This window comes from Sulfuriroseicoccus oceanibius (assembly GCF_010681825.2).
GTDB classification, from domain to species: Bacteria; Verrucomicrobiota; Verrucomicrobiia; order Verrucomicrobiales; family SLCJ01; genus Sulfuriroseicoccus; species Sulfuriroseicoccus oceanibius.
On sequence record NZ_CP066776.1, the window covers coordinates 57,672 to 115,342 of the forward strand.

50 protein-coding genes (2 of these 50 cut by a window edge) are annotated in these 57,671 nt (G+C 59.6%); 22 read left to right on the forward strand and 28 right to left on the reverse strand.

The genetic code is table 11. The features are described from left to right. On the forward strand, positions 1 to 593 hold the 3' portion of the coding sequence (locus G3M56_RS00225; protein WP_164364903.1) for an SAM-dependent methyltransferase. Its footprint begins 499 nt before the window's first position; only the last 593 of its 1,092 coding nucleotides appear in the window; its start codon lies beyond the left edge, outside the window; the stop codon is at positions 591 to 593. 441 nt (positions 594 to 1,034) lie between these two features. Here G3M56_RS00225 and G3M56_RS00230 read toward each other — a convergent pair whose 3' ends face one another. The 4 genes from G3M56_RS00230 to G3M56_RS00245 all read right to left on the reverse strand — a co-directional run bounded on the left by G3M56_RS00230 (position 1,035) and on the right by G3M56_RS00245 (position 4,095). Then, positions 1,035 to 2,315: a transposase gene (locus G3M56_RS00230; RefSeq protein WP_235203493.1), complete on the reverse strand. Its 1,281-nt coding sequence runs from the start codon at positions 2,313 to 2,315 to the stop codon at positions 1,035 to 1,037. Continuing rightward, positions 2,305 to 2,454: a hypothetical protein gene (locus G3M56_RS00235; RefSeq protein ID WP_164364900.1), complete on the reverse strand. Its 150-nt coding sequence runs from the start codon at positions 2,452 to 2,454 to the stop codon at positions 2,305 to 2,307. Before G3M56_RS00235 ends, G3M56_RS00230 begins: the two co-directional genes overlap by 11 nt. A 384-nt stretch (positions 2,455 to 2,838) precedes the next feature. Continuing rightward, complete coding sequence (locus tag G3M56_RS00240) at positions 2,839 to 3,678, reverse strand: hypothetical protein (protein ID WP_164364898.1); 840 nt, start codon at positions 3,676 to 3,678, stop codon at positions 2,839 to 2,841. Between the two features lie 36 nt (positions 3,679 to 3,714). Continuing rightward, positions 3,715 to 4,095, reverse strand: a complete 381-nt coding sequence (locus G3M56_RS00245) for a hypothetical protein (protein WP_164364896.1) — start codon at positions 4,093 to 4,095, stop codon at positions 3,715 to 3,717. 231 nt (positions 4,096 to 4,326) lie between these two features. On the opposite strand from G3M56_RS00245, the gene G3M56_RS00250 reads away from it, so the two are divergent. The 3 genes from G3M56_RS00250 (at position 4,327) to G3M56_RS00260 (ending at position 8,563) form a co-directional block, all read left to right on the forward strand. After that, positions 4,327 to 7,047: a valine--tRNA ligase gene (locus G3M56_RS00250; RefSeq protein ID WP_164364893.1), complete on the forward strand. Its 2,721-nt coding sequence runs from the start codon at positions 4,327 to 4,329 to the stop codon at positions 7,045 to 7,047. 112 nt (positions 7,048 to 7,159) lie between these two features. Then, positions 7,160 to 7,585 carry a BLUF domain-containing protein gene (locus G3M56_RS00255; RefSeq protein WP_164364891.1) on the forward strand — a complete coding sequence of 142 codons (426 nt, stop codon included), beginning with the start codon at positions 7,160 to 7,162 and terminating at the stop codon, positions 7,583 to 7,585. A gap of 345 nt (positions 7,586 to 7,930) precedes the next feature. Next, positions 7,931 to 8,563 (forward strand): hypothetical protein, encoded by a 633-nt coding sequence (locus G3M56_RS00260; protein ID WP_164364889.1) that lies wholly within the window; start codon positions 7,931 to 7,933, stop codon positions 8,561 to 8,563. Between the two features lie 14 nt (positions 8,564 to 8,577). On the opposite strand, the gene G3M56_RS00265 is transcribed toward G3M56_RS00260, so the two are convergent. The 3 genes from G3M56_RS00265 to acuI form a co-directional block, all read right to left on the reverse strand. Further along, complete coding sequence (locus G3M56_RS00265; protein WP_164364887.1) at positions 8,578 to 8,832, reverse strand: Txe/YoeB family addiction module toxin; 255 nt, start codon at positions 8,830 to 8,832, stop codon at positions 8,578 to 8,580. Continuing rightward, on the reverse strand, positions 8,829 to 9,080 hold the full coding sequence (locus tag G3M56_RS00270) for a type II toxin-antitoxin system Phd/YefM family antitoxin (RefSeq protein ID WP_164364885.1): 252 nt from the start codon (positions 9,078 to 9,080) through the stop codon (positions 8,829 to 8,831). The genes G3M56_RS00265 and G3M56_RS00270 overlap by 4 nt, the downstream gene beginning before the upstream one ends. 134 nt (positions 9,081 to 9,214) lie before the next feature. Beyond that, on the reverse strand, positions 9,215 to 10,198 hold the full coding sequence (acuI, locus tag G3M56_RS00275) for an acrylyl-CoA reductase (NADPH) (RefSeq protein ID WP_164364883.1): 984 nt from the start codon (positions 10,196 to 10,198) through the stop codon (positions 9,215 to 9,217). Between the two features lie 131 nt (positions 10,199 to 10,329). On the opposite strand from acuI, the gene G3M56_RS00280 reads away from it, so the two are divergent. Next, positions 10,330 to 10,473 (forward strand): hypothetical protein, encoded by a 144-nt coding sequence (locus tag G3M56_RS00280; protein ID WP_164364880.1) that lies wholly within the window; start codon positions 10,330 to 10,332, stop codon positions 10,471 to 10,473. Here the strand turns inward: G3M56_RS00280 and panC are convergent. The 3 genes from panC to G3M56_RS00295 all read right to left on the reverse strand — a co-directional run bounded on the left by panC (position 10,470) and on the right by G3M56_RS00295 (position 14,923). Next, a complete protein-coding gene (panC, locus tag G3M56_RS00285; protein WP_164364877.1) occupies positions 10,470 to 11,372 on the reverse strand; it encodes a pantoate--beta-alanine ligase in 903 nt (300 codons plus the stop codon). The genes G3M56_RS00280 and panC overlap by 4 nt on opposite strands. Before the next feature lie 108 nt (positions 11,373 to 11,480). Next, positions 11,481 to 13,106 carry a murein biosynthesis integral membrane protein MurJ gene (murJ, locus tag G3M56_RS00290; protein ID WP_164364875.1) on the reverse strand — a complete coding sequence of 542 codons (1,626 nt, stop codon included), beginning with the start codon at positions 13,104 to 13,106 and terminating at the stop codon, positions 11,481 to 11,483. 758 nt (positions 13,107 to 13,864) lie between these two features. After that, positions 13,865 to 14,923: an L-threonylcarbamoyladenylate synthase gene (locus G3M56_RS00295; RefSeq protein ID WP_164364872.1), complete on the reverse strand. Its 1,059-nt coding sequence runs from the start codon at positions 14,921 to 14,923 to the stop codon at positions 13,865 to 13,867. Positions 14,924 to 15,022: 99 nt separating this feature from the next. Between G3M56_RS00295 and G3M56_RS00300 the strand changes: the two genes are divergently transcribed. The 4 genes from G3M56_RS00300 to G3M56_RS00315 all read left to right on the forward strand — a co-directional run bounded on the left by G3M56_RS00300 (position 15,023) and on the right by G3M56_RS00315 (position 19,560). Continuing rightward, the gene (locus G3M56_RS00300) at positions 15,023 to 15,670 is read left to right on the forward strand and encodes a shikimate kinase (RefSeq protein ID WP_235203495.1); all 648 of its coding nucleotides are present in this window, start codon (positions 15,023 to 15,025) and stop codon (positions 15,668 to 15,670) included. 499 nt (positions 15,671 to 16,169) lie between these two features. After that, complete coding sequence (locus G3M56_RS00305) at positions 16,170 to 17,708, forward strand: FMN-binding glutamate synthase family protein (RefSeq protein ID WP_164364867.1); 1,539 nt, start codon at positions 16,170 to 16,172, stop codon at positions 17,706 to 17,708. A gap of 87 nt (positions 17,709 to 17,795) precedes the next feature. Further along, positions 17,796 to 18,881 carry a tRNA epoxyqueuosine(34) reductase QueG gene (gene queG, locus G3M56_RS00310; RefSeq protein WP_164364864.1) on the forward strand — a complete coding sequence of 362 codons (1,086 nt, stop codon included), beginning with the start codon at positions 17,796 to 17,798 and terminating at the stop codon, positions 18,879 to 18,881. 151 nt (positions 18,882 to 19,032) lie between these two features. Next, on the forward strand, positions 19,033 to 19,560 hold the full coding sequence (locus G3M56_RS00315; protein ID WP_164364861.1) for a CYTH domain-containing protein: 528 nt from the start codon (positions 19,033 to 19,035) through the stop codon (positions 19,558 to 19,560). Between the two features lie 503 nt (positions 19,561 to 20,063). Here the strand turns inward: G3M56_RS00315 and G3M56_RS00320 are convergent. Both G3M56_RS00320 and G3M56_RS00325 read right to left on the reverse strand, forming a co-directional pair. Further along, complete coding sequence (locus G3M56_RS00320) at positions 20,064 to 21,287, reverse strand: zinc ribbon domain-containing protein (RefSeq protein WP_164364859.1); 1,224 nt, start codon at positions 21,285 to 21,287, stop codon at positions 20,064 to 20,066. Positions 21,288 to 21,330: 43 nt separating this feature from the next. Beyond that, on the reverse strand, positions 21,331 to 22,437 hold the full coding sequence (locus tag G3M56_RS00325; RefSeq protein WP_164364856.1) for an SPFH and helix-turn-helix domain-containing protein: 1,107 nt from the start codon (positions 22,435 to 22,437) through the stop codon (positions 21,331 to 21,333). Between the two features lie 377 nt (positions 22,438 to 22,814). On the opposite strand from G3M56_RS00325, the gene glgB reads away from it, so the two are divergent. The 11 genes from glgB to G3M56_RS00380 all read left to right on the forward strand — a co-directional run bounded on the left by glgB (position 22,815) and on the right by G3M56_RS00380 (position 36,592). Continuing rightward, complete coding sequence (gene glgB, locus G3M56_RS00330; protein WP_164364854.1) at positions 22,815 to 25,043, forward strand: 1,4-alpha-glucan branching protein GlgB; 2,229 nt, start codon at positions 22,815 to 22,817, stop codon at positions 25,041 to 25,043. A 303-nt stretch (positions 25,044 to 25,346) separates the two neighbouring features. Further along, a complete protein-coding gene (locus G3M56_RS00335; RefSeq protein WP_164364852.1) occupies positions 25,347 to 27,473 on the forward strand; it encodes a thioredoxin domain-containing protein in 2,127 nt (708 codons plus the stop codon). A gap of 115 nt (positions 27,474 to 27,588) precedes the next feature. Next, the gene (locus G3M56_RS00340) at positions 27,589 to 27,792 is read left to right on the forward strand and encodes a type II toxin-antitoxin system VapB family antitoxin (RefSeq protein WP_164364850.1); all 204 of its coding nucleotides are present in this window, start codon (positions 27,589 to 27,591) and stop codon (positions 27,790 to 27,792) included. 12 nt (positions 27,793 to 27,804) lie between these two features. Then, positions 27,805 to 28,239 carry a PIN domain-containing protein gene (locus tag G3M56_RS00345; protein ID WP_164364848.1) on the forward strand — a complete coding sequence of 145 codons (435 nt, stop codon included), beginning with the start codon at positions 27,805 to 27,807 and terminating at the stop codon, positions 28,237 to 28,239. Between the two features lie 112 nt (positions 28,240 to 28,351). Further along, a complete protein-coding gene (locus G3M56_RS00350; protein ID WP_164364846.1) occupies positions 28,352 to 28,942 on the forward strand; it encodes a sugar O-acetyltransferase in 591 nt (196 codons plus the stop codon). Positions 28,943 to 29,307: 365 nt separating this feature from the next. Next, positions 29,308 to 30,726 (forward strand): adenylosuccinate lyase, encoded by a 1,419-nt coding sequence (purB, locus tag G3M56_RS00355; RefSeq protein ID WP_235203496.1) that lies wholly within the window; start codon positions 29,308 to 29,310, stop codon positions 30,724 to 30,726. Between the two features lie 297 nt (positions 30,727 to 31,023). Further along, the gene (gene eboE / locus G3M56_RS00360; protein ID WP_164364842.1) at positions 31,024 to 32,232 is read left to right on the forward strand and encodes a metabolite traffic protein EboE; all 1,209 of its coding nucleotides are present in this window, start codon (positions 31,024 to 31,026) and stop codon (positions 32,230 to 32,232) included. A gap of 123 nt (positions 32,233 to 32,355) precedes the next feature. Beyond that, positions 32,356 to 33,294 carry a UbiA family prenyltransferase gene (locus G3M56_RS00365; protein WP_164364840.1) on the forward strand — a complete coding sequence of 313 codons (939 nt, stop codon included), beginning with the start codon at positions 32,356 to 32,358 and terminating at the stop codon, positions 33,292 to 33,294. 220 nt (positions 33,295 to 33,514) lie between these two features. Next, the gene (gene nspC / locus G3M56_RS00370; protein ID WP_164364838.1) at positions 33,515 to 34,714 is read left to right on the forward strand and encodes a carboxynorspermidine decarboxylase; all 1,200 of its coding nucleotides are present in this window, start codon (positions 33,515 to 33,517) and stop codon (positions 34,712 to 34,714) included. A 42-nt stretch (positions 34,715 to 34,756) separates the two neighbouring features. Then, entirely contained in the window at positions 34,757 to 35,377 is a 621-nt protein-coding gene (locus G3M56_RS00375; RefSeq protein WP_164364836.1) for a hypothetical protein, read from the forward strand. Between the two features lie 57 nt (positions 35,378 to 35,434). Continuing rightward, on the forward strand, positions 35,435 to 36,592 hold the full coding sequence (locus G3M56_RS00380; RefSeq protein WP_164364834.1) for a MalY/PatB family protein: 1,158 nt from the start codon (positions 35,435 to 35,437) through the stop codon (positions 36,590 to 36,592). Between the two features lie 580 nt (positions 36,593 to 37,172). Here G3M56_RS00380 and proS read toward each other — a convergent pair. The 13 genes from proS to G3M56_RS00445 all read right to left on the reverse strand — a co-directional run bounded on the left by proS (position 37,173) and on the right by G3M56_RS00445 (position 51,405). Beyond that, positions 37,173 to 38,693 (reverse strand): proline--tRNA ligase, encoded by a 1,521-nt coding sequence (gene proS, locus G3M56_RS00385; RefSeq protein WP_164364832.1) that lies wholly within the window; start codon positions 38,691 to 38,693, stop codon positions 37,173 to 37,175. Positions 38,694 to 38,764: 71 nt separating this feature from the next. Continuing rightward, entirely contained in the window at positions 38,765 to 39,136 is a 372-nt protein-coding gene (locus tag G3M56_RS00390; protein ID WP_164364829.1) for a hypothetical protein, read from the reverse strand. A gap of 224 nt (positions 39,137 to 39,360) precedes the next feature. Continuing rightward, positions 39,361 to 39,960, reverse strand: coding sequence for a hypothetical protein (locus tag G3M56_RS00395; RefSeq protein ID WP_164364827.1), 600 nt, complete (start codon positions 39,958 to 39,960; stop codon positions 39,361 to 39,363). Between the two features lie 80 nt (positions 39,961 to 40,040). Further along, positions 40,041 to 41,396: a tRNA (N6-isopentenyl adenosine(37)-C2)-methylthiotransferase MiaB gene (gene miaB, locus G3M56_RS00400; RefSeq protein ID WP_164364825.1), complete on the reverse strand. Its 1,356-nt coding sequence runs from the start codon at positions 41,394 to 41,396 to the stop codon at positions 40,041 to 40,043. A gap of 926 nt (positions 41,397 to 42,322) precedes the next feature. Beyond that, a complete protein-coding gene (locus tag G3M56_RS00405) occupies positions 42,323 to 43,078 on the reverse strand; it encodes a 16S rRNA (uracil(1498)-N(3))-methyltransferase (RefSeq protein WP_164364823.1) in 756 nt (251 codons plus the stop codon). A gap of 24 nt (positions 43,079 to 43,102) precedes the next feature. Continuing rightward, a complete protein-coding gene (gene dnaJ / locus G3M56_RS00410; protein WP_164364929.1) occupies positions 43,103 to 44,269 on the reverse strand; it encodes a molecular chaperone DnaJ in 1,167 nt (388 codons plus the stop codon). A 100-nt stretch (positions 44,270 to 44,369) separates the two neighbouring features. Next, positions 44,370 to 44,984 carry a nucleotide exchange factor GrpE gene (locus G3M56_RS00415; RefSeq protein ID WP_164364821.1) on the reverse strand — a complete coding sequence of 205 codons (615 nt, stop codon included), beginning with the start codon at positions 44,982 to 44,984 and terminating at the stop codon, positions 44,370 to 44,372. A 150-nt stretch (positions 44,985 to 45,134) separates the two neighbouring features. Beyond that, on the reverse strand, positions 45,135 to 45,644 hold the full coding sequence (locus tag G3M56_RS00420) for an STAS domain-containing protein (RefSeq protein WP_164364819.1): 510 nt from the start codon (positions 45,642 to 45,644) through the stop codon (positions 45,135 to 45,137). Between the two features lie 82 nt (positions 45,645 to 45,726). Next, positions 45,727 to 46,236: a hypothetical protein gene (locus G3M56_RS00425; protein WP_164364817.1), complete on the reverse strand. Its 510-nt coding sequence runs from the start codon at positions 46,234 to 46,236 to the stop codon at positions 45,727 to 45,729. A gap of 80 nt (positions 46,237 to 46,316) precedes the next feature. Beyond that, the gene (locus G3M56_RS00430; protein ID WP_164364815.1) at positions 46,317 to 47,009 is read right to left on the reverse strand and encodes a PEP-CTERM sorting domain-containing protein; all 693 of its coding nucleotides are present in this window, start codon (positions 47,007 to 47,009) and stop codon (positions 46,317 to 46,319) included. A 56-nt stretch (positions 47,010 to 47,065) separates the two neighbouring features. Beyond that, on the reverse strand, positions 47,066 to 47,755 hold the full coding sequence (locus G3M56_RS00435) for a PEP-CTERM sorting domain-containing protein (RefSeq protein ID WP_235203499.1): 690 nt from the start codon (positions 47,753 to 47,755) through the stop codon (positions 47,066 to 47,068). Positions 47,756 to 47,816: 61 nt separating this feature from the next. After that, complete coding sequence (locus G3M56_RS00440; protein ID WP_164364810.1) at positions 47,817 to 48,530, reverse strand: RluA family pseudouridine synthase; 714 nt, start codon at positions 48,528 to 48,530, stop codon at positions 47,817 to 47,819. A 109-nt stretch (positions 48,531 to 48,639) separates the two neighbouring features. After that, positions 48,640 to 51,405 carry an SNF2-related protein gene (locus tag G3M56_RS00445; RefSeq protein WP_164364808.1) on the reverse strand — a complete coding sequence of 922 codons (2,766 nt, stop codon included), beginning with the start codon at positions 51,403 to 51,405 and terminating at the stop codon, positions 48,640 to 48,642. Positions 51,406 to 51,548: 143 nt separating this feature from the next. Between G3M56_RS00445 and G3M56_RS00450 the strand changes: the two genes are divergently transcribed. Together G3M56_RS00450 and G3M56_RS00455 are read left to right on the forward strand one after the other, a co-directional pair. Beyond that, a complete protein-coding gene (locus G3M56_RS00450; protein ID WP_164364805.1) occupies positions 51,549 to 52,322 on the forward strand; it encodes a hypothetical protein in 774 nt (257 codons plus the stop codon). A gap of 86 nt (positions 52,323 to 52,408) precedes the next feature. Beyond that, positions 52,409 to 53,188: a porin family protein gene (locus G3M56_RS00455; RefSeq protein WP_164364803.1), complete on the forward strand. Its 780-nt coding sequence runs from the start codon at positions 52,409 to 52,411 to the stop codon at positions 53,186 to 53,188. Positions 53,189 to 53,328: 140 nt separating this feature from the next. On the opposite strand, the gene G3M56_RS00460 is transcribed toward G3M56_RS00455, so the two are convergent. The 3 genes from G3M56_RS00460 to G3M56_RS00470 all read right to left on the reverse strand — a co-directional run. Then, on the reverse strand, positions 53,329 to 54,753 hold the full coding sequence (locus tag G3M56_RS00460) for a DUF2851 family protein (RefSeq protein ID WP_164364801.1): 1,425 nt from the start codon (positions 54,751 to 54,753) through the stop codon (positions 53,329 to 53,331). 340 nt (positions 54,754 to 55,093) lie between these two features. Next, the gene (locus G3M56_RS00465; protein WP_164364799.1) at positions 55,094 to 56,779 is read right to left on the reverse strand and encodes a prenyltransferase/squalene oxidase repeat-containing protein; all 1,686 of its coding nucleotides are present in this window, start codon (positions 56,777 to 56,779) and stop codon (positions 55,094 to 55,096) included. A 308-nt stretch (positions 56,780 to 57,087) separates the two neighbouring features. Then, positions 57,088 to 57,671, reverse strand: the final stretch of a protein-coding gene (locus G3M56_RS00470; RefSeq protein ID WP_164364797.1) for a chloride channel protein. Its footprint extends 1,225 nt past the window's final position; 584 of the gene's 1,809 nt are visible here — the last part of the coding sequence; the start codon falls outside the window, past its right edge; the stop codon is at positions 57,088 to 57,090.

Below are 57,671 nucleotides of genomic sequence, written 5' to 3' on the forward strand. Positions count from 1 at the left end.
TCGATGCCTTCGCTCCCGTCGTGCTCATGTGGCGGGAAACCCAACAGAATTGGGCGGAGATTTGCCTCCACCGCAACGACGTCAACGGCATCGCCGAAATCGCCCGCACCACGAAGGATCTCGAGAACTTGCTCGGCGTCCCGGCTTCACAATTCACCGCGACCCAAACCGCCGCATGGCCGGGTGGCAAGCCGCCCTACCGTCAGCGCATCGAACTTCACGCCACGTTCCGCGACTGGTGGGAGGAATGGTCCACCGCCCTCCCGGAGGGCAGCGAAGTCTGCTGGATCGATTACGGCGACACCTTCCCCGAGCTCTACCACCGCGAACCAAATGGCACCCTGCGCGCCTACTTCCGCCACGAGCGCCTCACGGGCTCGGCGGTCTTCACCCGAATGGGCAAACAAGACATCACCAGCGATGTGAACTTTTCCGACATCCGCCAATGGGGCGAATCGTTCGGGCTCACCACCATCCACGATTGCCGCCAATCCGAATGGCTCGCCGCCCAGGGCATCCAGCTCACCACCACCGACGGCGCCCCTGCAGAAGAAGCCCACGACGCCTTCCGCGTGGTGGCGTTCAGGAAATGAGAGCGGGACGGGGCCGCTGGCGGCTCGTTTTAGGGAACCGCAGATTCCCCCCCCCCCGCGGATTCTATCTAATTCGCCTCCGCACGTCGTGGAGACTCCGCACCATGCCCGCGCAGCGCAGGAGGGACGGCATTCCTGCCGTCGAATCGGAGAACGCCGCCAGCTCGAGAACCTGGAACTCACCCCACCCCGCGACGACCACATGAGTGTGGTCGCTCCAGACGCTTCGCGTACCCTCACCACTCGTTATCCTCATCTTTATCCGAATCCTCATCGGAGCGCAGCGATCATTGCACCGGCGACGATTGCGATATCGATAAGAATTCCCCCACCGCACCATGCACGCACAGCGCGGGGGAGGACGGCAGGACTCTCGCTGTCTTTATCTTCTACAATCTCCGCGTCTTTGAGCCACTACCACAGTCTTTGGCATTCCGCGGGTCAGAACTGGCTACCCCACACTCGTTTGACTAGATTCTTCAGCGTGTAATGCGCCTCGTCGGCAATCCGACCATCTCCCCTCGGATCACGCATTTTTGTCGCGAACGTTTTCCTTCGCGGCGAGAAACACTCCGCATACCGCTCATGCGCGTGCTCGACGAACGACTTCGTCCCAATCACCACGCTATCACTGAAGTAACGTGTGCGACGCAGCAAATACTTCGTCACTCCCGGCTGCTCCGAATCCACCTCGGGACGCCCCGCTCGAACCAACAAACGCTGCTCGCGTGTCGCCTCTCCTCTTTCCACTGCCGACCTCGCCTCCTCATAGCGCGCCGCCAACTCCCTCTCAATCACATAGGCGATCAACTTACGGTACGTTTCTCGCGCCCTGTCATCACCTCGCTCCCAGCTATCCACCGGGCAATCCACCGCCTTGCAGATCCCGCGGCGTGCACGCCTACTCCCACCAACTTCGGCCTCGGCCCAGCCACACCAACGATACGCCACCGGATCATCCACCAGCCCTGCTCGCACCGGGTTCAGTTCAATATAGAGCGCCACGTTGCGCATCGCCTCATCACTGCCGATCAGCACACTCTTGAAGCGCGACATCCACAACGTCCCTCTGCGCTCATGACGCTTGTTATACCATCTGGTGAAACGCACTTTCACCGCGTTCATAAAGCGTGAAATGTCGCACATCCGCGCCAGCATCCGTTCGATCAGCTCAGCCCGCGCCTTCTCCTGACCACGCTCACCCAGCCGCTTCAACTGCTGGGCAAATTCATCCACCGCGTTCCGCGAGTACAGGCAGCTGATATGTTTGAGCAGCAGCTCTTCTCCGCCCGGCTCACGGAACTTTGCCAATGCCTTCTCCGCGTCCGGCACCACGGCCAACACGTGGAAATGGTTCCCCATCACCGCATAGGTCACCACCCGCACCATCGAGAACCTCGCCATCTTCCAGATCAGCTTCTTCAGAGCCTCCTTCTCCACATCATCGAAGAACACCTCGCCCCCAACCGTGCGGCTCATCACATGATAACAGGCATCCTCACCTTTCTCCCCCAGCATCCGCTTCTGCGGGCGCCTCAAATTCACCACATTCCCCTCCAGATCCTCGCTCACACCCCACCATCCTGCGCCAACATGCGCCGCCGTTTTCGCTTCAATCGCAACCAGCGCCTCCCGCGCCGCAGCACCCATACTTCCGAGCTTTTTCGCCGCTTTCATACCACCCGATACGCCGCCAACCAGCGTGTCGGACTCACTTGACACCTGCAGTCATTTTGCCCCAGCCAACTCCCGCCTCAGTCCAGCCACACCAACGAGACGCCACCGGATTCAGATCAATGTAAAGCGCCACGTTGCGCATCGCCTCATCGCTGCCGATCAGCACACTCTTGAAGCGCGACATCCACAACGTCCCTCTGCGCTCATGACGTTTGTGATACCACCTGGTGAATCGCACTTTCACCCCGTTCATAAAGCGTGAAAAGTCGCACATCCGCGCCAGGGACTCACTTGACAAGTGCAGTCATTCTATCACTACTTTCCTCAATCAGCATTTAAAGACTATTTGTCTGAATTCGCTCCTTTTGAAGCACGCTTTTCACTGAAATTAAAGGATTGATCACTCCGCTGTGATGCTTCTGTGTGCAGAACGTTTGCAGGCACCCGAGGCTTCCTCGGTGCTGGACCCGGTACCGTTGGTTTGGGCCGATTCCCTGACGATTGTGAGTTTCCACTCATACCTGTTTGGCTTGTTTAAAATCCTGCTAAATGAGCATTACGTCGCGCCCTATTTCTCCGAATCAGTAGACTGCTGCGATGCCTCTTTGCGCATATCGTTATCACCTACACGCGGCTTCCTAGGCGCAGGTCCCGGCACAGATGGTTTAGGTCTATTTTCTGATGATTGCGGACTTTCGCTCATACTAACAAAAGGGTCGGCTGATTTCAGTGGTAAGTCAACCTTTGAATAAACGACCACAGAGAAGGCCCACAACAAAAATACAAAGCTCAAGATACCCAGCTGAATGCCCCTTAGCACTGCATTCATGCGTCGCCGATTCACTTTTTGGTTTCCGACAGCAGCCTTCACATAGAGATCGGCCATCTGAGATTTCATTTCGCTCTCAGGATCACCGACCCAGACATGATTAAGCTCTTCCTTAACGCTCTCAATGTTCGATAAATGCTCTCTAATGTCGTTGGCATCTAGGCACTCATCCTGAAGGGCTATCAAGGTCTCGTCTGCGAAGCGTTGGACAAGTTGCACGTAACCTTGTCCCTTGTCCATGCTTGCCGCAAGCTCTCTAGCAGTGTGAACTATCTCAGCGGGATCCTTGAGATACTCATACGTGAACCCCCAGCCCAACACCCAGACAAGCTTAAACACAGCTAGGAGGTACAACACAGAGGCTACCACTGAAGGGATAAAAAAAGCATAATCAACGCCAGCGTTCCAGCCACCCTCACCCGCATACTGGGACCAAAGGAAGACGATTCCTGCACCTAGCAGGGCGAAAACTTTCACAAGAGCAATCACTCGCTCTCGGATCTTATCGCACCGATCAAGCTGATATTCGTACGACTCTTTCGCATGCTCAAAAATATACTGATCATATGGTGCGATCATAGTTTGAGAGATATTGCCCAATAACACAGCAGACCATCAAGCCAACGACGAATAAACCGCGACACTCTGCACACCCGACTGCTCATCGGCAAGCCATTTCACTCCGCCTCCACCAACTCCCGCAGATTCTCCCTCAAATGGACGGATTTCAGGCGGTTTCGCCCGACTCCCCACACATCCGGGGCACAACAAATCCCGCACGGCTGCAGCAACCACCGCCCCCTCGTCGTCTAGCCGCTGTGACTTGAAACACGCCTGCCAGAACACACCGGTCACGCCGTCTTCCTTGTTCGCGCGCGGGCAACCGGCCCATTCACGGACTTCATCACCCAGCCCAGATCTGACAACCTGACACTCGTCCCGTCCCCGCGTCGACCACATGAGTGCGGTCGCTCCATACGCGGCGCGTAATCCCATCGCTCCTTATCCTTATCCAAATCCTCATCGGAGCGCAGCGACATTCCGCCAGCGACGATTGCGATCTCCATAACGAGCCCCCCTTCAATACCACACTATACCCGCGCAGCGCGGGAGGGACGGCAGGACTCCCGCTGTCTTTATCTTCTACAATCTCCGCGTCTTTGCGTCTCTGCGTGAGCCACTACCTCAGTCTTTGACATTTCACCGGTCAGATCTAGTTTTCCCGTCATGGCAGGATCTCAGAACACCAACGAATTGCCGAAGGCCTACGAGCCGACGGATGTCGAAGAAAAGTGGCAGCGCCGCTGGATCGACGGCAAGTGCTTTAGCGGCAACCCGGCGTCGGACAAAGACGCCTATTCCATCGTGATCCCGCCGCCGAACGTAACCGGCATGCTCCACCTGGGACACGTGTTGAACAACACCATCCAGGACATCCTCGCCCGCCGCGCACGCCAGCAGGGCAAGGAAGTCATGTGGCTCCCAGGCTGCGACCACGCCGGCATCGCCACCCAGGTGCGCGTGGAAAAAGAACTGCGCAAAACCGAAGGCAAAACCCGCCACGACCTCGGACGTGACGCATTCCTCGAAAAAGTCTGGGAATGGAAAGAAGACCACGGTGGCATCATTTTCAAACAACTGCGCCGCCTCGGCTGCTCACTCGACTGGGAACGCGAACGCTTCACCCTCGACGAAGATTACACCGAGTGGGTGCTGCATGTGTTCGTCCAGCTCTTCAAGGAAGGCTTCATCTACCGTGGCAAGCGCATGGTCAACTGGTGCCCGATCTCGCTCACCGCGTTGTCGGACGAGGAAGTGATCATGAAGCCACAGCGCTCGAAGCTTTACACGATGCGCTACGAGATCGTGGATCGCCCGGGTGAGTTCTTCCTGATCGCCACCACGCGTCCCGAGACCCTCATGGGGGACGTGGCCGTGGCCGTTCACCCGAATGACGAGCGTTACAAAGATCTCATCGGCAAAAAAGTGCGCCGCCCATTCCCAGCCGCCGAAATTCCAATCATCGCCGACGAACACGTCGAGATGGAGTTCGGAACCGGTGCGCTCAAGATCACTCCTGCCCACGACCCGGCTGACTTTGAAATCGGCCAGCGCCACGACTTGGAAGCCATCGACGTCCTCACACCGGACGGCAAGGTCAACTGCCCTGAATGCCCTGAACTCCACGGACTCGACCGCTTCGCCGCCCGTAAGAAGGCTGCCGAGATGCTCGAAGAGATGGGCTTGATCGAAAAGATCGAAGACTACGAGAACAACGTCGGCTTCTCCGAGCGTGCGGACGTTCCTGTGGAACCACGCCTCTCGATGCAGTGGTTCCTCAAATACCCTGCCGTCGATGACGCTGCCGCCGCTGTCGCCAACGATGAGATCACCTTCCGCCCGGCCCGCTGGAAAAAGACTTACGCCCACTGGATGGAAAACCTCCAGGACTGGTGCATCAGCCGCCAGCTGTGGTGGGGCCACCGCATCCCGGTCTGGTACCGCAAGGAGAAGGCATTCGAACTGCGCGAAGCCGCATCGCTCGACGTCGCCAACCTCGAAGCCGGTGACCTTCACGTAGGCACCGAACCACCAGCCGATGCCGAAAACTGGGAACAAGACGCCGACGTGCTCGACACCTGGTTCTCGTCGTGGCTGTGGCCATTCGCCACCATGACCAAGGTCGGCGAGAAGAGCGACACGCTGAAGAAGTTCTACCCGACCACCGACCTGGTAACCGGACCGGACATCATCTTCTTCTGGGTTGCCCGCATGATCATGGCCGGCTTCCACTTCGAAGGGCAGAAGCCGTTCAACAACGTGTTCTTCACCTCGATTATCCGCGACATCAAAGGTCGCAAGATGTCGAAGAGCCTCGGCAACTCGCCGGACCCACTCGACCTCATGGCCGAGTACGGCGCCGACGGCCTGCGCTTCGGCTTGATGCGCATCGCCCCGACCGGTACCGACGTGAAGTTCGACGAGTCGCAGATCGGTGAAGGCCGCAACTTCGCTAACAAGCTCTACAACGCAGTGCGTTTCCGCCTTATGCAGGGCAACGCCGGCACGTCCAGCGACCTCGACATCACCGAACTCGAGCTGACCGATGTTCACATCGACATCCTCGCCAAGCTCGATCAACTCGCGATCGACCTGGAGAACGCCTACGCGGATTATCAGTTCAACACCGTCACCCAGGTGCTCTACCAGTTCTTCTGGAACGAGTACTGCGACTGGTTCGTGGAGGCCTCGAAGGGCTCGCTGCGTGAAGAAGAAGGCAGTGCCGCACGCACCGCCACACTTTGGGTCATCGACACCGTGCTCGAGCGCTTCCTTGCGCACTTGCATCCGTTCATGCCGCACATCACCGAAGAACTGTGGGAAACCCTCGGGTTCGCAGGTGACAGCGGCTTGCCGCTGATGCAGACCCCGATCAACACCACCCCGGTGCTCGCAAAGCTCGACGCTGCTGCAGTCGCCACCGCCAAGGCCACCGCCACCGCGCTCTACGAAACCGTGGGCCGTGCGCGCAACCTCAAGGCGGAGTACAACCTGGCATCCAACAAAAACGTGCGCTTCGTCCTGGCCCCGGCCGGCGATGCACCAAGCCAGGCCACGCTCGATACACTGCAACTCCTCGCAGGCTCCAAAGCTGTGGACGTCGACCCTAACTTCGACGCACCAAAGGGCACCCCGTCGGCGATCACCCCACTCGGCGCACTGACCATGCCGCTGGAAGGGTTGATCGACCTCGATGCAGAACGCAGCCGCCTCACCAAGGAGATCGGCAAAGTCGAAGGCGAACTCAAGAAGTCCCGCGGCAAGCTCAGCAACCCATCATTCGCCGAACGCGCCCCAGAGGCCGTCGTCAATACCGAGCGCGAACGCTTGAAAGAATGGGAGAGCAAACTCGCACAATTGCAGGAAATGCTCGCAGCCCTCGGCTAGAATCGCTTACGATCGATGGGTCGGCTCCTTGTCTGGAGCCGGCCCATTTTTCGTTTCCGGCAGCACCACCCCAATGGACCCTGAATTCCCAGAATCTGGCCCAATCTACCAAATGGCATACCTCAGCAAGCTCGCTGTGGCCATGACCCAGTCGGACATCGACCGATTGCTTAACAAGGCTTGGGCCGCCAACACACGCCGGGGAATCACCGGCGCACTCGTGATGGAGCGGGGCATGTTTTTCCAAATCCTGGAAGGTACCGAGGCTGAGGTGAGATCACTCTTCAAACTGATCTCGTCGGACTCACGCCACCGTGAAATCCAGCTACTCATGGAGCGCCCGGCGAACGAACGATTCTTCGATGATTGGGCAATGGCAGTATGCCGCCCCGAGGGCTCGAAGTTGAAGAATGGCTTCAGCGCGATCGAAGAAGCCGCGGCCTCGCCCAACCCGCGCGAAGCCGCAGCCAAGCCAATCGATGACTTTATGCACGTCTTGCGCGAACACCTGCTCCACGGCGAATCCACTACGGTTTAGCCTCGCTTGAATCACACGCCTCCCGTGGATTCGAACGCGCTGGTCGAAGCATCCGCATAAAATGTCAGATTTCTCTCATTTTCTTTGAACGCGGAGCATTCCTGCGGACATTCACCTGAGGCGATTGCATCCCGCAAGGAGTGTGAGAGCTTTTTCATTGTTTGTTTTGTTGGGCTTACACCCGGACTTCACGGTCCGGGTGTAAGTTTTTTTATGCCCAGCACTCTCCAGCCCGCGCCTACGCCCACTTCAACTCCGGGCCCATAAAAGTCACAGCGACAAGCCACTACGAAAAAAGAAGCCATTGATTCCAAGTCATCCCTCCCCATTAATACAGGCACCACCATGGGAGACCGCGATCTTTACTTCTACGACATCTCACTGCGCGACATCGCCGGAGCGATGAACCGTGGCCTCGCCATCCTTTATTACGGCGCCATGGAAGGAACCTTCGGCGGCCGCAAGAGCCCACCCGTTCCGCTCGACCGCTTCAACGCGATCCAATTCAAATTGCGCATCCCGCCAAGCATCCCATCCAAACGGCTCTACAAAAACCAGGTGCTCTTCCTCCGCAAAGAGCTGGCCAACGATCTCTGGCACGAGCGATCACTCAACACGACCCGCGTCGTCCGCCGCGTCAGCCTCACCAAAAAGCCATCACTCAAACACCACCGCATCGCGCGCATCTTTACCCCGGAGAGCCGCCCAATCCATCTGGCTCAGTTCACCGACCGTTGGACCCATGCCCAGCGCGTGCCCGCAGCCTACAGCGATTACCTGAAAAACGAGTTCGAGGTCTTCTTTCTCCGCGCCGACGCCGATACACAGGTCATGCACCTCATCTGCGACACCATCAACCGCTCGCTAGTGGACTCGGAACGCCGTGACATCCACAGCTACGGCGACATCTACGGACCTCAGGCACCCGTCTCCCACCTCCCCGAGGAAGCCTGCGTCTCCGCGTTCCGGTTCGAGTAGAAAGAGCCCGCCACTCAGTAGTGATAGCGAATCTGGGCGATCTGTATCTCGCCCTCGTCGATTCGATACACGAGACGATGCTCCGCATTGATCCGTCTAGACCAATACCCGGCCAACCTATGCTTTAAGGGTTCGGGCTTCCCTATCCCTTCATGAAGGTTCCGGTCGATATCTTTGATCAAATCATTAACCTTCCGCAACATGCGCTTGTCGGTCTTCTGCCAGTGGAGGTAATCCTCCCACGCTTGGTCCGAGAAAACCTTCCTCATTTCGCCAGCGGCCGCTCCTTACCTTTGCCTGATTCCAGCTGCTCGAGCGAGAGAAGCAGTCGCGAGGCATTCTTCGGACTCCGCAGCAGGTACGCCGTTTCCTGCATGGATTCGTAATCTTCCAACGACATCATCACGACCGAATCGGTCCCCTTCTTGGTGATAACCACAGGGTCATGATTCTCACAAACTTCTGAGATGGTACGAGCGAGGTGCGCGCGAGCGTGAGAGTAAGTGACCGCCTTCATGTTGTACATAATATCGTACAACGATACAGAAACGCAACGACTTAGGAACCACTCAAATATTCCTCTCGCCATCCTGTCCATCTGCGGACACATCTCCCCTCTGCGTCTTCGCGTCTCTGCGTGAGCCTCCTCCCTCACCGATTCACGTCGACCACGACGCGCCCCCGAATCTTGCCTTCCAACAGCTGCCCCGCGCAGTCGACCGCATCGCTCAGCCCGATTTCCCGGCGGATGGTCTCGAGCTTCGTCAAATCGAGGTCGTGACTCAACCGACGCCATGCCTCCACCCGCTCAGATCGCGGGCACATCACACTGTCGATCCCGACCAAGGTCACGCCGCGGAGAATGAACGGCGCCACCGTTGATGGAAAATCCATACCGCCCGCAAGACCACAAGCAGTGACAATCCCACGGTAATTCATCGACGCGCAGACATTTGCCAACGTGTGGCTCCCCACCACGTCAACCGCGCCTGCCCAGCGTTGTTTCGCCAGCGGACGTCCCGGCCCATCCAAGACCGAGCGATCCATCACCTCTGACGCTCCCAAATTCTGCAGGTAGTCAGCCTCCTCCGGCCTTCCACTGACAGCCACTACCTTGAATCCAAGCCTCGCCAGCACGGCGATCGCAACGCTCCCCACCCCACCGGCCGCACCGGTCACGACAATCTCGCCATCATCCGGCGTCACACCGTGCCGCTCCAGCGCCATCACACAAAGCATCGCCGTGTAGCCAGCCGTCCCGATCGCCATCGCCTGCTGGGGGCGCATGCCCTCAGGCAGAGGAACCAACCATTCGCCATTGAGCCGGGCCCGCTGCGCCAGCCCGCCCCAATGGCCTTCTCCAATCCCCCAACCATTCGCGATCACCTCATCGCCCGGCTTGTAGTCAGGATGCGCCGAATCCTCCACCACCCCGACCAAATCAATGCCAGGCACCATCGGAAACTGCCGCACCACCGGCCCCTTGTTCGTGATCGCCAATGCGTCCTTGTAATTGAGCGTCGAATGACTCACCCGCACGGTCACATCGCCCTCAGGCAACTGCTCTTCAGTCAACTCCTCCACTCCCGCGCGGACACCCGCGTCGTCTTTCTCGATTAAGATCCCTTTGAACATAGTCGCTGCGTGTTGTGGCCGCCCTCGTGACTCACCCCGAGGGCCCAAACCGAACCAGCCACGATACGACCCAGACCCCGAGGGTCGACCAAAGGAATCCATCCGCCGGATAATCCACCCGTCACTTCACAATGCACCCACAACCTGTGGTCGCCTCCACCCAACTGGCCAAGCGTGCGATCCCAGCCCTACAACTCACGCCACCCGCAGGCCGCGGCAATCGCTCCGCAGCCCACTCACCTCCCTACTTCCTACGCGCTACCCGCTACTCCTAAACCAACTCATCCACCACGGAGCCGACATGAGCGGCGTCCATGCATTCGTTGATTGGCAGCTCGACGTTGTCGATCAAACGCGTGTCGCCGACAAACACAGCAACCGCCATCAAGGCGTCGTCCGTGATGCGTTCCAGCGGCTGGAAGCTGTCGGCATCCACCACTTTGATGTAATCGATGCGGGAATCATCGATCTGGCTGATGATTTTCTCCGCCACCCCGATCAGAATCGACGCACGGGTCTCGCCCTTGAAGAACAACTCCTCCGCCGTGGCAAGTGCTTCGCGGATCAGCGGAGCCTGTTCGCGGTGGTCGCTATCGAGGTACGCATTACGCGAGCTCATGGCCAGACCATCAAACTCGCGCACGGTTTCCACCCCGACGATTTCCACTGGGAAGTTCAAATCGCGGACCATGCGGCGGATGATAGCCAGCTGCTGGGCATCCTTCTTGCCGAACACAGCGATGTCAGGCTGCACGATGTTGAACAACTTCGCCACCACGGTGCACACGCCCGAGAAGTGCCCCGGACGGCTCTCACCGCACAAATGCTGCGATACCGAATTCTCGCGGACGCGAATCGAGTGGTCGCCGGCATACATTTCCTTGGCCTGCGGAGCAAAAATCAGATCCACACCGAGCTCGTCGCACATCTGGCCATCGCGCTCGAGATCGCGTGGGTAATCCTCGAAGTCCTCGCCTTCACCAAACTGGGTCGGGTTCACGAAAATGCTCACCACCAGCACGCCGTCGTTTCCGGCGAGGTCGCGCCCTTCTTCGATCAGCGTGCCGTGTCCGCGGTGCAGCGCCCCCATGGTGGGAACGAGAACCACCCGGCCGGCAGCACGGCGGCGGGCGATGGCTTGACGCAATTCAACGATGGTTCGGCACACTTCCATGGGTCGTTTTCTCAGGTGAATGATTGGGCTCATTGCCCCGTTGGATTCGGGGAACTTCACGGTATCGAATTTGTTGGATTCCGGTAGGACAAGCTATGCCCTTCCGAGCTATCGCGCTAGTTTGCGTGCGATCATTGCTCTCAATTCTGCAAGCTCACCAACCCTCAGTGCGAAACACACGCCAAAGTAGCCAAGCGCCGCCAGAGCGATCGTCGGCATCAAGGTGATCAGCTTTTTCCAAACCGGGAACCCACTGAACCCGTCCATCAAGTAAGTCATCCCCAGCCAGCCGATGACCGACATCACGCCCGCGGCAACCGCCAGCTTGGCAAAACTGCCCAATAGCTTGAGCGTCTCCAGCCCACCTGCCTGCCGCGCCATAATCACATAAAGCTGCACGCAGTTGAGCGCCGCCACGATCCCCGTCGACAACGCGAGATACTGGAACGGCAGGTTGAAAACGATTACAAACAAGTAGTTCGAAACAAAGTTAATCGCGATGGAGATGAAGCTGATGATCATCGGGATGAACCGCTTCTCGATCGCATAAAACGCCGGCTGGATCACTTTGATCGCCGAGTAGAAGATCAAGCCAATCGCGTAGAACCGCAGCGCACTCGCCATTTGCCCGACCTGCTCGTGGTCGAACTTTCCTCGCTCATAGAGCAAGCTGATCACCGGCTCGGCCAGCAACGCCAACCCCACCGCGCATGGCAAAGTCAACATCGTGACGAACCGCACACCGCCTGACAAAATCCCGCGGAACTCACCGGACGCATGGTTCGCATCCCCAGCAGCCCTCGACAACGCAGGCAATGTCACCATCGCCACCGCCACCCCAAACAACCCAAGCGGCAACTGCATCAACCGGAACGCGCCCTGCAACAACGCCACCGCCCCCTCGGACGAACGCGCCGCGAAGCCCGCGTTGATCATCACATTCACCTGCACCGCACTGCTCGCAATCACCGCCGGCCCGAGCAAACTCAGAATCTTGCGCACGCCCTCGTCCTTGCGCCACGCAAAGTCGGGCTTCATCCGGAACCCCTGCTTCCACAACGATGGCACCTGCACACCAAGCTGCGCCAGACCACCAATCACGGTACCGATCGAGAACCCGACCAGCGCGGTCTTGCCAAAGCCAGGGTCCATCAGATAGCCGATCCCAAAACCCGTCGCCATCGACCCCAGGTTGAAGAAGCTCGATGCCAACGCCGGGATACCGAACACACCACGCGCATTCAAAATCCCCATCACCAGAGCCGCCAGCGACACAATGGCGATGAACGGGTACATGATGCGCACCATCAGCACTGTGAGGTCGCGCATTTCCTGGTCGAAGACCTCAGCGCCCCCATCACCGATGAACAGATCCACGATCCACGGCGCCGCCAGGATTCCCACCAGCGAGACCATCCCCATGAAAAGGGACGTCAGCGTCAGCATCTTGTGCGCCAAAACCCAAGCCGGTTTGTCGCCGCCATCCTTCATCTTCTTTGAGAAGACGGTGACAAAGGCCTGCGACAGAGCCCCCTCCGCAAACAAATCCCGCAACAGATTCGGGATCTTGAACGCCAGGTAAAAGCAACTCAGCCACCGCGTCTCAAACAACGCGAAAAGCAACATCTCGCGCGCCAAACCAAGGACACGGCTGAACATAATCGCGGCACTCACCACCCAGGTCGATCTCAACCCGGACTTGGCGGCGGCGGGCTTCGCGGCGGCTTCACTCATGAGCACCTCTAAAAGCCAGCACGCCCCCAGAGTCAAGCGCCGTGTTTCAAGCCTGGCGGGAGATCGTCAGCCAATCCAGCAAACGCAGAGCTCTCATTGGATCAAGGTGTCTTACCGTATCGGCGGCGGCCATCGGGAGGACGCTGCGCTCTGGCGGAGCGGTGCGCTCGGCCGAGGGTGGGTGACCGGTTTCACCTGGGGTGGCGCTCGCCGGAGGCTCGCTGACCCCAGGCTGTTATGAAACTCGCCTTCAGCGAGGTCTAAGATTGAGCCAAGCCCCCTTCCGACCACTCACCACCATTCCGACCACTCGCCACCTTCCCATCCACGCAGCACCTACCCGTCCAGACGCGGCATCCCTGCACCAAAGGTGCATTTCATACCAGCCCGGGACACAGTCCCGGGATACCGCATCCAGCCAGCACAGCGTCCTGATGGGACGCCTCATCGTAAACCACCACCAGCGGCCTCTGATCGCCTCATCGCCTCATCGCCTCATCGCCTCATCGCCTCATCGCCTCATCGCCTCATCGCCTCATCGCCTCATCGCCTCATCGCCTCATCGCGAAGCGATCGCTTACCGGCTAGCCGGAGGTTTCAACCTCCGGTTCCAGCCCATCAAATCACCTCGTCCCGCAGGGACGGCTTATCTCAGTCGGATAACTGAAACTAGAGAAAGCCCACCGACACCAGACCGAGCAGCGTAAAGGTCGCCATCGTCGTCGGCCCTTCGCGTGAAATCCCAATCGGACACCAACCTACCCCTCAGCGGATCCGGATCCAACCGCTGCGCGGCGCATGCGGTCCATCAACGCAATCCCCAGACCATGCGTCGGCACAGCTTCCGCGATGATCTCGTCCACGTCCATGCCGTCGAGCTTGCGCAACAAATGGTAGAAGCGTACCGCAGCCTCAGGCAACTTGCCCGCACCTGGGCTGAGGATTTCAATCACCTCCCAGTCCGCCGCGTCCATCATCTTCGACTTTTTGCCACCGTCGAGAGTGAGCAACGCATAACGCTTACCCTCCTCTGGTGTGAAGTCCGCCGGATCTTCGATCAGGCGCAATGGCGTACGTGGTGCGTAGTGGGCATCGAGCTGCCCCGGCGCCTCGACCTTGATTTGCTCGGCGCTGCGGTTCTTGCCCGGCAACTTGCAGCGACCAATCGGCTTGAGCATTTCAATCGTGACCGGTCCGGGACGCAAAATGTGGAAGTTCGGCTTGGTCGCGTTTGGCACGTGCTCGATCTTGATAATGGTCGACTCCACGCCCTCCTTGCTGGCGCCTCCGTCGATGATCAATGGAATACGTCCACCGAGTTCCTCTTCCACCGCAGCCGCTGAGGTCGGGCTGATCCGGCCGAAGCGGTTGGCGCTCGGAGCCGCAAGCGGGCCACCAAATGCCTTGAGCACCGCACGAAAAACGGGGTCAGCCGGCATCCGCACCGCCACGGTTGGCAACCCGGACGTCACCGAGTCGGGCACCGCATCGGTCTTGGGAAGCACGATGGTCAATGCACCAGGCCAGAATTCCTGCCGTAACTGCTTGAGCACGTCTTCGATCTCTTCCGGCACGTCCGCCACCTGACGCAGCTGGTCACGGTTGGCAATATGCACGATCAGCGGGTCATGCGCCGGCCGCCCCTTGGCTTCGAACACACGCGCCACCGCTTCAGGGTTGAGGGCGTCGGCAGCCAAGCCGTACACCGTTTCCGCCGGAAGTGCCACCGGCTGGCCGGATCTGAGGACGTCCGCTGCCTTTTCTCCCACCGCGCGCAAATCGCCGGTCGAGTCCGCATAAATGGTTTCGGTGTGCATGGTATGATTCGGGTGATCGATCGTCCGCAAGCAAGATTGGCGGGTAAATCGGTTGAGCCTCACCATTATTCGCGATTACCATGCATTGCAATGCCGACCGTGCCCCCCTCGACTGACGACTCCACTGCCTCCGCCCCTGACGGATCCGGTGACACTGTTGCGTCGCCACGCCCGCTCAACATTGTGCTTGTCGGGTTCATGGCGACCGGAAAGACAACCATTGGCCGCATTCTCTCCAAAAAGCTCGGCTTTCAGTTTGTGGATTGCGACCACGAAATTGAGAAGCAACAGGGGATGAAGATCACCGAAATCTTCAAGACCCAGGGCGAAGAGGCTTTCCGCCAAATGGAGACCGACTTCCTTCAGTCGCTCGCATCGCAGTCCAAACTGATCATTTCCACCGGCGGCGGTGTCGTCGGCCGCCAGCCCAACCGGGAAATCCTACCGACCCTCGGCTACGTCGTCTGGCTCCACACCAAAAAGCAGGTCATCTTCGACCGAGTGATGAGCAATTCCAACCGCCCGCTGGTCCAAACCGAAGACCCAATGGGTACCATCAAGGCCCTGCTCAAAGTGCGCAAACCGCTCTACAAAGAGGTCGCCGACATCCAGATCAAAACCCACAAACTCACCTTCGACGAAACCGCCGAAGGCATCATCGATACCGCTTGCTACTTCTTCTCGAAGCAACAAGCCGAGTGCAACCCAATCTGCGAAGTCTCGCAGGGCGGAGGCAAGGGGGAGTAGTGAGTCAATGAATCCTCTTCTCATAGCCCTCTTTGCCCTGACCATAGTCTGCTTACTCCTGGGAGCTGCAGTCGTCATTGCAGCCTGGCAACCGACAAACAAAAGAACGAGCGTCGCTTCAGCTCTAGCTTTACTCAGTGGGCTCACACCCGGCGCGAGCTTGGGCATTTTACAACTGCTCCACTCCGAGGTTTTACTCCTTACGTCTTGGCTCCTTCCGCCAGTGCTTTGGCTGGCCGCTGCGATCATATTCCTCCGCCAGCAGCCCCCGCATAAAAAGCCCATCGCCGCTGGCCTTTGTTTCGCCGGTATGATCACAACGGTCATTTGGAGCACCACCTTCTACAAAGTGCTGATGTTAGCTGGCGCATAATACTCCGCGAAGCTTACCCTCCCCATAGGTCGGATAAGACCTATTTCCAGCCTCCTTCGCCCGCCGCTCCCACAATTCCCGAATCCGCCCTGAGGTTTCAGACGCATTGCTTATGCACCAGCCCGCATGAGCAAAACACTTCACGTCAACCTCCACCGACTCGCCGTCGCCACCAACATCGGCCTGGTCGTTATGCTTGGCGTGGCCATCTTGCTGGGCATCACAGTTTCAGGCTATTTCCACATCCTGACAGTTGTCCTGCTCTTGCTCAACGCGCTCAACTTCTATTACCGGCGCGTCCAACAAGACCACACCATCCTGCGCAACTTCGGGATCCTCGGCCAATCGCGCTACCTCATCGAGAGCCTCGGCCCCGAGCTACGGCAATATCTCATCGCCAACGACACCGAAGAGCGTCCATTCAACCGCAACGAAAGGGCTCAGGTGTACAGCAAAGCAAAGAACCTCGACTCCACCGCATCGTTCGGATCGTTGCTCAATTTCGACAACTCGGAGATCAAGATCCGCCACTCCATGTTCCCCTCGTCGCTCGACGGCCTCACTCCCTTCAGCGTGACCTTCGGCGAGGCGCGAGGCGTGGCGCATCCGTACACCATCCGCAAACCGATCATGATCAGCGCGATGAGTTACGGTGCCCTTGGCTGCAATGCAGTGCGAGCATTGGCCCGCGGCGCCCACATGGCAGGCATCCCGATGAACACAGGCGAAGGCGGTTTTCCCAAATACCACCTGATGGAAGAAGCCGACCTCATCTTCCAGCTCGGCACCGCCAAATACGGTGCCCGCCGTGACGACGGCACGCTCGATCCAGCGAAACTCAAAGCCATCGCCGCCGAGCCGCAGGTCAAAATGATTGAGATCAAGTTCTCCCAGGGCGCCAAGCCCGGCAAAGGCGGACTCCTCCCGAAAGAAAAGATCACCGCAGAAATCGCCGAACTGCGCGGCATTCCCCGCGACCGCGATGCCATCTCCCCACGCCACCACGCCGAATGCACGGACATCCCCAGCACCGTCGCATTTATCGGGTACATCCAAAGCCTCGTCGACATCCCCGTCGGCATCAAACTCTGCATCGGCAGCATCGTCGAGTTCCGCCAACTCGTGCTCGAAATGAAACAGCAAAACACCGTGCCAGACTGGATCACCATCGACGGATCAGAAGGCGGCACCGGTGCGGCTCCCCGCGCATTCATGGACCGCGTCGGCGTGCCCCTCTACCCCGCCCTCCATCAAGTGCACCGCATTCTCACCGAAGAACGCCTGCGCGACCGCACCCGCCTCATCGCCAGCGGCAAGCTCGTCGTACCCAGCCGCCAGTTCATCGCCTTCACCCTCGGAGCCGACGCCATCTTCACTGCTCGCGGCTTCCTGCTCGCCCTCGGCTGCATCCAGGCATTGCAGTGCAGCAGCAACACCTGCCCAACCGGCATCACAACCCACGCCCCCAACCTCCAACACGGCATCGTCCCAGCCGCCAAGGCACCGCGCATCCAAAACTACGTCGATAACACCGTCCACGACTTGGAAGAACTGCTCGCCGCATCCGGCAAGACCTGCCTCAGCCAACTCTCGATCAACGACCTCTACATCCCATCCGACGCGTCCATTGCCCCCTTTCTCGATCAAACCGCCACCTCCCGGTAAACGCCGCGCCCCATGGATCCGAATCCGCCTTGATGACTCGCCACAATGGCCGCACTGTGCGCCTCCTGCCCCATTCCTCGACCTACCATGCCCTCACCTCCAGCAGATCCTCCGAACCACGACACCCCGGACGGCCCCGCTCTTGCCGCCCAGGTGAAAGCGATTGCTGAAGAGTTGGGGTTTGACGACTGCCGTATCGCACCGGCCATCGAGGCACCGCACGCCGACCGCTTCCGCGAGTGGGTGGAAGCCAAGACCTACGGCGATATGGAATGGCTGTCACGCAATGTGGAGCGGCGCACCGACCCACGCATCGTCCAACCCGGTGCCAAAGCGGTCATCGTGCTGGCTCTCAATTACTACCCGGGGGATCCCGAGCCGATCCGTGACGACGGCCAGCCCCGCGGCCGCATCGCCCGCTATTCGTGGAACAACGACTACCACGACCTCATCGTCAAAAAGCTCAAGATCTTCAACGAAAAGCTTGAGGCCCTCGGTGGCATCCAACGCTACTACACAGACACCGGCCCCGTCCTCGAACGCGACTTCGCCAGCGAAGCCGGCATGGGGTGGAATGGCAAATCCACCGTCCAAATCCACCGCAAACTCGGCACGTGGTTCTTCCTCGCCGAGCTCATCACCACGCTCGACCTCCCGGCCGACGAGCGCTCCCCCAACTACTGCGGCAGTTGCACCCGCTGCATGGACAACTGCCCGACCAACGCCATCACAGCGCCCAACAAAATGGACGCGCTGCGTTGTATCTCGTACCTCACCATCGAGCACAAAGGCTCCATCCCCGAAGAGCTGCGACCAATGATGGGCGACCGCATCTACGGCTGCGACCGCTGCCTCGAAGTCTGCCCGTGGAACAAGTTCGCCAAGATGTCGCGCGATGCCTTCTTCCACGCCCGCAAGGAGATCTTCGACCTCAGCCTGCGCGACATGCTTGCCCTGGATGACGAGCAGTTCCGCACCATCTTCAGCAAATCCCCGATCAAGCGGACCAAACACCCGAAGTTTCTGCGCAACGTCTGCGTCGCCGTCGGCAACGTCGGCACCTCGGATGACATCCCCGCCCTCAAAGCCGCCATCGAGCGCTTCAACGACCCGCTGATCAACGAACACGCGGAGTGGGCGATTGAGCAGATCCAGCAGCGAGAAAAGCAGTGATCTCACCGCTGCGGCGAGCCGCTGGAACGCTGAGCTCCAGTTTGGCATACCGGCGAAATCCGGCGCAGCCGCTGGCTGCAACTTCAACTTTCTCAGTCCAAACTTCCGTCCATGCTTGCCCGATCGGTGTAAGATTGCTAATTCCCCCCACATGGGAATCGAAATCGAACGACGCTTTTTGGTGGATCAGGAGCTCGCCGACCAGTGGCGCACCTATCCCTCGCAAGCGGTGCTCCAAGGCTACATCGCCCGCGACGGCCTGGGATCGCAGGTGCGCGTTCGCATCGTCGATAACAAAGCCCGACTCACCGTCAAAGGCACACGTACCGGCTGCAGCCGCCCCGAGTATGAGTTTGAAATCCCACTGCGCGAAGCCGAAGCCATGCTCGACGAACTCCACGTCGGGGATCTGATCGAAAAACGCCGCTACCGCGTCCCCTACGAGGGCTACATCTGGGAAGTCGACGAGTTCTACGGTGACAACACCGGACTCATCATCGCGGAAATCGAAATCCCATCGGCCGACACCCCCTTCGACAAACCCGCGTGGATCGGCCGCGAGATCACCGAGCTCGACCGTTACGGCAACGCCGCACTGTCCATACGACCAATCAACCGATGGTCACAGGAAGATCAACTCTCCGCCGTAGAACCAGCGGCCACAGATGGGCTCAGATAAGCACAGATGACCTTAACCTTACGACGGATCTCGCTGCGCTCCGATCAGGATTTGGATAAGGACACCAGGCATAGCCCCATCATTCCACCCACGCTCACAGACACGCTGCCGCTGAACACTGCCAGCTAAAAACCAGCAAACTCCACTGCGCCTCGATCCGCCCCGTCGCGCAGCGACGTCTTACCGGCTAGCCGGAGGTTTCAACCTCCGGTCCCACACCGAAAAATGGGCTCGTCCCGCAGGGACGGTTTACTCAGGTACACACTCCGATAAACCGCACCTTCGGCGCGCGACCATCCGCATCCCCATCCTGCGGATGAATCCGCAGGCTAACCGGTAAACCATCGCTCCGCGATGCGCGGCGACCACCAACTCGAGGCACATCGCAGCGATCCGATCAGGATTTAGATAACGATAAGGATAAAGACGCCGGCCCTCGTCTCATCCATCCCCGTCCGCAGACGCTCTGCGGCTGAAAACAGCCAGATGAACACTAGCAAACTCTACTGAGACAACACCATGAACAAGACGATCACGGCAAGGATCGCCAACACGACAAAGGTGATTTTCCACGGACTGAGCGGGTAATCGGCGGCACCGGTGCCGGTGTAGGCATTCACGATGGCCTGACGGTTCTTGCCGCGGAATCGGTACGACGCCAGCCACACCGGCAGGAGAATATGCTTAAATGTTTGGTCGCTGTAGCTCGGTTGGATCCGCAAATTGCGATAGGTGTCGCCCGGGACGTCACGGCCGCACATGCGTTCCAACATAGCGTGCATCTGCTGGCGCCCTTGCACCGCCGCATCTTTCAGCGGCACTTGGTAATGCTCCACCTGCCACCCCGAGACGTAGCGGGTTTCATACCCGACCAGCTCATCGGTAGGAAATGGTTCCACTTGGTCGAGCAGCTTCGGGTCCGTGCCGCGCGACCCACGCACGGTGACGTCATCAAAGGCAGTGGATATTCGCCCCGATGCCGGACGCCAGCGGGTCTTGCGCACTTGGCGCGACTGGCGCTTTCCGTTGGCATCAGTGTAATACTCGGTCTCCCAGTAGTACGTGCCGGAATCGGCCGTCCACGGGCAGTCCGCCGCCGCATCGAATGTCCAATACGGCAGGTAGACGCGGTGGAAACGATCCATGAAATTGCGCCGCTTGAGGTCGCTCGGCGCAAACCAGCGTGACGCGAGAAACCCTTTGATCGTGTGGTACGCCTGTTCCTGGCTCACCTTCGCCGGCAGCACTGCCCACGGTTTGATCGGCGCGTCAATATCCTCGTAGTCGAGCAACTCGGGAGCGCCGCAGAAATCACAATGCTGCGCCACCATTTCCGATGACCGCACCAACACGGCGTGGCAACTCTTGCACTGCACGCGGCGCGTGGTTTTGACCCATTCATCGGACGATCCATCCAACCGCCCGAGCTCGGCGAGCAAGTCGCGTTCCTCGATCTCATTGAGAGCGGGCAACGCATCGTCCCCCGCCTCCTCACGCGGAAAGTTCGTCCCGCAATACGGGCAGGTCAGCATCTGCTTGGAAGCGCTCCACTCCGCCTTGCCACCGCATTTCGGGCAGGCATGGCGGTCGAGCGAGACCACCGCCACCCCACGCTTACCGGGAAGCGGTGGGGGCACGGCATGCGGCTCGACGGCGACGGGCGACTCGTCGGTCACCGAGTCGTCATCATTCGGCACGTCGCTTACCTCTGGGTTTTCACCTGCCACAACGGAATGGTTCCTTGGTATGGGGTCGGGGTTCCACTCCGGGCTATTCAGCCAGGAAGGCATCCAAGGCGCTGCGGGAAATCCGATAGCTCGATCCGATCTTCTTAGCCGACAAATTGCCGGCCTGAATCTCAGCCATCACATCGTCTTCCGACACCCCGAGAACCTGCGAAACTTCCGCTGGGTTCATCAGCTGAGGCAAACCTCCGCCGACTGGTGCTGCGGGAGTCGCTGCTGCCGCACCGGCAGCCACCGCACCAGCCCCGAGCGGGTTGGTCATGCCGCCTCCAGCCACGCCGGATTGCTTCATCAACTCCTGGGCAATCGAGAACCCAACCGCCAACTCAGTGGCAGCTCCAGCACCACCGGCACCGCCACCCTCGCCAGACGCCATGCCCTGGCCCATCTGGTACTTGATGTAGGAATTGAGGTCGCCAATAGCCGACATCGCGGAGCGCTTGTCGATCGCTTCTTCGACTTCCGGCGGAACCGATACGTTCTCAACAATGAACGACGCGATCTCGATACCGTATTTGGTGCTCAGCACCGGGTTGATCAACGGCAACAACGCATCACCAAGATCGGTGTAACGGGTCGCCACATCGAGCATCGGCACATTTGCCGACGCCAGCGCATCGGAGAACACACTGACAATGCGCGAACGCATCGCATCACCAAACTCATCGACACGGAAATCGTGGTCGCTTCCGGCCACCTCCTTGAGGAAGGTTTGCACATTGACCACGCGGAAGTCGTACGTTCCGAACGCACGGGCACGGACAATACCAAAGTCCGGATCACGCAGCATGATTGGGTTGGACGTCCCCCATTTGTTGCCGGTAAAGAGCCGCGTGTTGACGTAATAGACGTCGGCCTTGAAGGGACTCTGGAACCCATACTTCCAGCCCTTGAGGCGGGTCAGCACCGGAATGTTATCCGTTTCGAGCGAATGCTTGCCCGGCCCGAAGGTGTCACCAAACTGCCCTAGGTAGACAAACTGAGCGGTCTGGCTTTCGCGAACAATCAGCTGTGCGCCGTTCTTGATCGCTTTGTCATCATCCGGAAAGCGCCATGCGATGGTGTCCCGGCTGTCGTCCTGCCACTCGATGATTTCGAGCAACTCTCCTTTGATAAAGTCCATGAGTCCCATGGCGAAAATCTCACCATATTTCGGTAGTTCGCGGCAAGTGCAATGCCACGCCAATGTTGTAATCCTCAAAGGTTTGCGGTGGCCTCAGGAATTTGAAAATACTCACGCAGAGACGCGGAGACGCAAAGAAGTGGATGAGGGCGCTGCGCTCCGCACGGGTCGATTGTCGACAGGAATGCCGCCCCACCAGCACCCGTCGGTCACGTCTGCGAAGCGCTGGAGGGACGACATTCCTGTCGTCGGAGTCGGGGATAACCACGGAGCCCCCGTTGACCGCCCTCCTACCAAATCCAAACGATGACGCGGATGGCACTTGCCAGCGCGGGCGACTCACCCGATGATCCCCGCACCTAGCGAGCGCTCACGATTTCGAAACCATGCAGCCTACCAACTCCCAAAACGCACCAGCCCCTCATACACAAGCCGTTGCCCTGTTACAAGGCAACCACAGCGACCCATTTGGCTACCTCGGCATCCATCGCAACGAATCCGACACCGGCTTCGTCGTACGTGCCTGCCGCCCGGACGCAGCAGCCATTGATCTGATCGTTCTGGATGAGGACGGCAGCGAAAAGCTTCGCGCCCCGATGGAGCGGATCCACGAAGGTGGTGTGTTCGCCCACAGCTTCGAGTGGGAAGGCGAGACAAAACCACGCTACTCCTTCGAGATCGATTTCGGCACGTCCAAATGGACCACCGCCGACCCCTACTCGTTTGACCTCATTATCGGTGAACAGGATTGCTACTTCTGGGGAGAAGGCACGCACTACGACGCCTACAAAACGCTCGGCGCCCACCCACGCACGATCGACGGCATCGAGGGCACTGCCTTCGCCGTGTGGGCCCCGAATGCACGCCGAGTGAGCGTCGTCGGCGATTTCAACCGCTGGGACGGCCGCACCCACATCATGCGTAAGCGCATCGAAGCCGGTGTGTGGGAATTGTTCATCCCGGGCGTCACAGAGGGCGACCACTACAAGTTTGAAGTCGTCGGTGACCACGGCGAACTCACGTTGAAGACCGATCCGTTCGCCCTGCGCACGCAATGGGGGCAAAAGACCGCCGCACTCGTCCATAGCCTCGACCACTACACGTGGAACGACCAGGAATGGATGGAGCGCCGCGCTTCAGCGGATCCGTACCATTCTGCGATGTCGGTTTACGAAGTCCACCTCGGCTCGTGGGCTCGCGTGACCGAGGACGGCAACCGCTGGCTCACCTATCGTGAACTGGCAGACCAACTGCTCGACCACGTGGAGAAGCTAAATTTCACCCACATCGAGCTGATGCCGATCACCGAGTTCCCGTTCGACGGCTCGTGGGGGTACCAGGTGACCGGATATTTCTCGCCTACCTCGCGCTACGGTGATCCGGACGACTTCCGTTATCTCGTCGACCAGGCGCACCAGCGCGGGATCGGTGTGATCCTCGACTGGGTGCCGGCACACTTCCCGAAAGACGACCACGGTCTCGGCCGCTTCGATGGCACCGCGTTGTTCGAGCATGCCGACCCACGCCAGGGCGAGCACAAGGACTGGGGGACGTACATTTTCAACTTCGACCGCAACGAGGTGCGCAACTTCCTCATCGCATCGGCGCTGCTGTGGATGCGCGAATACCATATCGACGGCCTGCGCGTGGACGCCGTGGCCTCGATGCTCTACCTCGACTACTCGCGTGAAGCGCACGAATGGGTGCCGAACAAACACGGCGGACGCGAAAACCTCGGCGCCATTCAGTTCATGCGCCAGCTCAACGAAGCCGTCTACGGCAGCTGCCCGGGAGCGATGGTCATTGCCGAGGAATCCACCGCATGGGGCGGCGTCTCGCGCCCGACATCAGCGGGTGGCCTTGGCTTCGGCTTCAAATGGAACATGGGCTGGATGAACGACACGCTCACCTACATGGAGCGCGAACCCGTTCACCGCCAATACCACCACGGCGAGGCCACGTTTTCGATGGTTTACGCCTACGACGAAAACTTCATGCTCGTACTCAGCCACGACGAAGTGGTGCATGGCAAGGGCTCGCTGATCAACAAAATGCCGGGCGACCGCTGGCAGAAGTTTGCCAACCTGCGCATGCTCTACGGCTGGATGTGGGCGCATCCGGGCAAGAAGCTCATCTTCATGGGAGACGAAATCGCCCAGTGGGACGAGTGGAACTACCACCGCAGCATCGACTGGCATTTGCGCATCGGAGCGGAACACAGCGGCATGGAGCGACTGGTCTCCGACCTCAACGCCGTCTACCGCGACATCCCGGCACTCAACGACCTCGACCACGAGCCCGGTGGGTTCAGCTGGCTCGACCACGATGACGCTGCTTCCTCGACCTTTACGTTTTTCCGCCGCTCGCGCGACGGCGATGTCGTGCTGGTCGCGGTGAATGCCACACCGGTCGCCCGCCACGGCTACCGCATCGGCGCACCGACCGCCGGCACCTACCACGAAATCATCAACACAGACGCCGACATCTACGCCGGCAGCAATGTGACCAACCAGGGCGACCGCCACACCGAGCAGATCGGCTGGCAACATCAAGCCCAGTCGCTGGTGATCGATATCCCACCACTTGGCGTGACGATGCTGCGCCTGAAGCGATAGTCCCGCGATCGATTGGAAAAATCACACAACGCCCCGATGTCCGCATTTCCGGTCATCGGGGCGTCTTTTGTTATGGGCGAAAACCTTGGGATCTCGCATCGATTCCAGGCGGCCGTCACAACACCCGTTCTGGAACGCCAAGCATCGCCTTGGCAATCCAACGCGTCCGGCGCAGCCGCATTCTCCCCCACCCTGACAGAGTGGGGGCAAGCCCCGCGACGTCACCAATCCCCCCTTCTCCCCCCAATCATTGATTCTCTCGCTCCCATCGTGGATGATGCGTTCAACTCTTCCTCCCCACCCATGTCCGACGCCCCACACACCAACCGCCTCGCCACAGAAACCTCGCCCTACCTCCAACAGCACGCGACCAACCCGGTCGATTGGCTTCCCTGGGGCGATGAGGCATTGGAAAAAGCCAAGCGGGAGAACAAGCCCATCTTCCTCTCCATCGGCTACTCCACTTGCCATTGGTGCCACGTGATGGCTCGCGAGTCGTTCGCCAACGCCCAGACGGCGAAACTCATGAACCAACACTTTGTGAACATCAAAGTGGACCGCGAAGAACGCCCGGACGTCGACAGCATCTACATGACCTACGTTCAAGCGACTACCGGCCGCGGCGGCTGGCCTATGAGCGTTTTCCTCACCCCGGAGGGCACCCCATTTGTCGGCGGCACCTACTTCCCGCCGCAGGATTCACAAGGCCGCCCCGGCTTCCCGCGCATCCTCAGCAGCATCGCCGAGATGTGGGAAAAGGACGCGGAAAAGGTGCGCACGTCAGCCGAGGACACGATGCGCCAGATCCAACAGATTCTGCTCGCCCCGAGCGATGACAAATCCCCACTCACCGCCGCCCAGGTGGATGCCTCGTTCGACACATTCGCCACGCAATACGACCAGCAACACGGCGGATTCGGCAGCTATCAGAAATTCCCGCGTCCGGTCGCGCTCGAATTCCTGCTCAACGAAGCCGTGCGCTCGGGCGTAGACTCCGGCAAAGGCGCCCGCGCCATGAGCATGGTCACCGGTACGCTCGACGCCATCGCCACCGGCGGCATCACCGACCACCTCGGCGGCGGCATCCACCGCTACACCGTGGATGAAATTTGGCACGTCCCGCACTTCGAGAAAATGCTCTACGACCAGGCGCTCGTCGTGCCACCGATGGTCGCCACCTTCCAACTCACCGGCAACCCACGCTACGCCGACCACGCGCGCGCCACACTCGACTACGTGCTGCGTGACATGACCCACGAGGACGGTGGGTTCTTCTCCGCCGAAGACGCGGAAAGCCCGCTGCCCGAGAACCCGAGCGAGAAAGGCGAAGGCGCCTTCTACACGTGGAGCCATATCGAGATCGATGAACTGTTGACCCTGGAACAAGCCCGCGTCTTCAACGCCGCTCTCGGGATCGAGCGCGGCGGCAACGTGAACCCGGCCAGCGACCCGCACAATGAGCTGCGCGGGTTGAATGTCCCATTCCTCGCCAATCCACCACAGACCGACGCGGACCGCCAGTTGCTCTCCGAAGCGTTGGAGATCATCACCAAAGCCCGCAACGAACGCCCGCGCCCTCACTTGGACGACAAGGTCCTCACGTCTTGGAATGGCTTGATGATCGCCGCATTGGCAGGCGCCGCCCACCCGCTGGGGGACAACCGCTACCTCGCCGCAGCTCATAAAGCCGCCGCGTTCATCAAGGCGAACCTTTACGATCCGTCTGGGAAAACGCTCATCCGCTCGTGGCGCAATGGCCAGCCAAGCTCGACCCGAGGCTTTGCCGATGACTACGCGTTCCTCATCCACGGCCTGATCGAACTCTACCAGGCCGACTTCGACACCCAATGGCTCGAATGGGCGATCGATCTGCAACAGACGCAAATCGCGCTCTTCCACGACGCGAAGCACGGTGGATTCTTCAACACGGAGGCCACAGACGAGAAGCTGATCCTGCGCATGAAGAACGACACCGACAACGCGGAGCCGTCCGCAGGCTCGCTATCGGCGCTTAATCTGCAGCGCCTCGCCGCCATGCTCGACCACGAAGAATGGGGCGACATCGCGGAGGAAACGATCGCCTCGTTCACCAAGAACCTGACCCAGGCCCCATCCGCCGCACCGCTGATGGCCGTGGCTCTCGCCCATCAGATCGATGGGTTGCAAACCGTAGTCCTCGCCGCCGCCGATGGCGCCGATGCCATGGCCGCCGCCGTCCGCGACCAGTTCCTCCCGGGAACCACCACCATTCAAATCCCCGACGCCGAGGGTTCTTCGGCCCGCCGGTTTTTCACCACCCGCTCGGAGCGCTACGCCGCGATGCACTCGACCAACGGCACCGCCACCGCGTTCCTCTGCCGCGGCAAAACCTGCGAACCTCCAATCACCTGCACCGACGAGCTGAAAGCGAAGCTCGCACCTGCGACCTAGCGGGAACCCAATACGTCCCATGCGACTTATAGATCCGGTGAGTCCGATGACTCAGCCCGCAAACAAATCATCAAATAAAATTGAAATTTGATGCAAAACCCCTCACAATCACCACATGAGGATCACCATCGAGATCGATGAAACCACCTTGGAGCACTGCCAGGCCATCACCGGAGAAAGCAAAAAAAGCCCAGCCGTAGCCAAGGCCGTGGAGGAATTCGTGAAACGCAAGTTGGCCGCGGAATTCGGCTCCAAAATCATGGAGAGCCACTTCGATTACCCGGAAACCTCCGAGGAACTCTCAGCCCTGGACCGCTAAGCGCACCGCCGGATGAATGCCGACACTTCACTCGTCCTCGTCGATTCCTGTTGCTGGATCGAAGCGCTGCGCAAAGACGGCCGCATTGAAGTCAAGATGGCGGTCAAATACCTACTCGACGAGTACAAGGCCTTGCTTTGCGGTCCGGTCGAATACGAGGTGCTCAGCGGTGCACGCAAGAACGAACGCGATGAACTCCGCGCCTACTTCAACGTGCTGCCTTACCGCCCGTCCGACCACAAGATTTGGCGCAAAGCAGCTGAGTCTGCGTGGAAATTGCGCGATGCCGGAGTCAAAGCTCCACACAACGATGTGATCATTGCCACGATCGCGGCGGAGTTCGGATACCGGATCTTCAGCATCGACAAGCACTTCGAACTCATGGCCGGAGTGCTGGGGTTCTCTCTCTACGTGCCCGGATATGGCGGGTTGTATAATCCTGAATAGAACGAATAGCGGAGTCATCCGAATAGGCCCTATAGGACTGATAAGACCTATGAGGGTGGCCCCTCTTCGAATTCCGTAGACCTCCCCGAGGAACCAAAGCGTAAAGAGAGCTATGAGTTCTGATTCCCCCGACGTGACACCCAACCTTGATGGCGGTGACTTCGACAGCTCGACGCCTGAGTTGATCGCGGTCATCACCAAAGCGCGGGCGCTGACAAACCAATACAACCAGCATCCGGCGGATGACGCCGACGGTCGGCGCGCCATTCTCACCGAACTTCTCGGGCACCTTGGCGACTCCGCCTACATCGACGTTCCCTTCTACTGCGACTACGGCAAGAACATCTCGATCGGAGATCACGTCTACATCGGACTCAACTGCACGTTTGTCGACAACCACAAGATCACCATCGGCAACAACACGCTGATCGCGTCGGGCGTAGACATCGCCACCGCCACCCACCCGGTCTCCGCCAAGGAGCGCATCATCGACGACCCGGCCCGAACCAACAAATACCGCACGATGTCAGCACCCGTGACTATCGGCAACAACTGCTGGATCGGCGCCAACGCAACCATTGTCCCCGGCGTGACCATCGGGGACAACACCACCATCGGCGCCGGCAGCGTGGTCATCAAAGACATCCCCGCCAACTCCCTCGCCGCAGGCAATCCCTGCCGCGTGATCCGGGAGCTGGAGTGATACTGAAGGCGGAGCCACAGATGAGCGCAGATGGGCACAGATGATTAATGAGTTAGCGGCTGCGCCGGATGGGATTAATGGCCGGACTGGAGACCGGCGTTCCTTTGCTGCCGCAGGCACCCCAATTCAAAATCCGCGATAATCTGCGCCCATCTGCGGCTCCTAAAACCAAACCACCAACGGCTCCGCACCCCGCTCCCCCGCCGATTTCCCATTTCAAATTCCGCATTTTCCCATTTCCACCCGCCATCTGCGGTTCACCGTTGCGAGGGCGGCAATTCTCCGCCAACTTGCTGGTCTGTGCGGAAAGAACCCGCATCCCCGCCCACGAGCGGAGCATTTCACTCAGACCCATTGATTTGACCATGATCCCGAACGTCCTCGCCGAACGCTATGCCACCGAACCCATGAAGGCCATCTGGTCCGCCGAGGGGCGGATCGTTCTGGAGCGCGAGTTCTGGATCGCCGTGATGAAGGGCCAGCGCGACCTGGGTCTCGACATCCCGGAGGAAGCCATCGCCGCCTACGAAAGCGTCAAAGACCAGGTCGATGCCCAGTCCATCATGGACCGCGAGCGCATCACCCGCCACGACGTGAAGGCCCGCATCGAAGAGTTCTGCGATCTCGCCGGCCATGAGCAGATCCACAAAGGCATGACCTCGCGCGACCTGACCGAGAACGTGGAGCAGCTTCAGGTCTTCCGCTCACTCGGTGTGATCCACACCAAAGTCGTCGCCGCGCTGGCCCGCATGAAGAAGCACTCGGTGACATGGCGTGATTTGTTCATCACCGCACGCACGCACAACGTGGCAGCCCAGCCGACCACATTCGGCAAGCGCATTGCAATGTTCGGCGAAGACTTGCTCGTCGCTCTGGAGCAGCTCGACCACTTGATCGAAACCTACCCGGTGCGTGGTCTCAAAGGCGCGGTCGGCACCCAGCTCGACCAGCTTTCCCTCTTCGACAACGACGCTGAAAAAGTCGACCAACTCGAGCAGCGCGTGATGGAGCACCTCGGCATCAAGCGCCGCTGGACCAACGTCGGCCAGGTTTACCCACGCAGCCTCGACACCACCACCGTTTCGGTGCTGCTCGCACTCGCATCGGGTCCATCGTCGTTCGCCAAGACACTCCGATTGATGGCAGGTCACGAGACCGCCAGCGAAGGGTTTGCCAAAGGCCAGACCGGTTCGAGTGCAATGCCGCACAAGATGAACTCGCGTTCCTGTGAGCGCGTCAATGGCTTCCACACCATCCTCCAGGGCTACCTCTCGATGGGTGCCGCCCTCGCCGGCGACCAGTGGAACGAAGGCGACGTCTCCTGCTCGGTGGTGCGCCGCGTGATGCTTCCGGATGCATTCTTCGCCATCGATGGCTTGCTCGAAACCTTCATCACCATCCTCGACCAGATGGACGCGTACCCTGCCGTGATCGAGCGCGAAAACGCCTACTACCTGCCATTCCTCATGACCACCACCATCATGATGGAAGCGGTCAAGAATGGCGTCGGCCGCGAGACCGCTCACAAGGCAATCAAAGAGCACGCCGTGGGAACCGTCAACGACCTGCGCGTCGGTAAGATCACCAGCAACGACCTCCTCGACCGATTGGCTGGCGACGACCGCCTCGGCCTCAGCCGCGAACAACTCGACGCCATCCTCGCCGGTGGCCAGGACAAGATCGGCGCCGCCAAGGCTCAGCTCGACACCTTCGTCGCCACCGTCGACAAACTGGTCGCAGACAACCCGAACGCCGCCGCCTACGAGCCAGGCGCGATCCTGTAGTTTTTTGGACAGGATTCACATGATCAACATGATTTGATTCGTCGTCGCGAAGCGCTGGAGGATCGGCATTCCTGCCGACAGACCATCGCTAGGAGCGCAGCGCTTCAGAACTGATTCCCCGAAGGGGGAATGCAAACCAGCCCAGGGTGAACGGAGCTTCAGGCGACGTCACCCTGGGTTTTTCGTTAGAATACGGTCGGCCGAGCGTGTAGCGTCGCCAAGGGAAACCCCGATCCCGATGGCCGCATGTTACGCGACGCTGCATCTTAATCTGATACCATCTCGCCCATCACCCTCATGCACACCGAACGTCCGCTCATTGGCTACTGCACCAACATCCACCCGGGAGAATCGTGGGCGGACACCTTTGCCAACCTGCAAACCAAGGTCACAGCGGTGCGCGATGGAGTGCAGGCCCAGGCCGACGCTGCCTCCGCCTTTCCAGATCCCTACCCTATCGGATTGCGCCTCGGAGCCGATGCCACACGCGAGCTGATGGCAGACGCCGACAAACGCGCCGCCTTCCGCGATTGGTGCGAACGCGAGCGCATGTTGCTCTACACGGTCAACGGCTTCCCCTACGGACAGTTCCACGGAACGCGGATCAAAGAACAAGTCTACCAACCCGACTGGGCGGCGGACGAACGCGTGAGCTACACGTTGGATTTGTTCAAACTGCTCATCGAGCTGGCACCTGACGACTCACCTCAACTCACCGTCTCCACGGTCCCCGCATCGTTCAAGCCCCACATCAGCGGGCTCACCGATCCCGAGTCCCACATTCTGCGGATCCGCGAAAACCTCCAGCATTGTGCCAAAGAACTCGAGGCCATGAGTGAAGCCAGCGGCATCGATTTGGTTCTTGGGCTGGAACCGGAACCGCTAGGTCTCATCGAGAACGCGACCGAAGCCGTTGGATTCTTCGAACTACTCACCAGCGGACTCGACGCCGCCGACCGCGCACGCTTCCTGCGCCGCATCGGCATCACGTTCGACACCTGCCACGCCGCGATCGAATACGAAAACGCCGGAGAATCGCTCGACGCCTACCAGGCCGCCGGCATCCGCATTGCCAAAATCCACCTCAGCAATGCCATCGCCTTCGCCCCGGGCGACGAGGGCGCCATCGAGAGCATCAGCCGCTTCGTCGAACCGACCTACCTCCACCAGGTCATCGCCCGCAAGGAGGACGGCTCGTTGATCCGCAGCCTCGACCTACCCCACGCGCTGACCGACGAATCACTCGTCGCCGACGAATGGCGCGTCCATTACCACATTCCGCTCTACGCCGAGCCAGAACGCCCGCTCGGCAACACATTGGCAACCGTCCACGAAACCGCCGACTGGCTGCGCGCCAACCCGGGCGCCGTCCGCCATTTCGAGATGGAGACCTACACCTTCGATGTCATGCCCGAAGGCGTGCGCCCCGCCAGCGATATCGAAATGCTGGTCAACGAACACCTCTGGTGCGCCCGCGACTTCCTGCCAAGAGCCACCGGAGCATAGGATTCCTTTAGACAGGATTTACATGATGCACATGATTTTTCGCTAACGCGAATATCGGCCATCGCATGAGGAGCCGTTAGGCAAATCTTGTGAATCATGTAAATCCTGTCCAAATATTAACCCATGTCCCTTCTCCGCGACCTCGCCCACTCGTCCCGACTGCCGAACATTCCCACCGTGTGGTCGAACGTGATCACCGGCTATTTGTTCGGGATCGCCTTTTGCACCGCACAGACCGGCAGCCTGGCGCAGTTGTTGCCGCACTTCTCGTGGGGCATCATCGCATTGCTCCTCGCCACCGGCACCTTGCTCTACATCTGCGGCACGTTCATGAACGACGGCGTGGATGTCGAATGGGACAAACAACACCGACCCGAACGTGCCGTCCCGTCCGGCCGCATCCCCGCCGGCACCATGATCAACCTGGCGCTCGTCTTCGGCCTGGGCGCACTCGCCACCGCATTTCTGCTCGGCAAGTTTTCACTCATCCTGGCGGTAGCGATCATCGCTGCGATCCTGCTTTACACAGCCATCCACAAACGCACGGCGTGGGGAGCTGTGGCGATGGGGATCTGCCGCGCCTTGCTCTTCCCCATGGCGGCGCTCTGCGGCCACCGCTACCTCGGCGCCGAGATCAACCAGCTGATCCACGTTTCCATCGCCGCTGGTGTTGGAATGATGATCTTCATCGGAGCCATCACCTGGTTCGCCCGCCACGAAACCTCCAACGACCCGCCGCGCACGCATTACTGGCTCAAAACCGTCGTCTTCACCATTCCGTTCCTGATCCCAGTCATCGCCATCCCGATCCTCGTGCCCGACGCTCCATTCTGGAACTCCACCACCGCCTTGATCTGCGGCGTGGTCGGCATCCTCTGGATCTGCATTGCCATGGAACAGGGCAAACGCCAAGGCACCGGCAAGTTCGTCTCCAGCGCACTGGCAGGCATTCCGCTGCTCGACGCCATGTGGATGCCCAACCACCAACCTCTGCTGCTCATCATCCCATTCGCGCTGTTCGTTCTGTCACTCGCCCTGCAGAAGGTCACCAGCGCGACGTGAGGGTGGTATTTTGTTTAGACAGGATTAACATGATGGACATGATTTTGCGCTATCGCCAGAGGGCATGCCGCTCGCGAAGTCACGTTGAATGACAATGCTGCTGCTTTAGTCGGCAGGAATGCCGACCTTCCAGCGATTCGCGAGTGAGCTACCGCCAGTCCAAATCTTGTGGATCATGTGAATCCTGTCCAAAAAGCCGAATTACCTGACTGCTCCGCCCATGTCCCTCACCGACACCTTTCCCTTCCTCGACCAGCTTCCATCGCCGGCCTTTGTGGTCGATTTGGAAAAGCTGCGCGCCAATGCCCGCATTATCGACGACATCCGCCAGCGCTCCGGCTGCAAAGCGGTGCTCGCGCTGAAAGCCTTCTCGATGTGGTCCACCTTTCCCGAGCTGCGTCAGTTCACCGACGGTTGTTGCGCCAGCGGCATCTGGGAGGCCCGGCTGGCCCGCGAGGAGTTCGGCGGCAACGTACTGACCTACTCGCCCGGCTACGATGAAGCCGAAATCGCCGACCTGCTCGAGATCACCGACCACCTCGACTTCAACTCGGTCGACCAATGGCTGCGCTTCCGTGATCAGGTCCAATCCCACCCGCGCTACCAGTCCGGAGCAATCCACTGCGGTCTGCGCATCAACCCGGAGCACTCGACCGGCGACACACCACTCTACGACCCCTGCTCGCCCGGCTCACGCCTCGGCATCACCCGTGATCAGATCGACGCCGCACCAGCTGGCGCGCTCGACGGCATCAGCGGACTCCATTTCCACACGCTGTGCGAACAAGGCGCCGATGACCTGGAGACCACACTCGCTGCGGTTGAGGAAAAGTTCGGCGACCTCCTCGCATCGCCTCAGATCACCTGGCTCAACATGGGCGGCGGCCACTGGATCACCAAGCCAGACTACGACCGCGACTTGTTGGTCAAACTTATCCAGGACATTGCCGAGCGCTACAGCCTGACCGTCTGGATCGAACCTGGCGAAGCCTTCGCCATCCACACCGGAGTGCTCACCGCCACCGTCCGCGACATCGTCACCAATGGCGGAGTCAAGATTGCCATCCTCGATGTCTCGGCCACCGGCCACATGCCCGACGTGCTGGAAATGCCCTACCGCCCGGATGTCTTCGGCCCAAGCGGCGCCATGGCTGGCCCTGCCGGTGCGACCAACCACACCTACCGCCTCGGCTGTCCGACCTGCCTCGCCGGCGATGTCATCGGCGACTTCAGTTTCGACACCCCACTCGCCGCCGGCGATCGCTTGGTCTTTGATGACATGGCCCATTACACCATGGTGAAAACCACCATGTTCAACGGCGTCCGCCACCCCGCCATCTGCAGCTACGATTCTGCTACTGGCGAATCGAAAGTCATCCGCGAGTTCACCTACGAAGATTACCGCGGGCGGTTGTCGTAGGAGGTGGACGTCACGCAGAGACGCGAAGACGCAGAGAAGAGAATGAATACTACCATTACCAGAATCACCGCACTGCTCGCCATTGGATTAGCGATTTGGTGGCTATACACCTTGTACGCTCTGCTGTGGATCGAACTCCCCGTCGGATCAGGCGGCGGATGGGACGCCGTTCTCCTGATGTCTTTCACTACCATCTTCGGACTCACGTTTGTCGTCCCTGCTGCAATGGGAATCTGGTTTGGCAGCAAGCTATGGCTGTCGCCAACCAAACGATCCATCAAAGGCAGCGTCGGAGCGATCGTCCTTATCCCAGCATTGCGGCTCGAGCTCATGACCGGCCGGTTTGACTGGTACGGGCTAGCCACAATTCCCATCGCGATTGTAGCGATCACCGCATACGTCATCATATCGCGGACGATTATCGAGCGCTGGACCACGGCTACCATCGAGAAAGGTGAATTCATAGGCCGTGGCATCTTGAAGCTGGTAGCCGTTCTGATCCATCTCAGCCTGATCCAAATGGGCACCCGAGCCGACGCCATCTTTGACATTCCATTCTGGCTCGCAGCATTCACCGTCCCCTTCATCTTCTACTTCGCTACTAGACGCTTCGTCCCTGAATGGACGCTGAAATGTCACCCTCGCGAAACGCTGCCCGAATAATGCCCACCATTCCTTCCCCCCAGCGAAGCACTCCCAATCCCCAATCCCCAATATCCCATGCTCACCTCACCCGACCGCCGCGATTCCGACTCGATCAAATGGAAGCTCTTCGCTAAACCAGGCAAAGACATCCTGCCAATGTGGGTGGCGGATATGGACTTCACCTCGCCGCAGCCAGTGCTCGATGCAATGCACGAGCGGATCGACCATGGGGTCTTCGGCTACAGCTTGGCTCCGGATTCACTGACCGACACAGTGACCCATTACCTCAAGCGACAACACGGGCAAAGCGTGCAGGCGCGCGCCTTGGTTTGGCTGCCGGGCTTGGTGCCGGCTTTGTCAGTAGTGAGCCGCGCGGTGGGCGAGCCGGACGATGAGGTGATGATCATGACACCGGTCTACGCGCCATTTTTCTCCGCCCCGGCCGACGGCGGCAAGCAGTGCATCGAAGCTCCACTGGCACGCGACGAGGTATCCGGCACGTACCACATCGATTTGGAGACTCTTGAACGCAAGGTCACGCCAAAGACGAAGCTGCTCGTCCTGTGCAACCCACACAACCCGGTCGGCCGTGCCTTCAGCTACGAAGAAGTGGAAGCGGTCGCCACCTTCTGCGCCGAACGCGACATCATCCTCTGCTCCGATGAGATCCACTGCGACCTCATCCTCGACGATATCAAACACACGACTGCCATTCAGTTCGAAGGCCACAAGGGCTTGCGCACCATCACCCTGATGGCGCCGAGCAAAACCTACAACATCGCCGGGCTCGGCTTGTCGTACGCCGTGATCCCCGACGCCTCGTTGCGCACCGCGTTCCGCAAGGCAATGGGTGGTTATGTCCCCCACCCAAGCCCGCTCTCGTACGTCGCCGCCGAAGCCGCCTACAAACACGGCGAACCATGGCGCCAGGAGCTGCTCACCACGCTGCGCGCCAACCGCGACCTGCTCGAGCGCGAAATCAACGCCATCCCAGGCCTGCGCATGGCACACCTGGAGGCCACCTACCTCGCGTGGATCGATTGCTCGGAACTCAAGATCGACCCAAGCACGTCGCTCCACAGCTTCTTCCTCGATCAAGCCGGAATCGCGTTCTCGAAGGGCTCCGACTACGGGGACAGCCACTTCATCCGCATGAACTTCGGCTGCCCAACCAGCACGGTCGAGGACGCATTGGACCGCATGCGCAAAGCAATCGGGGCGTTGGGGAACTAGGGATTGGTGATCGGGGATTAGGAGAGTGGGACGGAACCGCACCGACGGCAGGAATGCCGTCCCTCCAGCGCTGCGCATGCATTGTGAGGACATCACTAGCAAGCAGCATACTGCGTGATGTGCAGAGGAATCTCATCATCGATATCGATCTCGCCACCCTAATCGAATCGTCGCCCCCGCTACCGCCGATTCTTTAGCGCACTCCCGAGCGGCCCGCCGGCCGTAGGAATGAACCGTCCCACGCGCAGCGATGGACCAACGACACTCCTGTCGTTGACGAGCGATTCCGCCAAACAACCGGCTCACAAACATCCCCGCCACCGCCGAAACCTCCGCACCGAAGGTGCTGACCAACACGTCCCACGGCACCGCCGTGGGAATCGAGGCATATCAAGACCGAGCCCCAGCGGGGCGGTCTAACCCTCCGACCACATAACGCGCGAACACAAAGCAGCGATTCTCGCCGCACTCCCGGAAAATCCCCCTGGCCCACCGATCACACGAAAAAAGGCGCCCGATCGTATGACCGGGCGCCCGTTTCGTGGCACTGAAAACTGCCAACTAAAACACTAGCAAACTTCTAGTAGCTCCGTGCCCAGACGGCACGGCGGGTGGTCGGCTTGCCTGTGACAATGCATGGCTTTTCCGGACCTTCGCCAAGCTCACCCACAGGGAAGCAGCGGATCGAGATACGATGCTTCTTGGAAAGCGCTTCCTCTTCCTCATTCGTCCCCGCCCACGGTGCGAGACACCAGTTGGCGGCGCCCTTTTCAGAGAAGTTCTTCTCGAGCTGGTCGAGAGTGTCCACTTCCTGCAGGTTCTCGTCGCGGAACTTGATCGCACGATCAAGCAAGCCCAGCTGCACCTCCGACAAGTGGTTGCCCACTTCCTGAAGGAACTCTTCCTTCTCGACAAATGCCTTCTGGTTCGCGGCGTCGGTACGCTTCTGCAGGCAAACCTTGCGCGACTCGAGGTCACGCGGTCCGATTTCAACGCGAAGCGGCACACCCTTCTTCACCCACTCCCACTTCTTCACGCCGCCACCGAGGTCGCGGTCGTCGACGTGGACGCGGATTGGCTCACCTTCCCAGGTCTTGCCTCGCAGCGTCTTGGCCAGTGCATGGCATGCGTCGATCACAGCGTCGCGTGTGTCTTCTTTCGGCGTCACCGGCACGATCACGATCTGGTTCGTCGCCACTCGTGGAGGCAACACCAAGCCATCGTCATCGGAATGCGCCATGATGAGCGTTCCGATCAAGCGGGTGGAAACACCCCACGACGTGGTCCACGCGTGCTGCTGGTTGCCATCGCGGCCGACAAATGTGATGTCCTGCGCTTTGGAGAAATTCTGACCAAGGAAGTGCGACGTTCCGGCCTGGATCGCCTTCTTGTCCTGCACCATCGCCTCGACGGTGAGTGTCATGTCGGCACCCGGGAAGCGCTCGATCTCAGACTTCTCACCAGCAATCACAGGGATCGCCAAGTAGTCGCGCAGGAATGCCTCGTACACGCCGTGGATCAGACGGGTTTCTTCAATCGCCTCGTCCTTGGTTTCGTGGGCGGTGTGCCCTTCCTGCCAGAGGAACTCAGCCGTACGAAGGAACAAACGCGGACGCATCTCCCAACGCATCACATTGGCCCACTGGTTGATCAACAATGGCAGGTCGCGGTAGCTCTGTGTCCAGCGTGCGAATGCCGAGCCGATCACGGTCTCGGAGGTCGGACGGATAACAAATGGCTCGGTGAGTTCACCGGACGGCACCATCTTGGTGGTTCCGTCTTCCTGCTTTACCGCTTCAAGTCGGTGGTGGGTAACCACCGCGCACTCGGTGGCGAAGCCTTCGGCGTGCTCGGCTTCCTTCTCAAGGTAGGAAAGTGGGATCAGCAGTGGAAAGTACGCGTTCTGGTGACCGGTCTCTTTGAACTTCCGGTCCAACTGACGCTGGATCAACTCCCACACGCCGTAGCCCCACGGCTTGATTACCATGCACCCGCGCACCTCCGAGTTTTCGGCCATATCGGAGGCCTTGACGACTTGCTGGTACCACTCTGGAAAGTCTTCGGAGCGGGTCGGTGTGATGGCGGTCTTGGGCTTGCTCATGGGATGAATACCATGCGCCGAAGATCCGCGCATGCAACCAGAAGAAACGAAGCCAAGCTCACCGCGATTCGTCACCGATTCAGTCCATCGACCCGCTCGCGGGCGGCTTCCTCGGTGGTGCGCTTGCGCTTCGACTTCTTGCGCCCTTCCGGCACCGTGCCCCCATTCCAGTCAAAGGGTAGCATCACCACATCCACCAACCCACTGGCTCCGCCATCCGCTACCAAAATCACCGGCGAAATAATCTTCTGCGGCAAGTTCGGCTCGTCCTTGTTGGGACGGTTGTACAAACAGTTATAGGCGAACCGCGAACCGACAAATGGCCCGGGCGCCGCAACTTCACCGCCGGCATTTTCAGGCCCACGGCTCATGAACGACGAACAACAGCTCAGTCCGGCAACCAATGCCAGTGCCGCCACCGGTGTGGCAATCAATCGAATCATCGAACGACGCATAACGAACGATGGAAATAAACCGATCAGCGTTTAAATGAAAGCCAAATCGTTCTGAGTAGCGAGCAGCTAGTAGGAAGTAGGGAGGGACTCTATGCGTTGACCTCACGTCACCTCGCCCCCAACAGGCCCTCTCAGAGATCAGGCATGCACATCCCCCGCGCGCAGCGCGCACACCCTCCCGACCTACTCGCTGCTTGCTACCCGCTACTCCGTTAATACCAGAGCAGCGAGGCGACGAGCACCAAGACGCCGTAGCCCAAGCCGGCACCCATTGCCAGTTTCCAGCGCTTGTCGTCGGCGGTCACCCACTTCACCGAATCGCGGAAGAGATATGGCTTACCGATCCAGAACAGCGCCTTGAAAATCCCAGCATACGCCAACACGACCAGCAACAGACGGCTCGTCGGTTCTTTCTGGAATGCGGCGTCGAGCACCACGGCCGCGGCAAGCAGCACCAAGCACCCCAGTGCCCGAACACTCAAAAACTCGGTCGCATACACGCCCACCAACACGGCGCCGATCGGCACCGCCCAGGTCAGCATGCCTCGCATCCCATTGAACTCACCCAGCGACATCACCGGAATCTCGACGATCCCCAGGTTCAATCCGGCGAACAGCCCGTAACACCAAACCGCCGCCACAACCAACAAGCCAATCCCCATGTTGCGGCTGCGCGGGAAGCTCTTGAGTGCGTTCTTTGCAGCCTCCGGCTTGGCCAGTCCGAGCGAGTGCGCCACCAGCAGGTACGCGGCAACGACAAAGCCTACCGTCTTGAGACCGGTCGGCGAGGAGTAAAGGGATTCGTAAACCATGGGGGTGAGCGGAACTGGAGGTCGCGTAGGGAAATGAAAATCGGTCAGCGCACGATCGCACGTGCGCTGACCACGATGGACTAAACGACGCTGCCGTAAAGCGTGAATCCTACCGTTTCTTCGATCTTCACAGGAAAGACCTGACCGGTAAGCTTCGCCGGATCACCGTCGAAAATGACAATTTTGTTCTGCGACGTGCGTCCGGACAGTCGCTCTTTGTTGTTTCGGCTCGGCCCTTCGCAAAGCACCACCTGCTCGGTTCCGACCAGTTCCGCCAGCTTGCGCTGGGCGAGCTCGCCGACCAACTTGAGCAGGTCCTGGTTGCGCTCTTCTTTGACACGCTCCGACACCTGATCCTCCATCTCCGCAGCCGGTGTGCCGCGGCGCTTGGAGTAGCGGAAAACGAAGGCGTTGTCGAAATCGAGGCGGCGGATCGTCTCCTTTGTCGCCTGGTAATCTTCTTCGGTCTCGCCTGGGAAGCCCACGATGACGTCGGTGGTGATCGCCAGATCCGGACGCGCCGCCTTCATCTTTTCGCAGATCTCAATGAACTTCTCGTTCTTGTACGGACGACGCATCGCCTTGAGGATGCGGTCGCTACCACTCTGCATCGGGAAGTGGATGTGGCTCGCGAGCTTCGGCAGGTAGGTAAATGCAGCCACCAGGTCGTCGCGGTAGCCAATCGGGTGCGGCGAGGTGAAACGGATGCGCTCGATCCCATCGACCGCGTGCACCGCTTCGAGCAACTGCACGAACGGACTCTTGCCATCGACTTTCGGGAACTCGGTACGCCCGTAAAGGTTCACGATCTGACCCAGCAGCGTCACTTCCTTCACGCCCTTGTCGCGCAGGCGCTTCACTTCCTCGACGATGTCGGCAATTGGTCGTCCGCGCTCAGGTCCGCGGGTATAAGGCACGATGCAGAACGCACACTTCATGTTGCAGCCCTGCATGATAGACACAAAAGCAGATCCCTGCCCTTCGGTGACCTGGTGGTCGCGGATTGTGTTCTGCGAATCGCTTTCCTCCTCCACGTCGGTGATGGAGATGCGCAAATCGTCCATCTCGCGTTCCTCGCGGGCGCGAACGATCTGCTCCACGTGGTCGACCACGCGGTGGTACTTCTGCGTTCCCACCACCAAGTCGAGGTGCGGCACGGTTTTGATCAACTCATCCCCGCGGCTCTGCGCCATGCAGCCCATGAAGCCATAGACAATATCCGGGTTGCGCTGACGATAGCGCCCCATCAAGCCCATCTTACCCAACGCCTTCTGCTCGGCCTGGTCGCGCACGCTGCACGTGTTGACGAGGATCACATCGGCATCTTTCTCGTCGCGGGTCAGGGTATAGCCACGCTCAGTGAACATATGGCCGACTTGCTCGGAGTCGCGCTCGTTCATCTGGCATCCGTAGGTTTTGATAAAGACTTTAGGCATAGGCCGGTAGGCAATGGGTCAAATGGTGCGGAAACTACATCCAATCCCGCACCCGATCAACCCCACCCGCACGCCATCGTCTCGCGGCCAATTCCACGCCGACCTCAGGCTGAAAGATCCACCTCCACACGCCCCAACGGAGGCTCGACGTCCCCGTCGACTCCTCCTCGGAGCGCAGCGACCACTTCCCCCAAAAAAATTATGCCGCCCTTGCAGGGCTCGTCATCCTTCATCCGCCCCACCCACGGCTGCGCCGTGGGCTACGTTAGAGCGCACCTTCGGCGCTCCAATCAGCAGAGCCTCACACTACAGCCTCAGTCGGCGCCCTTCGTGCCAGCACGACACTCCGACGCCCCATGGAGGCTCGACGTCCCCGTCGACTCCTCCCCGGAGCGCAGCGACCACTTCCCCCCAAAAAATTATGCCGCCCTTGCAGGGCTCATCATCCCCCCTCCGCCCCACCCACGGCTGCGCCGTGGGCTACGTTAGGACGCACCTCCGGTGCTCCATCTCCGGCGCCTATAGCAGCAATCCTCCGTGCCAGCACGACACTCCGACGCGCCATGGAGGCTCGACGTCCCCGTCGACTCCTCCTCGGAGCGCAGCGACCACTTACCCCCCAAAAAAATTATGCCGCCCTTGCAGGGCTCGTCATCCTTCATCCGCCCCACCCACAGCTGCGCCGTGGGCTACGTTAGGACGCACCTCCGGTGCTCCATCTCCGGCGCTCCGTCGGCGGCTCCTTATTCTCCATCAACCCACGCGCCGAAGGCGCACGCCAACGCAGCCCATGGCAACGCCATGGGATTCCGCATTCCTCACGCACGAGCCTCGTAGGGGCGGCATAACCCCACCGACTCAACAAACAAGGGAGGTTCCACCTTCGCGGAACCGCCCCTCTAAAACTCTAACCAACTAAAACCGGCTCAAAACAACTCATGCCCGAGGACACTGAGCGAGTAGAGCGCTGCGGTTTCAGTTCGGAGGATGATCGGCCCGAGCGTCATTGGTCGGGCACCGGCAGCGATCGCGTTGTTCACCTCAGCCGGGGTGAAGTCACCCTCCGGCCCGATCAACACGAGCACACTCTTCGGCATCGCGCCGGAGTGCATTTCGAGGTAGTCGGCCAGCAATGGCTTCAATGGCTGAGCCCCCGGCTGGAGCGACGCAATGATGATCAAATCAAACTCTTTCGCAGCTGCGGCCAGCGTTTCCTCCATCGAGGCCGGAGTGGCGACTTTTGGCAGGATGTTCTGCCCACTCTGCTTGCACGCCTCGATCGCGACGCGCTGCCACTTGTCGCGCTTCTTGTCGAGATCGCGCGCATCGACACGCACCACGGCGCGGTCAGAAATGATCGGATACACCGCGGACACACCGAGCTCCGTGCCCTTTTGCACGATGAGCTCCATGTTCTTCCCTTTCGGCAATGCCTGGCCGAGCGCGACGCGGCACGCCAGAGGCACGGTACGGGTCACCGGCCCCGGCTCGAGCACCACGTCACGCTTGGTTACCTCGGTGATCGTTGCGGATTGCTCTTCGCCTTCCCCGTTAAACAAAACCACCGATGAGCCGGCTGCCAAACGAAGCACCAGCGCGCAGTGGCGGGCTTCGTCCGGCGGCATCACCGGCGCTTCAGGGTTCCATTGTGCGGGCGGAATAAAGAATCGCGGTGTGGCCATCGGTGGTGTTGGTTTCGTGATCTATTAGTCAGCAGTGAAGAAGCGCTTGGCTTTCTCGAAGAAGCTCTCGTGCATTGGCGAGTTCTCCTCACCCATGGTTTCACCGAGCTGCTCGAGCAACTCCTTCTGCTTGGAATTGAGCTTGGTTGGGACTTCGACGTCCACATTCACCAAAAGGTCGCCGCGACGTCCGCCGCTGCTGAGCACCGGCATCCCCTTGGAGCGCAGACGGAAGGTCGTTCCGCTCTGGGTTCCGGCTGGCACTTTGATACTCGCCACGCCCTGCAGGGTCGGCACTTTGATTTCGCCACCGAGCGCCGCTTTCGGGAAGCTCACCGGCACGTTGCAGTACAAGTTGTCTCCCTCTCGCTCGAACACATCGTTGTCCTTCACGTGGATCACCACATAGAGGTCGCCGGCAGGGCCGCCGCGCATTCCCGCGTCGCCCTTGCCGCCGGAGCGGATGCGCACGCCAGTGTCGACACCTTCCGGAATGTTGATCTTCATACGCGAGGTCTTCTGCACGCGGCCATCGCCGTCGCACTTCGAGCATGGGTTCTTGATCACGCCACCCGCGCCATGACAGGTCGGGCAGGTTTGCTGAACCTGGAAGAATCCACGGCTGGCCACCACGCGTCCGTGACCATTACAGGTCGAACAGGTGGACATCCCGCTGCTGTCGGAGCTCCCTTTCGAGCCGCAGCTGTCACAGCCAACGTACTTTTCAATCTCGAGCTCTTTCTCGCAGCCGGTCGCCGCTTCTTCGAGCGTGATCTCCAAATCATAGCGAAGATCGGACCCAGCCGAGCGTCCGGATGGGTCACGACGGCCACCGCCGCCTCCACCGCCAAACATCTCTTCGAAGATCCCGCCACCTCCGCCACCTCCGAAGACCTGGCTAAAGATATCGAATGGATCATGGAACCCACCGCCACCGCGGGCAGCTCCACCCATTCCACCGGATTCAAACGCGGCGTGACCATAACGATCGTACGCGGCACGCTTGTTCTCGTCACTGAGCACCTCATAGGCGTGGCCCAGTTCCTTGAACCGCTCCTCCGCTTCGGGATCGTCCGGGTTCTTGTCCGGATGATACTTCACCGCCATCTTGCGGTAAGCTTTTTTGATTTCAGCCTTGGTAGCTTCCTTGGAAACCCCAAGCACGTCGTAGTAATCGCGATCTTGAGTCATCATCAGTTACGTCCTGGTTTGAGCGCTGGCTATCCACGCACCCAGATCCGGGAGGCTCTCGCTCCCGTGCATGATTTGATTCGTCGGACGGACCAGCAAATTAGGCGTCCGCTTCCTCCTCTTTGGCGGCGCCGGTGGAAACCACCACGCTGGCAGCACGCAGCACGCGCGATCCCATCTTGAATCCGCGGCGCACCACTTTGATCACATGGCCTTCAGGCACCTCGTCCGAGGCCTCCTGACCCACGGCATCCTGCCAGTTCGGGTCGAACTCCTGCCCTTCCGCCTGGATCACCTCAACCCCTTGGTTGGTGAGGAAGTCATCCATCTGCTTCTTGACCATGCTCATGCCTAGAAACACCTGCGAGTTCTCGGACTCGGCTTTGGCAGCCTGCAATCCAAACTCAAAGTTATCCAGCACCGGAAGCAATGTCTCCAACAGCGATGTGTTCGCGTACTGGATGGCCTCTTGCTTCTCACGCGCCATGCGCTTGCGGAAGTTCTCCAACTCCGCCACGCTGCGGGTGGCGATGTCGCGCCAGCGGGCGACCTCTTCCTCAGGTGTCGGCTCGGGGGCTGGCTCATCGGCCACGTCCTCATCCGCACCCTCGGTCACATCGGCCGCTTGGGTTTCCGCCGCAGCATCTGTCACTTCTACTTCCTCGTTTGCGACGTCATCCGCCACATTGTCTTCTACTTTGTCGTCGATACTCATCGGAAATCGTGGATTACGTTGATCTGCCGGGCGGGTCCGCTTGACCCACCATGCATGTAATTGCCGCAACATATGCCCTCGATTTCCGCGTCGTGCAACCCCTCACCACCGGACACGGGCATGACCGCATCCGCCACAGCTCACTGAAAATCAAGCATCGCCGCCGTTCTCAGCGCGCAAAAACTCAACCACGTCTTTAAACTTGGCGCGGTTCTCATCGCTGATTCCACTCAGCGTCTCATGCGCTTCGAGCACGTCGGACGACGTCGACTCCTGGCGCTCGGTGGCTGCCAGCAATTCATCGACCTGTCCCATCTCGGCACTGAACTTGCCACAACCACGCTCGACATCGAAAATCATGGTCAGCCCGAGGTTCTCAAGCAACTGGGCATTGCGCTCGTTGGCATTGACCACCGTCATCTTCGCGGCGTCTCCCTTTTCACGCAGCTTCAGCGCGATCCCAGTCAGCGTGCCCATGAAGGTGGAATCCATCATCGGACACTCCCCAAGGTCGATCACAAATTGCGTGCGCCCCGATTCTATCGTCTGGCTCGCAAACTGCTTTAGATCCGCCGCGTTCTGGAAGGTTCCCTTTCCAGCCACCCGCACCCAAAGGTACGGCGGCAACTCAGCAACAAGGATTGGTGATACGTTTTTCATCGGTGTGAGCTATGGCAGCGACAGAACGATCCGCACTTGCCTTTGATTATACGCTCAGGATGTCAATTTGTATCCCTCTGGCTTAGTTCCAAAGGAACGAGCGCTCGGTCCCGATCACTTCGCCATTCTGACTCACGGTCGCACGCCACATCAAAACCCGACCATTCTCAAGGTACGGCTTGCCAGTGACCTGGAACTTGGTCGCCCCTTTCCCCTTATGGGCCGCCACCTCTTCGGTCAGCGTGTGCACATCGGTGTCCTTGCCGGCCTGGCGGTAGTCGAAGCTCACCGTCACCGGCGCGCTCTTGTCCTCAGTCTTCCAGTACACCGTGTAGTAGTGCCCGAGGCGCTCGCGGCATTCTTCATTGGTCACCGCGCCATGCAGATACTTCTTGGCCTCGGTGGTTACCATACGGTCCTGCGACTGCACGCGGGTCGACGTATCTTTGAGGTGGTAATAGTCCACTTTCGAGATCGCAGAAGCTTCATCATTAGTAGCTGTCGACTGGCAGGACGCCATCATTGCCACACCGGCCACCGCCGCGCCGGAAACAACCAGCGCACGCACGCATCGCATTGGGGAAAATTTCATACTCCGGCATCTAAAAAGCCCCCGCTCTCAAAGTCAATCCCGCGCCCACCCAAAAAGAACAAATCCATTACCCATCCCCTCTAACGGCGGCGACGCAGCAGCAACACCCCACCGGCCAAGCCCATCAACACCGCACTCGACGGCTCGGGCACCGCGGCTTGCACATAAAAAACCAAATCCTGGTTACGGGCAGGTGTCGCATCGAATGGCAACCCTCCCACGTTTGATGTGTCCGAGATAAAGCCACCATCAATCCCACTCCCCTGACCATTCGCCCGCGCCACTTGAAATGAATGAGTCGGGTCATCTGTCGTCCACCACAACTGGAACGCGTAGTCAGTGTCCTGATTGAGCGTGAACGGCGAGGAAAACGTAAAGCCATAGTACGAATTGTCCTCGAAGGTAAACCCGGAGACATCGTACTGCTCCCTCCTCACAGTTGCTCCAGCCGTGTTCAAATCCTTGTCCCACTCGCCGATCCACAAATCGAGGAAATGGGTTCCCGACACCGGAACATCTGTTCCACTCTCAACCAACAAATACAGCGTACTGACATTTTGATAATCCTGGGCGATCGACGTACTCTCAATTGTCTGCCCAACCCTTTGATATCGGTTACTCTGGGTCCGATCCACCGTGGCCACCGCTCCGGCCAATGGTTGCCCGATCACTACCCGCAGTGCAGGCTCATCAACCGATCTGATGATCGATGCGGCACGCGCGTGCAAACACCCGAGAATCAAAAAAGCTCCAAACCACCCAAGCGTCTTCATAATGCCGGTGAGGCTACTCCGCCAACGCTTCATATGTCGAGCAATTCCCCCCACACCTAACGGCGGCGGTTCATAACCAAAGCCAATGCCCCCATCCCCATCAACACCGCACTCGACGGCTCGGGCACCGACTGCACGTAAAAAACCAAATCCTGGTTCGGCGCAGGCACCGCATCAAAGGGAAAATCGGTGGCTGTCGATGTGTCGTAGATAAACCCACCATCAATCCCCGCTCCCTGGCCATTGGCCCGCGCCAACTGAACCACGTGCGATGGATCATCCGTGGTCCACCACAACTGGAACGCATAGTCTTTGTTTTGATCGAGGGAGAACGGATTGGTGAAGTTCAAGCCATAGAAAAAGCCATCCTCAAACGTCAGTCCGGAGACGTCGTACTGCTCTTGCACCAAGGTCGCACCGGCCGTGTTGTTCACGATATCCCATTCCCCCACCCACAACTCAACCACATGGGTGCCGCTCACTGGGATCACATTACCGGTCTGCACCTGCACATAGAGCGCTGAAATATTGACCTCGTCCCCATCAAGAGCCGTGCTCTCGATCGTCTGCCCCATTTTCCGGTAACGATTGGTCGTTGTCCGGTCGACAGATCCCACCGCACCGCTCAAGGCCTGACCTAACACAATTTGCTCATCAGGAGCAGTGGCCGATCCAAAAATAGTTCCCGCCTGCACACCGCTAACCGCAACAACTAGAGCGAGTGCCAATAATACGGACATTTTCATAGTGCCGGAAACCCTACCGAATTTCCGTCACCTCTGTCGAGTCGGGATTGCTCCCAATCCGCTAGGCCATGATCCCGCCTGACATGCTGTGGAAACTCGACGGCGGATCCACTTTGAAATGCACCCGTTTGCCGGTGTGCGGGTGGTCAAACGCAAGCTTCCACGCATGCAACGCCATCCGCTTGCTAGATTTCGGAGCCACTCCGTATTTACCGTCGCCAAACACAGGCATCCCCGCATCCGCTAACTGCACGCGGATCTGGTTGCGAAAACCTGTCAGCATCTTCACCTCAAGCATCGTCCCCGAGTTCACTTTCTTCACCACATGCCACTTGGTGCGCGCCAGCGTCCCTTCCGCTGGGTTCGGCGTCACATACACACGACGCGCTGAGTTCTCCGCCAAATAGGATTCGATCACACCCGACCACTCATCAACCTGGGCGTCAACAAACGCGAGATACGACTTGTCCGCATCATCCCATTGCTTCTGCAACGCGGCTTTCACCTCCTCGCTCCGTGCGAAAACCATCACACCAGACACATCGCGGTCCAAGCGGTGCACCAAGTACACCCGCTCGCGCGATTTCGGGTTACCCCGCTTCACCCATTCCGCCAGCGACGCATAAGCCGTCACCCCGGCATCGCGTCCGGTCGTCATGCTGAGCAATCCCGCGGATTTGTTCACCACGATCACATCACGATCCTCGTACACCACTTCCAATCCCTGTGGTGGTCGGTCTTTCGGATGCGGGCGCTTCGGTTTCTTGTCAGCCATAGCCGGAGTATCGATCAAGATGAGCAGTGGCACAAACAAAGATCAGCGCGCCCCATAAGACCTATTGGACTCATAGATCTTATGGGAGAGTAGCTGAACTGCTACCAGCCTAGCGAGTGCGCACCCGCGGAGTCACGCGGCGGATCAAGCGCACGGCATCGAGGCGCACGGTCGCGTTGGCAATCGCATCGACCACTTCCTCCTCGCGGGCAGCCAAGGCATCGACCTCGGACTGCGGCACCGAATGGTTGATCTCCGCCAGGTCGCGCATTCGTGCCAACTCGGCTTCATAAGCAGTGCGGGCATCGCTGGTCGCCGTCGCGGTGATCGCAGCCAACTCTGCCTCGGCGGCAGCGCGCGTGCGCTCGATCATGTTCGGGATCAACTGCGTCTTCACTTTCTCAATCGCCAACAATGGTGCCGGATCTCCGCCACGCAGCGAGATGCCATCCAACACATCGCGATCCAAAACCTCGCGCGCTGTGTGGTCCACCGCAAACTTCACCGGAGTCGGCGGCAGGAAACGCCCGACCTCCAAATGCGCCGGAGCGGAACAATCCACCACCCACACCGCTTCGAGGAACAGTCCCTCGCCCGCTGCATTTTCCCACATACCAAAGGCCGCGGCGCCAACACCCTCGTTCGCCATCAGTTCCACCGCACCACGCACCAACGGGTGGTCGACCGAACCAAATGCCATGTCCTCATGCGACAGCGCACGACGACGCTCGAAGGTCATCGTCAGACCGTCCTCAGGCAGGCCTGGCAACGCATCGGTCGTGATGTGATCCGGCTTGAGCGAGTAGGTACGCGTCCCCACTTCCTCAACCGCGACCCCGAACTGCTCGAACAACCGCAGCGCCATCTTTTCCACCCGCAGGTCACTATCAATGTCCGCCACCTGGTCGAGCAATGCATTCACCGCAATCCCCGGACGCGACTTGAGCTCAAGCAACCGGTCCTGCCCGGACTCCAACTTTTCACCCACCCGGGCACGGACGGCCGCGGTCGCCTCAACCAGCGCCTTTAGCGACTCCGGCGTACCAAACTGCAATGCCTCGTCCAGCAACGGCGCCACCTCGGCGGCAATCTCCGACGCTCCGTGCACGCAGTGCTCAAATGCCCCCATCCCCTCGTGGTACCAGTGGGCGAGCACTTCCTCTTCGCTCCCGCTGGAAAATGGCACGTGAATATGAATCGTATCGTCCTGGCCGATGCGGTCCAATCGCCCGATGCGCTGCTCGAGTAGCTCAGGGTTCTCCGGCAGATCGATCAGCACAAGGTCGTGTGCGAACTGGAAGTTGCGCCCTTCGCTGCCAATCTCCGAACAGCACAACAACTGAGCCCCCTCATCGTCGGCAAACCAAGCGGCCGCACGGTCACGCTGGAGAAGTGTCATTTCCTCGTGGAACGCAGCACTCTTGACCTGGATCCGCGCAGCCACAGCGTCGATCACCCGTTCGGCGAGTGACACCGTTTTCCCAATCACCAGCAGCTTGCGCTCCGGATCCTCGGCCAATCGCTGGACCATCCATTCGATCGTCGCCGAAAATGGATCCGCCACGTCACCCAAATCAATCAAATGAGCCTGACGCTCGGGGAACCCACCCAACGCGGCACGCGTGTTGCGGAACATATCCCGCCCGGTGCCAAAGGAGTCGAGCAGTTCCGCCACCAACGCATCGCTCGCGCCAGCCTCGCCTGCTTCCACGCGGTCGCACAAGTCACTCGCACGCGACGACTTGCCCTCAACCAACTGACGGTCGGCGGCCGTGATCGCCTCACCCGCCAACAACCGGTCGACAAATTCCGCCACCTCCCGGTAATGCGCCGACTGCTCGCCAAAGTGCTCAAGCGAGTCATAGCGCTCGGGATCGAGCAAGCGCAGGCGCGCGAAATGCCCGTCGGTGCCCCCCAGTTGTTCCGGCGTCGCGGTCAAAAGCAGTAAGCCAGGCACTGCGGCGGCCAAGGATTCCACCACCTGGTAAGCAGGGCTCACCTCGTCCACCGACCACTCGAGGTGGTGCGCTTCGTCCACCACCAGCATGTCCCAACCGGCCGCGAGCGCCTGCTCGGCGCGCTCGGGCTTGGTGGTCAGTAGCTCTGGCGAGCAAATCACCAACTGGCTGTCGAGGAATGGGTTCACTCCTGCATCGTTGGCTTCGATCGATTGGCAGCGCTCTTCGTCAAACAAACTGAAGAGCAAATTGAAACGGCGCAGCAGCTCGACAAACCACTGGTTCATCAACGGCTCAGGCACCACGATCAGCACGCGGTTGGCACGCCCGGTCAAATGCAAACGCTGGACAATCAAGCCCGCCTCGATCGTCTTTCCGAGACCCACTTCGTCGGCCAATAGCAAACGTGGATGCAAACGCGACGCAGCATCCAGTGCGACCGCAAACTGATGCGGAATCAAATCAATCCGCGCCCCCACCATGCCCACGAGTTGGCGACGCTTCAGATCGGCAAACCGCTTGCCCGCATTGAAACGCAGGTCAAACGCCCGCGGATGATCAACAATCCCACTCAGCAATTTGCGGTCAGGCTTGCTGAAACTCACGGTGTCCGCCAGCCCCGTCTCTATGACTTCCTCGCCGCTGTCCAAAGTGTAGACCAACAACCCGTCGCGATCCTCAACCGACACCACAGCCCCAGCCTTGCCCTCGTGCGATTTGATCACGTCGCCCGCACCAAACTCCACCCGCTGCAACGGCGCCGACGCCCACGTGTACACCCGCTGCTCGTTCGCCGCCGGAAACAACATCTCCACCTTGCCCCGCGCCACACGCAATAACAACCCAAGCCCAAGCTCCGGCTCGTTCTTGCTGACCCATCGTTGACCGGAAACTGGAGTAATCGCTGCGTTGTTCATCGGGCGCGCATCATACCCAGCGATACGTCCACCGCAACCGGCGGGACACAAAGAGTCCCAACCGCGCAACCTAACACCGTTTCATCAGCGTAACGTCATCAGCCCGCCGTTCCATCCGCCCTATCAACCCGACTCTCCAGACCATGCACTCCGCCCGACTCATCCTCTGCGCCTTGGCCGCCACCGTCGCCCCACTCACAGCCGGCACCGATCCAATCGCTGCAACAGCCAAGACGGATCAGTGGCAATTCCGCACCGTCCCCTACCTTTGGCTTACCGCCTCATCGGGAGATCTGTTTTTCCTCGAGCGCTCAGAGGAGATCAGCCAATCGTTCGCCGATACCTTCGACACCCACAACCTCTCACTCCACCTTCTGGCAGAAGCCCGCAAAGGTCCGTGGATCATTCAGTCCGATATCATCTACGGCAGGTTCAATAACGACACCCAGCTCCTACCTCATAGCCACGGGCCCTTCAAAAGCGTCCGCGAAGACCTCAAGGAATGGATCATCAGCCCGCGTATCGGATACTCCATCCTGGCCACCCCGGACCACCAGCTCGACCTTCTAGCCGGCGTGCGCTACTCACGCTTCCGCCTCGGCCTCACCGGGCGCTTTACCAGCGGCGGTCAGGTCACCGAGGAAACCCTGCAAAACATTTGGGATCCCACACTCACCGTCAGCGGCCAGTCCTCGCTCCATGACAAACTCTTCATCCGCTACCTCGGAGAGGTCGGAGGTTTCGGAGTGAACAGCGACTTCATTTGGCTAGCAGGCGTCGGCTTCGGCTACCAACTATCACCAACGTCCAGCATCATCGGTGGCTACCGCGCCCGCGGCATCGACTTCTCGGATTCTGACTTCGCCGTCGATACCGTCACCCATGGCCCTACTCTCGAGTTCGAAATGAGGTTCTGACCGCCACGGACAAGTGCATCCACTTCCACATTGACACTCGTTGGTTATCAAGAACCTGCCCCCCCTCAAGCCAACCGTATCCGCTCATGAAAACCACCACCCTCACATTGGCCGCCGCTTTGATCTGCTGCGGATTCGCAACCGCCGGCACCACACCTGTCGAACCCAAGGCTCCGATCATCGAAGAACCCGCAAGCGATTGGCACTTCGGCATCTCGCCTTACCTCTGGACCACAGCGGTCACCGGCACCATGGGCGTCGGCGGAGTAACCGGCGACGTCGACATGTCGATCCGCGACGTCCTCGACCAACTCGATTTCGCTGCCGCCGGAGTCGTCAGCCTCGGCAAGGGAAAGTGGAGCATCTCCACCGATCTCTTCTACGCCAAGCTCTCCGATGGCTTCGATCTCGGCGGGCTCATCTTTAAAAACGGCCGCATCGACTACAAACAAATCCTGGTCACGCCGCGCATCGGCTACACCGCGGTAGCCACAGAAAACTACATGATGGATGTGATGCTCGGCGCACGCTACACACGCAACGAACTAGGCATCACCGCCCGCTTCGTCCGTGGCGGGCAAGTCGAACGCAGCGGCACCGAGGACTTCTGGGATCCCACCATCGGCGTCCGCGGCAAGTGGAACTTCAACGGCCCGTGGTACACCCGCTACAACGCGGAAATCGGTGGCTTCGGCGTCAGCAGCGACTTCCTCTGGAACGCCATGCTCGGCATCGGTTACGAGATCAACGACACCGCAGCCGTCATCGCCGGCTACCGCGGACTCGGAGTCGATTACAGCGACGGAAGCTACACCAACGACACCATCATGCACGGCCCGATCGTCGGGTTTGAGTTCACCTGGTAAGCCGCCCACAACTAACTGAAGAACCAATCAATCCCTGCCCGGCACCACAACGCCGGGCAGGGATATTTTTTGTAACGGAATCACTACACAATATAGGTCCTATTGGCCCTATAAGACCTATGGTTCAGAAGCCGCCCCCATCACTCCCCCCACTGCCGCAACTGCTCAGGGAACGAACAACCGGCACAGCCGCTGTCGTCACGCAGGCAGAAGTCCTCGTACACCGCCAGCAGCCCCTGGCGGAAGGCATGGTTCTTCAACACCTCGGCTCCTAACTCCGACGCACCAAACAACCGCAGCGCCGCAATCCGCGACGCTTCATCCAGCGCGCCGGCCGGCAGCTTCAAGTAGACCGCAGCCGCTTGCTCGGAGCGATGATCGTTCATCGCCACTGGCAACACGAAGTTGACCAGAAAATCCCGCCAGCGGTCGCGCCCGATCAAGGCCAACCGCTTCGCCGACGGCGCGGACGTCAGCGTGAAATGGTGCGACCAGTAGCCGTGCTCAAGCTGGTCGCAAAACTTGGACAACCGACGGTCGACTCCGTCCATCCCGCCGGTCACCACTTTCTCCAGCACGTGCCAGTCGGCGACCACCGCCGCCAACGCACCCAGCCGGCGGTGCGGATGGTTCACCGGACGCTGGCCGGCAAACACCCACGGCAACTCGACCGAACGCGTGTCGCGCACTGGCCGCGCCCGCCACCAATGCCGCCACAGCGCCCGCAAATAACCGGATGTCTCGTCATCCCGCGCCATATCATCCGGCGCCTCAAGAAAGCCAGCAGTCCCGAACAACAACGCCTCCGCTGCCTCGGCTGGCTGAACCATCAACTCGCGCAATGGCAAAGTCTGAGCCAGCGCCCGCATCGGCAGTTTGTTGCGCCGATACCCCAGACACTCCGCCATCGCCTGAAACCACGCCTCGCGCGGGCCATGAATGTCCGCACACCTCAAAAAACGCCGCGCCTTGCGCTTGGCCCGCGACATCGCAGCCCCCACCAACAACGACCGCACTCGCTCCGCGCCCATCAACTCCAACGGCTTCAAACACCGCCCGGGATGCGCATCCACCATCGGCGCAGGTTCCACCAACACCGATGCATCCAACCGCACCTGCACCACATCCCGATGCGACTCTGTGCGCGTAAAACACGCCTCGTCCGGCGCATTGAAAAACAAATGCAACACCACGTTTTCATACGCCGGATTGGAGGCATGCCCGTGGTGCTCCCAGTCACGCACGTCCGTGTCCAGTTCGATCGCTCCAACCATACGCTCACCATCCACATCCACACTGGCATGCAGAAAATCCGGGCCGGCCGCGTGGTTCCAAACACCGAACTGTACCACCCGCACCTCACGCCCCAGACTGTCGCGAAAGTCCCGCCCGAACGCCCCACCGAACCACAGCGACTGCAGCTCGATCTCCGGCAGGTCCGCCGCGGTCAATTCCGCATCGAACCATCCACCGTCACGCACCCTGTGCCCCAACACCTCATCCCGCATCCGGTCATACGCCTGCACCCAACCATCACTGAAATCGCACTTTGCCAGGACACTCACCAGAGCAGTCTAACAGATAAGACACAACCAACAATAACAAACAGCCGAAACAAGAACACAAAGCGAAACGGAGAAAGAGGACATACTCGAATCGCACTAACTCAAGCCCCGGCGCCCTCAATTCCTCGCTGAAAGCGAGTATCATACCAGCCTGGGGTCAGCGAGCCGCAGGCTAGCGCCCCCCCGGGCACAAAGGTTTGATTCATCCGGCCGAGCCGATGACGTAAGCAAGGGGGCAAGCGATCCCGCCAGCCGCAGAACAACACCACGACGCACCTCAATTTAACACCATTCAGGGCACGCTCATCACCATCGTCCGAGCGCTCTCTCCGAGATCGGCCTACTCTCCCGAAGTGCCCGGCAGGAAGCGGTAGTAAACCTCAAGCATCAGCGTGCAAAGCGCGTTGCGGTAGATCTGGGCATCACGCCCTGCTCGTGATTCAGTCACCGAAAATTTCTTACCTCCGCCTTCGACCTTCCAGCGTCCATCTGACAGTTGATTCTTCAACAACTCATCGCGCCACTTTCGGTTCCAGCGCTCCCAATCAGAGCCCCCACTGAGGAAGCGCGACTGGGTAATGTAGTACCACCCGTAGAGGTGAGCGGTCTTCTGGTTGTACTTCACCGGCACCTTCTTGGTGGCGTCGATCCCGCGACTCACCACACGTCCCTTCTTGCCATGAATCTGGAAGCTGAGCGATCCCAGACCATTGAGCGACCATCGACTTCCACGACGATCCCCCTTCTTCTTGTAGCTCAGATAGCCGTCGTTCATCTGCATGTCCTCAATGTACCCCAACCCTTTTCGCACAGACTTTGAAAGCTTGATGCTGTCACCGAAGTCCTCACCGTAACCTGCGGTCTTCACCGCTTTCAACGCCTGCAGCGCCCATCCGGTGATGGAGGTATCACCACCGCGTCCGCCGGATCGGTTGAGCTGATAGTCCCAGCCGCCGCTCCTGTGTTGGCCCGCGATCAAAATGTCCGTCCCTCGTTCGACCGCATCCTGCAGCCCAGGGATTTCCATGTTCAGCTCCCTCACAAACGCGAGGCACTCACCCAGCGCATAAAGAGCAATCACATGCTCGTAGACCCAGGCGTCGGTCTTCTTCTCCGAGCGCAAGTAGCCCTTGTCGCGCTGGGACCGCTCGACCAAATACGCCGTCGCACTCGAAACGGTCTCCCCATACTTGCTCGACTGCGGAGTCTCGCAATGCCCCAGATAAGAGAGCAGAACCAATCCGGTCATCGCCGCTGGGCGCGCCTTCCCGAATGAGCCATCGGAGTTCTGGACCTTCTTGAACCATTCGAGCGATTTGACCACAGCTTCCTCACATTCACGGTTGCCGCCCGCCTCGTTCAGACGCTTCATCCGCTCCTCCATGGTGCAGCGGCCTTTCATACCACCGCCCAATCCACCGAATCCACCTTGGCCCAGTCCATCACCCAACCCCGTCTGGCCAAAGCCAAGCCCGAGTTGCGCGGAGGTTCCAATATCCAAAGTCGGGCTCTCAAAAACCACATCCGGCACATACGTGACCGACTCTGCCGTCGACGTGATCATTTTCGCACTCACCGATGGAGCCGATGGCGGACGCCGCTGCGAAGGCTGCTGCACCTGCGGACGGTTGGAGGAGTTCTCCGTCGGTGGAGCCACCCGCGCCTGAATCTTCACTTCCGGCGCTTCAAAAACATCCAACGCCCACAACGCCAACCCAAGTCCAATCAAGACGTGCACCAAAACCGCAATCATCACAGCGGACAGGCGCTCGTTGCGCAAAGTCTTGCGCCTGATCTCCTCAGCCTCCTCCGCACTGCGCAAATGCACCGCCGGCAATCCTTCCCCAGCCTGCGGGCTCACCGCCGCTTGACCAGCCTCCACTCCCACAACCGAAGCAGTATCACCCACCGCGCCTTCATTGCCCGCCTGAGATGGAGCCATCGCCTCCTCAGCTACCTGCGGTGGCGTTCCTTCAGGGGCAGCCGCATCCGATGAAACTTCTGGGGGAAGATGTGAGTCAGGCATAATAACAAGTGAACGATTCTAACCAGCGCTCTTTTAGAAAGTACGCTCGCGCGCCCGATTCAGCCTCGGAATACATTCGCCATCCTCTGGCCAACACCGAAGCCCAACCTGGCAACGGCCAAACCATTCCACAGGTCCCCACCTCACGGAATCGAATCACACTGGTCCGATCGCCCGACCTATGGTCTACCAATGATACCTATCAGAAGCACAACGCCCCGGCACTCACAGCCACCTGGGAGTCCATGTCACAAGAACAGAGCCTACCTCACCGGCTCTACGCCACACATCCCTGCACCCATCGCCCCCTATCCGTCGATCTGACGGTCGATCGCGTTCTGCTGACGCGCAATATCGTTGAGTGTGATAATTCCCAGCACTTTGCCAGTCGTCGTGGTCGAGAGGATCGGCAGCTGGGCATAATCATAACGTACCATCAATCGGGCCGCCTCACGGATCGCCACCTCGCTTGAAATCGAGATCACTTTCTGCGAAGCCAGCAACTCTTCCAAGCTCCGCTCTTCCCCGGCGGCAAGCCACTCGTCAAGCTCGTGGTGCATCGCCATACCGACGAGTTTCTTTTCCGCATCCACCACCGGATAACCGTGGTAGTTCGACTGCTGACCTTTGAGAAATTCCAGCGCATCCGCCGCATTCATCGATGCCTTCAACGACAGCACTTCGTGCGTCATGATCGTGGCGACCGGCAGGTTGCGATAATCTTGCGCCCCGCGGTACGCCGGCATTTGGCGCAAACTCACGCCGTCCTGCAGCAACAATGCGTTGTACAACGGCACCGACTGCCAGCGGCTCGCCAGATAATAGGAGATCACATTCCCCACCATCAATGGCAGCATCAGCGAGTAACTGCGAGTCATCTCAAAGATGATCA

What these genes read in the sequence shown, in the direction of transcription:
- G3M56_RS00295 (WP_164364872.1), bottom strand. Translation starts at nt 14,923, where the DNA reads ATGCACACCGAAACCATTTATGCGGACTCGACCGGCGATTTGCGCGCG.
- G3M56_RS00305 (WP_164364867.1), top strand. Translation starts at nt 16,170, where the DNA reads ATGAGCAAAACACTTCACGTCAACCTCCACCGACTCGCCGTCGCCACC.
- G3M56_RS00390 (WP_164364829.1), bottom strand. Translation starts at nt 39,136, where the DNA reads ATGATTCGATTGATTGCCACACCGGTGGCGGCACTGGCATTGGTTGCC.
- G3M56_RS00350 (WP_164364846.1), top strand. Translation starts at nt 28,352, where the DNA reads ATGAGTTCTGATTCCCCCGACGTGACACCCAACCTTGATGGCGGTGAC.
- G3M56_RS00280 (WP_164364880.1), top strand. Translation starts at nt 10,330, where the DNA reads ATGCACCCACAACCTGTGGTCGCCTCCACCCAACTGGCCAAGCGTGCG.
- murJ (WP_164364875.1), bottom strand. Translation starts at nt 13,106, where the DNA reads ATGAGTGAAGCCGCCGCGAAGCCCGCCGCCGCCAAGTCCGGGTTGAGA.
- glgB (WP_164364854.1), top strand. Translation starts at nt 22,815, where the DNA reads ATGCAGCCTACCAACTCCCAAAACGCACCAGCCCCTCATACACAAGCC.
- nspC (WP_164364838.1), top strand. Translation starts at nt 33,515, where the DNA reads ATGTCCCTCACCGACACCTTTCCCTTCCTCGACCAGCTTCCATCGCCG.
- G3M56_RS00430 (WP_164364815.1), bottom strand. Translation starts at nt 47,009, where the DNA reads ATGAAGACGCTTGGGTGGTTTGGAGCTTTTTTGATTCTCGGGTGTTTG.
- G3M56_RS00335 (WP_164364852.1), top strand. Translation starts at nt 25,347, where the DNA reads ATGTCCGACGCCCCACACACCAACCGCCTCGCCACAGAAACCTCGCCC.
- queG (WP_164364864.1), top strand. Translation starts at nt 17,796, where the DNA reads ATGCCCTCACCTCCAGCAGATCCTCCGAACCACGACACCCCGGACGGC.
- G3M56_RS00425 (WP_164364817.1), bottom strand. Translation starts at nt 46,236, where the DNA reads ATGAAATTTTCCCCAATGCGATGCGTGCGTGCGCTGGTTGTTTCCGGC.
- miaB (WP_164364825.1), bottom strand. Translation starts at nt 41,396, where the DNA reads ATGCCTAAAGTCTTTATCAAAACCTACGGATGCCAGATGAACGAGCGC.
- G3M56_RS00245 (WP_164364896.1), bottom strand. Translation starts at nt 4,095, where the DNA reads ATGGGATTACGCGCCGCGTATGGAGCGACCGCACTCATGTGGTCGACG.
- G3M56_RS00270 (WP_164364885.1), bottom strand. Translation starts at nt 9,080, where the DNA reads ATGAAGGCGGTCACTTACTCTCACGCTCGCGCGCACCTCGCTCGTACC.
- G3M56_RS00240 (WP_164364898.1), bottom strand. Translation starts at nt 3,678, where the DNA reads ATGATCGCACCATATGATCAGTATATTTTTGAGCATGCGAAAGAGTCG.
- G3M56_RS00380 (WP_164364834.1), top strand. Translation starts at nt 35,435, where the DNA reads ATGCTCACCTCACCCGACCGCCGCGATTCCGACTCGATCAAATGGAAG.
- G3M56_RS00265 (WP_164364887.1), bottom strand. Translation starts at nt 8,832, where the DNA reads ATGAGGAAGGTTTTCTCGGACCAAGCGTGGGAGGATTACCTCCACTGG.
- G3M56_RS00420 (WP_164364819.1), bottom strand. Translation starts at nt 45,644, where the DNA reads ATGAAAAACGTATCACCAATCCTTGTTGCTGAGTTGCCGCCGTACCTT.
- G3M56_RS00345 (WP_164364848.1), top strand. Translation starts at nt 27,805, where the DNA reads ATGAATGCCGACACTTCACTCGTCCTCGTCGATTCCTGTTGCTGGATC.
- G3M56_RS00325 (WP_164364856.1), bottom strand. Translation starts at nt 22,437, where the DNA reads ATGGGACTCATGGACTTTATCAAAGGAGAGTTGCTCGAAATCATCGAG.
- G3M56_RS00465 (WP_164364799.1), bottom strand. Translation starts at nt 56,779, where the DNA reads ATGCCTGACTCACATCTTCCCCCAGAAGTTTCATCGGATGCGGCTGCC.
- G3M56_RS00260 (WP_164364889.1), top strand. Translation starts at nt 7,931, where the DNA reads ATGGGAGACCGCGATCTTTACTTCTACGACATCTCACTGCGCGACATC.
- G3M56_RS00445 (WP_164364808.1), bottom strand. Translation starts at nt 51,405, where the DNA reads ATGAACAACGCAGCGATTACTCCAGTTTCCGGTCAACGATGGGTCAGC.
- G3M56_RS00395 (WP_164364827.1), bottom strand. Translation starts at nt 39,960, where the DNA reads ATGGTTTACGAATCCCTTTACTCCTCGCCGACCGGTCTCAAGACGGTA.
- panC (WP_164364877.1), bottom strand. Translation starts at nt 11,372, where the DNA reads ATGGAAGTGTGCCGAACCATCGTTGAATTGCGTCAAGCCATCGCCCGC.
- eboE (WP_164364842.1), top strand. Translation starts at nt 31,024, where the DNA reads ATGCACACCGAACGTCCGCTCATTGGCTACTGCACCAACATCCACCCG.
- G3M56_RS00405 (WP_164364823.1), bottom strand. Translation starts at nt 43,078, where the DNA reads ATGGCCACACCGCGATTCTTTATTCCGCCCGCACAATGGAACCCTGAA.
- G3M56_RS00250 (WP_164364893.1), top strand. Translation starts at nt 4,327, where the DNA reads ATGGCAGGATCTCAGAACACCAACGAATTGCCGAAGGCCTACGAGCCG.
- G3M56_RS00415 (WP_164364821.1), bottom strand. Translation starts at nt 44,984, where the DNA reads ATGAGTATCGACGACAAAGTAGAAGACAATGTGGCGGATGACGTCGCA.
- G3M56_RS00440 (WP_164364810.1), bottom strand. Translation starts at nt 48,530, where the DNA reads ATGGCTGACAAGAAACCGAAGCGCCCGCATCCGAAAGACCGACCACCA.
- G3M56_RS00435 (WP_235203499.1), bottom strand. Translation starts at nt 47,755, where the DNA reads ATGAAAATGTCCGTATTATTGGCACTCGCTCTAGTTGTTGCGGTTAGC.
- acuI (WP_164364883.1), bottom strand. Translation starts at nt 10,198, where the DNA reads ATGTTCAAAGGGATCTTAATCGAGAAAGACGACGCGGGTGTCCGCGCG.
- G3M56_RS00255 (WP_164364891.1), top strand. Translation starts at nt 7,160, where the DNA reads ATGGCATACCTCAGCAAGCTCGCTGTGGCCATGACCCAGTCGGACATC.
- G3M56_RS00315 (WP_164364861.1), top strand. Translation starts at nt 19,033, where the DNA reads ATGGGAATCGAAATCGAACGACGCTTTTTGGTGGATCAGGAGCTCGCC.
- G3M56_RS00450 (WP_164364805.1), top strand. Translation starts at nt 51,549, where the DNA reads ATGCACTCCGCCCGACTCATCCTCTGCGCCTTGGCCGCCACCGTCGCC.
- dnaJ (WP_164364929.1), bottom strand. Translation starts at nt 44,269, where the DNA reads ATGACTCAAGATCGCGATTACTACGACGTGCTTGGGGTTTCCAAGGAA.
- G3M56_RS00455 (WP_164364803.1), top strand. Translation starts at nt 52,409, where the DNA reads ATGAAAACCACCACCCTCACATTGGCCGCCGCTTTGATCTGCTGCGGA.
- G3M56_RS00235 (WP_164364900.1), bottom strand. Translation starts at nt 2,454, where the DNA reads ATGTCGCGCTTCAAGAGTGTGCTGATCGGCAGCGATGAGGCGATGCGC.
- proS (WP_164364832.1), bottom strand. Translation starts at nt 38,693, where the DNA reads ATGAGCAAGCCCAAGACCGCCATCACACCGACCCGCTCCGAAGACTTT.
- G3M56_RS00365 (WP_164364840.1), top strand. Translation starts at nt 32,356, where the DNA reads ATGTCCCTTCTCCGCGACCTCGCCCACTCGTCCCGACTGCCGAACATT.
- G3M56_RS00340 (WP_164364850.1), top strand. Translation starts at nt 27,589, where the DNA reads ATGAGGATCACCATCGAGATCGATGAAACCACCTTGGAGCACTGCCAG.
- purB (WP_235203496.1), top strand. Translation starts at nt 29,308, where the DNA reads ATGATCCCGAACGTCCTCGCCGAACGCTATGCCACCGAACCCATGAAG.
- G3M56_RS00375 (WP_164364836.1), top strand. Translation starts at nt 34,757, where the DNA reads ATGAATACTACCATTACCAGAATCACCGCACTGCTCGCCATTGGATTA.